The organism is Pseudomonas sp. 39004 (genome assembly GCF_028682155.1).
Lineage (GTDB): Bacteria > Pseudomonadota > Gammaproteobacteria > Pseudomonadales > Pseudomonadaceae > Aquipseudomonas > Aquipseudomonas capeferrum.
This window is the reverse complement of the sequence record NZ_JANIAG010000025.1, coordinates 1-42,949: the sequence shown is the minus strand read 5'-3', so window position 1 is coordinate 42,949 and position 42,949 is coordinate 1. Positions and strand designations below refer to the sequence as shown.

General features: G+C 62.8%; 42 protein-coding genes, 1 tRNA gene and 1 pseudogene. 32 read left to right on the top strand and 12 right to left on the bottom strand.

All coding sequences use genetic code 11. The annotated features are described in order from the left end of the window. The 4 genes from NP534_RS06980 to NP534_RS06965 form a co-directional block, all read right to left on the bottom strand. A partial coding sequence (locus tag NP534_RS06980) for a fimbrial biogenesis chaperone (RefSeq protein WP_274098248.1) occupies positions 1-490 on the bottom strand: 490 nt, incomplete at its 3' end. Between the two features lie 66 nt (positions 491-556). After that, positions 557-1,096 (bottom strand): fimbrial protein, encoded by a 540-nt coding sequence (locus tag NP534_RS06975; protein ID WP_274098247.1) that lies wholly within the window; start codon positions 1,094-1,096, stop codon positions 557-559. Between the two features lie 204 nt (positions 1,097-1,300). Then, positions 1,301-1,711, bottom strand: coding sequence for a PA2817 family protein (locus NP534_RS06970; protein WP_274098246.1), 411 nt, complete (start codon positions 1,709-1,711; stop codon positions 1,301-1,303). Positions 1,712-1,779: 68 nt separating this feature from the next. Next, positions 1,780-4,227, bottom strand: coding sequence for an acyl-CoA dehydrogenase (locus NP534_RS06965; protein WP_274098245.1), 2,448 nt, complete (start codon positions 4,225-4,227; stop codon positions 1,780-1,782). Positions 4,228-4,415: 188 nt separating this feature from the next. On the opposite strand from NP534_RS06965, the gene NP534_RS06960 reads away from it, so the two are divergent. The 3 genes from NP534_RS06960 (at position 4,416) to NP534_RS06950 (ending at position 6,880) form a co-directional block, all read left to right on the top strand. After that, on the top strand, positions 4,416-5,039 hold the full coding sequence (locus tag NP534_RS06960) for a glutathione S-transferase (protein WP_274098244.1): 624 nt from the start codon (positions 4,416-4,418) through the stop codon (positions 5,037-5,039). Positions 5,040-5,171: 132 nt separating this feature from the next. Next, a complete protein-coding gene (locus NP534_RS06955) occupies positions 5,172-6,104 on the top strand; it encodes an ABC transporter ATP-binding protein (RefSeq protein WP_033700587.1) in 933 nt (310 codons plus the stop codon). Further along, positions 6,101-6,880, top strand: a complete 780-nt coding sequence (locus NP534_RS06950) for an ABC transporter permease (RefSeq protein ID WP_033700586.1) — start codon at positions 6,101-6,103, stop codon at positions 6,878-6,880. The genes NP534_RS06955 and NP534_RS06950 overlap by 4 nt, the downstream gene beginning before the upstream one ends. Positions 6,881-6,892: 12 nt before the next feature. On the opposite strand, the pseudogene NP534_RS06945 reads toward NP534_RS06950, so the two are convergent. Next, positions 6,893-7,390, bottom strand: a pseudogene (locus NP534_RS06945) (DUF2062 domain-containing protein); the annotation flags it as partial. Positions 7,391-7,532: 142 nt separating this feature from the next. Between NP534_RS06945 and NP534_RS06940 the strand changes: the two are divergent. The 8 genes from NP534_RS06940 (at position 7,533) to murB (ending at position 14,403) form a co-directional block, all read left to right on the top strand. Beyond that, positions 7,533-9,743: a DNA internalization-related competence protein ComEC/Rec2 gene (locus NP534_RS06940; RefSeq protein WP_274098243.1), complete on the top strand. Its 2,211-nt coding sequence runs from the start codon at positions 7,533-7,535 to the stop codon at positions 9,741-9,743. 113 nt (positions 9,744-9,856) lie between these two features. Further along, positions 9,857-10,492 carry a MotA/TolQ/ExbB proton channel family protein gene (locus NP534_RS06935; RefSeq protein WP_033700585.1) on the top strand — a complete coding sequence of 212 codons (636 nt, stop codon included), beginning with the start codon at positions 9,857-9,859 and terminating at the stop codon, positions 10,490-10,492. Beyond that, a complete protein-coding gene (locus NP534_RS06930; protein ID WP_186653751.1) occupies positions 10,489-10,923 on the top strand; it encodes an ExbD/TolR family protein in 435 nt (144 codons plus the stop codon). The genes NP534_RS06935 and NP534_RS06930 overlap by 4 nt, the downstream gene beginning before the upstream one ends. Next, the gene (gene lpxK, locus NP534_RS06925; RefSeq protein WP_274098242.1) at positions 10,923-11,933 is read left to right on the top strand and encodes a tetraacyldisaccharide 4'-kinase; all 1,011 of its coding nucleotides are present in this window, start codon (positions 10,923-10,925) and stop codon (positions 11,931-11,933) included. Before NP534_RS06930 ends, lpxK begins: the two co-directional genes overlap by 1 nt. A gap of 43 nt (positions 11,934-11,976) precedes the next feature. Continuing rightward, a complete protein-coding gene (locus tag NP534_RS06920) occupies positions 11,977-12,162 on the top strand; it encodes a Trm112 family protein (protein ID WP_003247142.1) in 186 nt (61 codons plus the stop codon). Then, positions 12,159-12,923 carry a 3-deoxy-manno-octulosonate cytidylyltransferase gene (kdsB, locus tag NP534_RS06915; RefSeq protein WP_274098241.1) on the top strand — a complete coding sequence of 255 codons (765 nt, stop codon included), beginning with the start codon at positions 12,159-12,161 and terminating at the stop codon, positions 12,921-12,923. The genes NP534_RS06920 and kdsB overlap by 4 nt, the downstream gene beginning before the upstream one ends. After that, positions 12,923-13,387: a low molecular weight protein-tyrosine-phosphatase gene (locus tag NP534_RS06910; RefSeq protein WP_274098240.1), complete on the top strand. Its 465-nt coding sequence runs from the start codon at positions 12,923-12,925 to the stop codon at positions 13,385-13,387. The genes kdsB and NP534_RS06910 overlap by 1 nt, the downstream gene beginning before the upstream one ends. Continuing rightward, positions 13,384-14,403: a UDP-N-acetylmuramate dehydrogenase gene (murB, locus tag NP534_RS06905; RefSeq protein WP_274098239.1), complete on the top strand. Its 1,020-nt coding sequence runs from the start codon at positions 13,384-13,386 to the stop codon at positions 14,401-14,403. The genes NP534_RS06910 and murB overlap by 4 nt, the downstream gene beginning before the upstream one ends. A 106-nt stretch (positions 14,404-14,509) precedes the next feature. On the opposite strand, the gene rne is transcribed toward murB, so the two are convergent. Further along, positions 14,510-17,689 (bottom strand): ribonuclease E, encoded by a 3,180-nt coding sequence (gene rne, locus NP534_RS06900; protein WP_274098238.1) that lies wholly within the window; start codon positions 17,687-17,689, stop codon positions 14,510-14,512. A gap of 800 nt (positions 17,690-18,489) precedes the next feature. Between rne and rluC the strand changes: the two genes are divergently transcribed. Genes rluC through NP534_RS06885 form a run of 3 tightly spaced genes read left to right on the top strand, consistent with a single transcriptional unit; the run spans position 18,490 to position 21,122 of the window. Further along, complete coding sequence (rluC, locus tag NP534_RS06895; protein WP_033700578.1) at positions 18,490-19,446, top strand: 23S rRNA pseudouridine(955/2504/2580) synthase RluC; 957 nt, start codon at positions 18,490-18,492, stop codon at positions 19,444-19,446. A 3-nt stretch (positions 19,447-19,449) separates the two neighbouring features. Then, the gene (locus tag NP534_RS06890) at positions 19,450-20,109 is read left to right on the top strand and encodes an HAD family hydrolase (RefSeq protein WP_274098237.1); all 660 of its coding nucleotides are present in this window, start codon (positions 19,450-19,452) and stop codon (positions 20,107-20,109) included. Positions 20,110-20,132: 23 nt separating this feature from the next. Further along, on the top strand, positions 20,133-21,122 hold the full coding sequence (locus NP534_RS06885; RefSeq protein ID WP_274098236.1) for a S49 family peptidase: 990 nt from the start codon (positions 20,133-20,135) through the stop codon (positions 21,120-21,122). Positions 21,123-21,215: 93 nt separating this feature from the next. Here NP534_RS06885 and NP534_RS06880 read toward each other — a convergent pair whose 3' ends face one another. Beyond that, entirely contained in the window at positions 21,216-21,794 is a 579-nt protein-coding gene (locus NP534_RS06880) for a Maf family protein (protein ID WP_274098235.1), read from the bottom strand. 95 nt (positions 21,795-21,889) lie between these two features. Here NP534_RS06880 and NP534_RS06875 point away from each other — a divergent pair, with 95 nt between their 5' ends. The 12 genes from NP534_RS06875 (at position 21,890) to NP534_RS06820 (ending at position 31,775) form a co-directional block, all read left to right on the top strand. Next, entirely contained in the window at positions 21,890-22,417 is a 528-nt protein-coding gene (locus tag NP534_RS06875; protein ID WP_077068576.1) for a YceD family protein, read from the top strand. 13 nt (positions 22,418-22,430) lie between these two features. Further along, positions 22,431-22,613, top strand: a complete 183-nt coding sequence (gene rpmF / locus NP534_RS06870; protein WP_016485486.1) for a 50S ribosomal protein L32 — start codon at positions 22,431-22,433, stop codon at positions 22,611-22,613. Between the two features lie 3 nt (positions 22,614-22,616). Continuing rightward, entirely contained in the window at positions 22,617-23,627 is a 1,011-nt protein-coding gene (plsX, locus tag NP534_RS06865) for a phosphate acyltransferase PlsX (RefSeq protein WP_077068575.1), read from the top strand. A gap of 126 nt (positions 23,628-23,753) precedes the next feature. Then, entirely contained in the window at positions 23,754-24,692 is a 939-nt protein-coding gene (gene fabD, locus NP534_RS06860; protein ID WP_274098234.1) for an ACP S-malonyltransferase, read from the top strand. 15 nt (positions 24,693-24,707) lie between these two features. Then, positions 24,708-25,448: a 3-oxoacyl-ACP reductase FabG gene (gene fabG, locus NP534_RS06855; RefSeq protein ID WP_033700572.1), complete on the top strand. Its 741-nt coding sequence runs from the start codon at positions 24,708-24,710 to the stop codon at positions 25,446-25,448. A gap of 203 nt (positions 25,449-25,651) precedes the next feature. Then, on the top strand, positions 25,652-25,888 hold the full coding sequence (gene acpP / locus NP534_RS06850; protein WP_274098233.1) for an acyl carrier protein: 237 nt from the start codon (positions 25,652-25,654) through the stop codon (positions 25,886-25,888). A 187-nt stretch (positions 25,889-26,075) separates the two neighbouring features. Next, entirely contained in the window at positions 26,076-27,320 is a 1,245-nt protein-coding gene (fabF, locus tag NP534_RS06845; RefSeq protein WP_033700571.1) for a beta-ketoacyl-ACP synthase II, read from the top strand. Next, the gene (gene pabC, locus NP534_RS06840; protein WP_274098232.1) at positions 27,320-28,135 is read left to right on the top strand and encodes an aminodeoxychorismate lyase; all 816 of its coding nucleotides are present in this window, start codon (positions 27,320-27,322) and stop codon (positions 28,133-28,135) included. The genes fabF and pabC overlap by 1 nt, the downstream gene beginning before the upstream one ends. 4 nt (positions 28,136-28,139) lie before the next feature. Beyond that, positions 28,140-29,339, top strand: coding sequence for an endolytic transglycosylase MltG (gene mltG / locus NP534_RS06835; RefSeq protein WP_274098231.1), 1,200 nt, complete (start codon positions 28,140-28,142; stop codon positions 29,337-29,339). A gap of 9 nt (positions 29,340-29,348) precedes the next feature. Continuing rightward, positions 29,349-29,981, top strand: coding sequence for a dTMP kinase (tmk, locus tag NP534_RS06830; RefSeq protein ID WP_033700568.1), 633 nt, complete (start codon positions 29,349-29,351; stop codon positions 29,979-29,981). Beyond that, positions 29,974-30,960, top strand: coding sequence for a DNA polymerase III subunit delta' (locus tag NP534_RS06825; RefSeq protein ID WP_274098230.1), 987 nt, complete (start codon positions 29,974-29,976; stop codon positions 30,958-30,960). Before tmk ends, NP534_RS06825 begins: the two co-directional genes overlap by 8 nt. Before the next feature lie 32 nt (positions 30,961-30,992). Next, the gene (locus NP534_RS06820; protein WP_033700566.1) at positions 30,993-31,775 is read left to right on the top strand and encodes a TatD family hydrolase; all 783 of its coding nucleotides are present in this window, start codon (positions 30,993-30,995) and stop codon (positions 31,773-31,775) included. Between the two features lie 233 nt (positions 31,776-32,008). On the opposite strand, the gene NP534_RS06815 is transcribed toward NP534_RS06820, so the two are convergent. Next, positions 32,009-33,142: an aminotransferase class V-fold PLP-dependent enzyme gene (locus NP534_RS06815; protein ID WP_274098229.1), complete on the bottom strand. Its 1,134-nt coding sequence runs from the start codon at positions 33,140-33,142 to the stop codon at positions 32,009-32,011. A 72-nt stretch (positions 33,143-33,214) separates the two neighbouring features. Here NP534_RS06815 and NP534_RS06810 point away from each other — a divergent pair, with 72 nt between their 5' ends. The 5 genes from NP534_RS06810 to NP534_RS06790 all read left to right on the top strand — a co-directional run bounded on the left by NP534_RS06810 (position 33,215) and on the right by NP534_RS06790 (position 36,696). After that, a complete protein-coding gene (locus NP534_RS06810; protein ID WP_019473685.1) occupies positions 33,215-33,850 on the top strand; it encodes a TetR/AcrR family transcriptional regulator in 636 nt (211 codons plus the stop codon). A 117-nt stretch (positions 33,851-33,967) separates the two neighbouring features. Further along, positions 33,968-34,936 carry a GTP 3',8-cyclase MoaA gene (locus tag NP534_RS06805; protein WP_274098228.1) on the top strand — a complete coding sequence of 323 codons (969 nt, stop codon included), beginning with the start codon at positions 33,968-33,970 and terminating at the stop codon, positions 34,934-34,936. Positions 34,937-35,002: 66 nt separating this feature from the next. Continuing rightward, the gene (locus NP534_RS06800) at positions 35,003-35,608 is read left to right on the top strand and encodes a DUF4823 domain-containing protein (RefSeq protein ID WP_033700563.1); all 606 of its coding nucleotides are present in this window, start codon (positions 35,003-35,005) and stop codon (positions 35,606-35,608) included. 10 nt (positions 35,609-35,618) lie between these two features. After that, positions 35,619-36,176, top strand: coding sequence for a DUF1285 domain-containing protein (locus NP534_RS06795; RefSeq protein ID WP_274098227.1), 558 nt, complete (start codon positions 35,619-35,621; stop codon positions 36,174-36,176). A gap of 103 nt (positions 36,177-36,279) precedes the next feature. Further along, positions 36,280-36,696 (top strand): cupin domain-containing protein, encoded by a 417-nt coding sequence (locus NP534_RS06790; protein ID WP_274098226.1) that lies wholly within the window; start codon positions 36,280-36,282, stop codon positions 36,694-36,696. A 56-nt stretch (positions 36,697-36,752) separates the two neighbouring features. Here the strand turns inward: NP534_RS06790 and NP534_RS06785 are convergent. Together NP534_RS06785 and NP534_RS06780 are read right to left on the bottom strand one after the other, a co-directional pair. After that, a tRNA-Asn gene (locus NP534_RS06785) sits at positions 36,753-36,828 on the bottom strand. A gap of 73 nt (positions 36,829-36,901) precedes the next feature. Continuing rightward, a complete protein-coding gene (locus tag NP534_RS06780) occupies positions 36,902-38,098 on the bottom strand; it encodes an amino acid aminotransferase (protein WP_047583564.1) in 1,197 nt (398 codons plus the stop codon). 288 nt (positions 38,099-38,386) lie between these two features. Here NP534_RS06780 and uvrB point away from each other — a divergent pair, with 288 nt between their 5' ends. Further along, on the top strand, positions 38,387-40,402 hold the full coding sequence (gene uvrB, locus NP534_RS06775; protein ID WP_033700558.1) for an excinuclease ABC subunit UvrB: 2,016 nt from the start codon (positions 38,387-38,389) through the stop codon (positions 40,400-40,402). Between the two features lie 68 nt (positions 40,403-40,470). Here the strand turns inward: uvrB and NP534_RS06770 are convergent, their stop codons facing one another. Beyond that, positions 40,471-41,961: an MDR family MFS transporter gene (locus NP534_RS06770; protein ID WP_274098249.1), complete on the bottom strand. Its 1,491-nt coding sequence runs from the start codon at positions 41,959-41,961 to the stop codon at positions 40,471-40,473. Positions 41,962-42,010: 49 nt separating this feature from the next. Then, on the bottom strand, positions 42,011-42,949 hold a 939-nt coding region (locus NP534_RS06765), incomplete at its 5' end, for an HlyD family secretion protein (RefSeq protein ID WP_274098225.1).

Here is a 42,949-nt window from a genome sequence, read left to right as displayed (position 1 = left end):
CTTGTTGAGCGGACCACTGCAGTTCGTTGAGCCGGGTTTCAGGTTTTTCCTTGAGCTGGCTTGGGCGGTAGAACAGCTTGATGCGTGTGCGCAGGGCAATGTTCAGCACGTTGCGGGCATCAGGGTCGACCTGCGGTAACTCCTGAACATTGAAGTAGAACAGCGACTCGCGATCGGTTGGCAGGTCGTTCGGAAGAACATTGATCTGTACCAACTGCTCACGGCCAGAGTCCAGGCGGAACAGTGTCGGTGAGGCGAGCAGCGGGACACTCGTGGTGGTGTCATCACTTGCCGTGTTGACCCAGACTTGAGCTGCATAGGCAGCTTTGCTGGGGTTGGCGACTACCAGCGAAGCGCTGCGCTTGTTGCTGGGCAACACGATGCGTGTGCTGTCGATGGTCAGTGCTGCATGGGCAATGGGGGCCAGCAAGGTCAGGCATGTGGCGGCCACTGTGGCACGAAGTGCGGAGAAAAGAGGAGGCATGGACATGCGGAAAACCTGGACAGATGTGGCTTGATAGCGGTCCAGGCGCCTGTAAGCGCCTGGATTGATCATTTAGCGGATGTCGACCAGGAAATCGACGCTGGTGTCGATGTTCCCTTCAGGCACGTTAGCCGCTGTAGTTTTCAGTCGGGCGGTAAAGCGCATATCGGTTGGAAGGTTTTCGTCCAGGTCATGGGCATTGGATTCGGTATCCGGTGGCAGCGGGGTGCTGCTCCGGTCGAGGATCTCCAAGGCTAGGTTGCTGGTGTAGCCAACACCACTTTGCAGTCCGTACAGCCTGCCAGTCGGGTCGGCGCCGAAGCGCGGAGAGAACGTCACGAAGGCCTTCTTGGTGGGGTCGATGTCACAGGAGGCGTCAGGCGTGATGCGCAGGGAGAACGGTACCATTGCGGTGTTTTGATCCGCAGCAGTGAAGTCCCGCGTGCGGAAGTGGCCCAGATGGATAGGCTGGCTTGGGCCGCCTGGGTGTACCACTTCGATAGGGCAAGTGCCGCCAGTGGTGACGGTGCCCTGGAAATTGATAATGCCTGTATTGGCCATGGCCGCGGTGCTGGATAAGCTGATGGCTAATGCCACAAAGTGTTTTTTCACAATGATGTCCAAATGACGTGTTAAGTAAGGCCTCAAGCTGAACAAAAACGATGCTCCGCTCAATGGCACGGCTGCAGAGTAGGCTGATTCAAACACCTGATCTGTAGGAAGTTGGCGTTGCGCGCCTGAACTTTTACGACACGTCATTCGGTTTTTTACGAGCCTTGCCCGCCGCTGAAGCGAGTAGATAACAGCGCTTGGCGGTCAGTGAGTACTGCCGTGCCCTGGCTTGCTCAACAACTGCTTTTCCTGATGCCAGTCAAAGGGCTCGCCATTCTGTTCGGCTTCAAATCGATGCTCTTCCAATTGCTGGTACAGCTCCAGTTCTTCGTCTGGCATGAAGTGCAGGCAATCGCCAGCAAAGAACCACAACAGGTCGCGCGGCACCAGGTGTGCGATTTGCGGGTAGCGCTGGATCACCTGGCAGAGCAGGTCTTGGCCTAGGTATTGGCTCTCCAGCGGGTCTTGCGGCAGCAGCGTCAGCAGTTCGTCGAAGCGTTCGAGGAACAGGGCGTGGCTTTCTTCCGGCACCTGCTCTGCGTCACCCAGTGCAACCAGGATGGTGCGCAGGTGCTGGAGCAGTTGCAGGTGGTATTCCAGGTTGGGGTTGGCCATGGAATGGGTCCTCGGTATGGCTGAAACGGGGGGCGGAGTATACGCCGCGCCCCCTTTCGAGCGAAGGGTCAGCGCACCTTGCCCGGTTCAGCCAGCAACTGCGCCTTGTCGAAGGCATCGACGTCGATCACTTTTCTGCGCGCTTTCTCGGCTTCGTGCAGACGCTGGCCTTCACCAGGCTGCAGCACTCCGGCCTCGATGGCTGCGTCGATGGCGGACTTCCCGGGGGGTGATTGGACGTTCCCCTCCTTGATGGCTTGATGCAATGCCTTGCGCAGTGGCGCCGTGTCGTCCAGTAGATCGCTGGCTCGCTGCAGCCCTGCCACCGGGTCGCCTTCTGCCTGGGGCCTGTAGCAACCGGCCAGCAGCTCTTCCAGTGCAGGGTCACCCTTGCTGCGTCCGATCAGTTCGGCTACTTCGGCATCCAGTTCATCACTGGGGCCTGTATGACGACGGCCGAACGGAAACACCAACACGCGCAGCGCGCAGCCGATGAAGCGGTTGGGGAAGTTGTCGAGTATACGGTCCAGCGCATTTTCCGCCTGGCCGAGACTCTCCTCCATTGCCCAGCGCAACAGCGCTCGCATGTGCTCCGGGGAACCCAGGTCGTGATAGCGCTTGAGCGCGGCAGAGGCCAGGTACAAGTAGCTCAGCACATCACCCAGGCGTGCGCTCAGACGTTCGCGGCGCTTGAGTGCCCCGCCCAGCAGCATCATCGACAAGTCGGCCATCAATGCAAAGGCTGCCGCCTGGCGGTTGAGGGCGCGGAAGTAGCCCTGGCTCAGGGCATCGCCCGGCACTTTTTCCAGGTGGCCCAACCCCAGTCCATACACCAAGGTGCTGGCCGCATTGCCGGCGGCGAACATGATGTGCTTCATCAGCAGTCCATCGAACTCGATCAGCGCCTGGTCACGGTCTTCGCGAGCGACCAGTGCCATCTCCTTGAGTACGAACGGGTGGCAGCGGATGGCGCCCTGGCCAAAGATCATCAGGTTGCGCGAGAGGATATTGGCGCCTTCGACGGTGATGAAGATCGGCGCCCCTTGCCAATTGCGCCCCAGGTAGTTGTTGGGCCCCATGATGATTCCCTTGCCGCCATGTACGTCCATGGCATGCTGGATGCACTCGCGGCCACGTTCGGTCAGGTGATACTTGAGAATCGCCGACAGCACCGAAGGTTTCTCACCCAGGTCCACGGCCTTGGCCGTCAGCAAGCGGGCGCTGTCCATCAGCCAGGCGTTGCCGCCGATGCGGGCCAGCGATTCCTGGATGCCTTCGAAGGCGGCCAGTGGCACGTTGAACTGTTCGCGAATGTTCGCGTACTGGCCGGTCACCAGGCTGGTGTACTTGGCCGCGCCTGTGCCTACGGCTGGCAGTGAGATGGAACGGCCCACCGACAAGCAGTTCATCAGCATCATCCAGCCCTTGCCGAGCATGTCCTTGCCGCCGATGAGGAAGTCCAGGGGGACGAACACGTCCTTGCCACTGTTCGGGCCGTTCATGAAGGCCGCGCCCAGTGGCAGGTGGCGCTTGCCGATCTCGACGCCGGGGGTATCGGTCGGGATCAGTGCCAGGCTGATGCCGAGTTCTTCTTCTTCGCCAAGCAGATGGTCCGGGTCATAGGCCTTGAAGGCCAGGCCCAACAGGGTGGCGACCGGGCCCAGGGTGATGTAGCGCTTCTCCCAGTTCAGGCGCAGGCCGATGACCTCTTCGCCGTGCCATTGGCCTGTGCAAATGACACCCGTGTCAGGCATGGCGCCCGCATCGGAACCGGCCAGTGGGCCGGTGAGGGCGAAACAAGGGATATCGTCACCGCGAGCCAGGCGCGGCAAGTAGTGGTTGCGCTGTTCGTCGGTACCATAATGCAGCAGAAGCTCGGCCGGGCCCAGTGAGTTTGGGACCATGACGGTGGAAGCCAGGTCGCCGCTGCGCGTGGCCAGTTTCATGGCCACCTGGGAATGGGCATGGGCAGAGAAGCCCTTGCCGCCGTATTCCTTGGGGATGATCAGGGCGAAGAAGCCATGCGTCTTGATGTGCTGCCAGGCTTCTGGCGGCAAGTCCATGTCCTGGCCGATTTGCCAGTCACTGACCATGGCGCAGAGCGCTTCGGTCGGGCCATCGATGAAGGCCTGTTCCTCTTCGGTGAGTTTCGGCGCCGGGTAGGCGAGCAGGGTGCGCCAGTCCGGGCGGCCGCTGAACAGCTCGCCATCCCACCACACGGTGCCCGCGTCGATCGCTTCGCGCTCGGTTTGCGACATGGGCGGCAAGGTGCGCTGGAACCATTTGAACACTGGGCCCGTGAACACCTTGCGGCGCCAGTCAGGCAGCACCAGTAGCGCGGTTTTGGCTGCGAGTATCAGCCAGATCACCGCTAGCAGCCAGCCGGGGGCCTTGCTGAAGATACCCATCAGCAGCGTATAGATGGCGATGATGCCGAGTATCTGCAAGGGCGGCAGGCGCCGGTGCGTGAGGTACGCAGCGCCGATCACCAGAACCACCAACCACAACAGCAACATAATCACTCCTCCTTGGAACCAGGGGCTAGAGCTAACCCACAGAGCTTAGACGCAACGCTATGAACGGCATCGTCAGAACAGTGACAGGGTGTGGCAGCAGGAGTTTCAGGGCATTGTCTGTCAGTGCCGGTACAGGCGGCGCAGGTCTGGAGTAGACTTCAGCCCTCTGCACTCATAAGGACGTTGCCATGCTGAAGATCTGGGGCCGCAAGAACTCGAGCAATGTGCGCAAGGCGCTGTGGATCGCCCACGAGCTGGGCCTCGACTTCGAATCCATTGATGCCGGCGGTGCTTTCGGCGTGGTCAACGAGCCGCTCTACCGTGCACGCAACCCCAATGGCCTGGTGCCGATGCTGGAAGATGGCGACCTGACCCTGTGGGAGTCCAATACCATCGTTCGCTACCTCTGCGCCGAATACGGCCAAGAGCAGGGCTGGTACCTGGACGACCCGCGGCAGCGGGCCCTGGCAGACAAGTGGATGGACTGGACTACCTCGTCCTTCGCCACCCCGTTCCGCCCTTTGTTCTGGGGCCTGCTGCGCACGCCTGAAGACCAGCGCGACTGGGTGGCGATCAACGCCGCACACAAGCAGTGCGCGCAATTGCTGGCGATTGCCGATGAAACCCTGGCCAGGCAACCCTATCTTTCCGGTGACCAGATCGGCATGGGCGACATCCCACTGGGTAGCTTCATCTATGCCTGGTTCGAACTGCCCATCGAACGCCCGGCCATGTATCACCTGGAGGCCTGGTACGCGCGCCTCAAACAGCGCCCCGCCTATCAGGCAGCGGTGATGACTGCGCTGACTTGAACCTGCCTCGATAGTCACTATCAATACACATGACTGTACTTGTGCGGCCAGCCCTAGCACCATGGCCGCACTCACTGCGCCAGTGATTTGCCCTGGCGTGTCCTGACCTTTTCACTCGGTACGTGACCCGCTATGAGTTCTGCCCTGTCCATTCGACAGCTGACCAAAACCTACGGTAATGGCTTCCAGGCCCTCAAAGGCATCGATCTGGACGTCGCCGAAGGTGACTTTTTCGCCTTGCTCGGCCCCAACGGCGCCGGTAAATCCACCACTATCGGTATTCTTTCGACCCTGGTGAACAAGACCAGCGGCACGGTGAACGTGTTCGGCCACGACCTGGATCGCGAGCCTTCGGCGCTCAAGCGCTGCCTGGGCGTGGTGCCGCAGGAGTTCAACTTCAACCAGTTCGAAAAGACCTTCGATATCGTCGTCACCCAGGCCGGCTATTACGGCATCCCACCCAAGCTTGCCAGGGAACGCGCCGAGCAGTACCTGACCCAGTTGGGCCTGTGGGACAAGCGCGACGTGCAGTCGCGTTCGCTGTCGGGTGGCATGAAGCGCCGGCTGATGATCGCCCGTGCGCTGATCCATGAGCCGCGCCTGCTGATTCTCGATGAGCCCACCGCCGGCGTGGACATTGAGCTGCGCCGGTCGATGTGGAGCTTCCTCACCGAGCTCAACCAGAAGGGCATCACCATCATCCTCACCACGCATTACCTGGAAGAGGCTGAGCAGTTGTGCCGCAACATCGGCATCATCGACCACGGCACCATCGTCGAGAACACCAGCATGCGCCAGTTGCTGGGCAAGCTGCATGTCGAAACCTTCGTCCTCGACCTCAAGCAGGACCTGCCCGCCGCCCCAGTGCTGCAGGGCTACCCGTGCCGGTTGATCACCCCGCATACCCTGGAGGTGCAGGTGGACAAGGACATCGGCATCACGGCGCTGTTCGGCCAGCTGGCGCTGCAGAACATCGAAGTGCAGAGCTTGCGCAACAAGACCAACCGACTCGAGGAGCTGTTCGTGTCCCTGGTGGAAAAAAACCTGTCGAAGGTGGCCGTATGAGTGTGGAACTGCGCACCAACTGGGTCGCCCTGAATACCATCGTCTACCGTGAAGTGCGGCGCTTCCTGCGGATCTGGCCACAGACCTTGCTGCCGCCAGCGATCACCATGGTCCTGTACTTCGTCATCTTCGGTAACCTGATCGGCCGGCAGATCGGCGACATGGGTGGTTTCACCTACATGGAGTACATCGTGCCTGGGCTGATCATGATGTCGGTGATCACCAACTCCTATGGCAACGTGGTGTCGAGTTTCTTCGGCAGCAAGTTCCAGCGCTCGATCGAAGAACTGATGGTGTCGCCGGTATCGCCGCACACCATCCTCGTTGGCTATGTGCTGGGCGGCGTATTGCGTGGGCTGGCAGTGGGGGTGATCGTCACGATCCTGTCGATGTTCTTTACTCACCTGCAGGTGCATCACCTGGGCGTCACGGTCGTCGTGGTGCTGCTGACGGCCACGATTTTCTCGTTGCTCGGCTTCGTCAACGCGGTGTTCGCACGTAACTTCGATGACATTTCGATCATCCCCACCTTCGTGCTGACGCCGCTGACCTACCTGGGTGGGGTGTTCTATTCGATCAACCTGCTGCCGCCGTTCTGGCAGGCCGTGTCAATGGCCAACCCGGTGCTGCACATGGTCAACTCGTTCCGCTACGGCATCCTAGGGGTGTCGGATATCAGCATTGGCACGGCGATCACCTTCATGCTGGTCGCCACTGCGGTGCTCTACACCCTCTGCATTCGCCTGCTGGTCAGCGGCCGCGGCATGCGTGCATGAGCATTTGAGTTTGCGCCGGCGCCACTGCCGGCCAACCCACCAGCGCCAGTACAGCATGGTGGTGAAGTAGGCGAGGATGCCCAGTACCACGCCGCAGACTACCGAGCCCAGCAGGAAGGGTTGCCAGACGGTCGACAGCTGGTCGGTGATCCATTCGAAGGTCAGTTCGTCGGGCAGTGTGCGCGGCGGAATTTGCAACAGCCAGGCGCCGGTCATGTAGGTGATGAAGAACACCGGGGGCATGGTCAGCGGGTTGGTCAGCCATACCAGGCTGACAGCGATTGGCAGGTTGCCACGTACCGGGATAGCCAACGCAGCGGCCAGCAGCATCTGCATGGGGATGGGGATCAGCGCCGCGAACAGCCCCACGCCCATGGCCCGGGCCACCGAGTGCCGGTTCAGATGCCAGAGGTTCGGGTCGTGCAGCAATTTGCCGAAAAAGCGTAAGGACTTGTGTTCCCGAATGCTGGTCGGATCCGGCATGTAGCGTTTGAAAAGACGGCGCGGCATGTAGGCTCCCGGGGCGTTTATCGGGGCAGTATGCCTTGAATCCCTAACCGCCTCGTTTAGAGTTTGTGACAATTGTTGAGCAAGCTTTGCCAGCATTTGCGCTATGCCTCAGAAGGTCATTTCGCTTCTGGGGCTCTACCTTATGCGCACAGGGATGTTTGCGCTCGCGCTCGGGCTGCTTTGCCTGGGTTTTCTTCCCGTATTGCCATCGGTCGGATGGCTGCTTGCGCTGTTGCTCGGCGCCGTCGCCTGCCTGTTCACCCGGGTGTGGCCATTGGGCTGCTTTGTGTTGGGGCTGTGCTGGGCGTGCTGGTCAGCCCAGCACGTGCTGGACGATCGGCTCGCGCCTGGGCTTGATGGCCGCACCGTTTGGCTGGAGGGCAGGGTAGCCGGCCTGCCGAGCCGTACTGCGCAAGGTGTGCGGTTCGAGCTGGAGCAGGCCGCTTCGCGGCGTGGCGCATTGCCACGGCGCTTGCAACTGAGCTGGTACGACGGACCGCAGCTGAGGGCGGGCGAGCATTGGCGGTTGGCCGTGACCTTGCAGCGCCCTGCCGGGCTGCTGAACCCGCACGGGCCTGATCGCGAAGCACAGTTGCTGGCCCGGCGGATTGGCGCCACCGGGACGGTCAAGGCTGGGCAGGTGTTGAGCGCTGTGGCCGGTGGCTGGCGGGACGAGCTGCGCCAACGCCTGCTGGCGGTCGATGCCAACGGCCGGCAGGCGGCGCTGGTGGCGTTGGTGCTTGGGGATGGCGGGGGCCTGGCCCGCGAGGATTGGCAGACATTGCAGGCCACTGGCACGGTCCACCTGCTGGTGATCTCTGGGCAGCATATCGGCCTGGTCGCGGGCCTGCTGTATGGCTTGGTCGCCGGGCTGGCGCGGTGGGGGCTTTGGCCCGCACGGCTGCCCTGGTTGCCCTGGGCGTGTGGCTTGGCCATGGCGGCAGCACTGGCCTATGGCTGGCTGGCCGGCGCTGGCGTACCGGTACAGCGCGCCTGCCTGATGCTGGCCGTGGTGCTGCTCTGGCGCCTGCGTTTTCGCCACCTCGGCGCCATGCTGCCGTTGCTGCTGGCGCTGGTCGCGGTGCTGCTGGTCGAACCGTTGGCGGGGCTGTTGCCTGGGCTCTGGCTGTCGTTTTCTGCCGTGGCCATTCTTATCTATTGCTTCAGCGCCCGGTTGGGCGGCTGGCGGCCCTGGCAGGCCTGGACGCGGGCGCAATGGGTGATCGCTATCGGTTTGCTGCCGGTGTTGCTGGCCACTGGTTTGCCGGTGAGCCTCAGCGCGCCGCTGGCCAACCTGCTGGCGGTGCCGTGGGTCAGCCTGGCGGTTTTGCCGTTAGCGTTGCTGGGTACGTTGCTTTTGCCCCTGCCGGGCTTCGGGGAGGCGCTGTTGTGGCTGGCCGGTGGCCTACTGGATGTGCTGTTCAAGGTGTTGGCCGTGGTAGCGGGCTGGCGGCCAGCTTGGGTGCCGCCGGCCCTGCCGCTGTGGGCCTGGGCGTTGGTTGGCGTGGGCGCGCTGCTGGTGCTGTTGCCCCGTGGCGTGCCCATGCGCGGGTTGGGTGGGGTCATGCTGCTTGCCCTGTGGGTACCCAGGGAGCCGGTGGCGGCAGGGCAGGTGGAAGTCTGGCAGTTGGATGTCGGTCAGGGGTTGGCGGTGCTGCTGCGTACCCGTCATCACAGCCTGCTCTACGATGCCGGACCGGCCAAGGGTGAGTACGACCTGGGCGAGCGGGTGGTGCTGCCAACCCTGCGCAAGTTGGGGGTGGGGAGGCTTGACCTGATGTTGATCAGCCACGCCCACGCCGACCATGCGGGCGGTGCTGCGGCCATCCACCGTGGGCTGCCGGTCAGGCGGATGCTGGGTGGTGAGGCGCTGGAGGCCCTGGCGCTGCAACCATGTGTCAGTGGGGAGCAATGGGACTGGGATGGCGTGCGCTTTTCGCTATGGCGTTGGGCTGAAGGGCAGAGCAGCAATGACCGCTCTTGTGTGCTGCTGGTCGAGGCGCAGGGGGAGCGGCTGCTGTTGGCGGGGGATATGGAGGCGGGAGCCGAGCGGGCATGGCTGGCGGCTCACGGGGCGACGCGTATCGATTGGTTGCAGTCACCGCACCATGGCAGCCGTAGTTCGTCCACCGAGGCGTTTATCCGCGCTACGGCGCCGCGCGGGGTGCTGATTTCGCGGGGGCGTAACAACAGTTTTGGTCATCCACATGCGCAAGTGGTCGAACGGTATCGGCGGCATGGGCTGGCTATTCATGATACGGCGGTGGAAGGGGCGTTGCGGTTGGTGTTGGGGGCGCAGGGGGCGGTGGAAGGTGTGCGCGGGCAGCGGCGGTTTTGGCGGGGTGGGGAATGAGGCCCTGAAGCGCTACCGCTGAAAACCCGGCAGCCAATTCCCTGACCTTCGGCAGATGAGCCCCCTGCGCTCCTATGATAGAGTGGCGGCCTTTTTCCGAAGGGGCGTTTACTGTGTGGGAATTGGTCAAGTCCGGTGGTTGGATGATGCTGCCGATCATTCTGAGTTCCATCGTTGCCATGGCTATCGTCGTCGAGCGCCTGTGGACCCTGCGCGCCAGCCGCGTGACCCCGCCACACCTGCTGGGCCAGGTCTGGATGTGGATCAAGGACAAGCAACTCACCAGTGACAAGCTCAAGGCCCTGCGCGCCGATTCGCCGTTGGGCGAAATCCTCGCTGCGGGCCTGGCCAACTCACGCCATGGTCGCGAGATCATGAAAGAGTGCATCGAGGAGGCCGCGTCGCGCGTCATCCACGACCTTGAGCGCTACATCAGCACCCTCGGCACCATTGCCGCGATGGCCCCGCTGCTGGGCCTGCTGGGCACCGTATTGGGCATGATCGACATCTTCAGCGCCTTCATGGGTTCGCAGATGACCGCCAATGCCGCTGTGCTGGCCGGCGGTATCTCCAAGGCACTGGTCACCACCGCAGCGGGCTTGATGATCGGTATCCCGGCGGTGTTCTTCCACCGCTTCCTGCTGCGCCGCATCGATGAGCTGGTGGTCGGCATGGAGCAAGAGGCGATCAAGCTGGTGGAAGTGATCCAGGGCGACCGAGAAGTCGAAGTGGCCGGAGGCAAGGCGTGAAGTTTCGGCGCAATCGCCAGCGGGAGAACGTCGACATCAACCTGGCGTCGTTGATCGACGTGGTGTTCGTCCTGCTGCTGTTCTTCGTGGTCACCACCACCTTCACCCGCGAGACGCAACTGCGCGTCGAGCTGCCCGAGGCCGCCAGTGCCGAGCAGCCGCCGGCCGATGAGGGCAAGCGGGTGGAGATCACCATCAGCGCCGAGGGCGTGTATTCGGTGAACAACAACCTGCTGCCCAAGAGCGACCTGGCCACCTTGAGCGAGGCCATCGAGCAGGCGTCGGGCGGTGATCACAGCTTGCCGCTGGCGATCAGCGCCGATGGCAAGACCCCGCACCAGGCCGTGGTTACCGCGATGGATGCGGCCGGCAAGCTCGGCTTCAGCCAGTTGCGCATGACCACCGTCGAGGCCGCTCAGGGGACGCCTTGATGGCCTTCGCCGACCGTTTGCTCGCTGCCTGGTACGCCGGGCATCCGGCCCTGGCGCTGCTGCGCCCGCTCGAAGCCCTGTACCGCCGTGTGGTAATGCGCAAGCGTGCGCGTTTTCTCAGGGGTGAAAGCGCCAGCTACCGAGCCCCGGTGCCGGTCATCGTGGTGGGCAACATCACCGTGGGCGGTACTGGCAAGACGCCGATGATCCTCTGGCTGATCGAGCATTGCCGAAAGCAGGGGCTCAAGGTCGGGGTGGTCAGCCGCGGTTATGGCGCCAAGCCCATGCATCTGCCCTGGCGCGTCGAGGCCGATCAGCGCGCCGAACAGGCCGGTGATGAACCGCTATTGATCGTGCAGCGCACCGGCGTGCCGCTGATGATCGACCCTGATCGGTCCCGCGCCGTACAGGCGCTGCTGGCCAGCGAGCCGCTTGACCTGATCCTGTGCGATGACGGCATGCAGCACTACCGCCTGGCGCGCGACCTTGAGCTGGTGCTGATCGACGCCGCCCGTGGCCTTGGCAATGGGCGCTGCCTGCCGGCCGGGCCACTGCGCGAACCGGTCGAGCGCCTGCAAGAGGCCGATGCGGTGCTGTTCAACGGTGCCAGCGCTGATTCGCAGGCAGGTTTTTCCTTCCGCTTGCAGCCGTCCGCGCTGGTCAATGTGCGCAGCGGCGAGCGTCGCGGCCTTGATCTGTTCCCGCCAGGCCAGCGCCTGCATGCGGTGGCGGGTATCGGTAACCCGCAACGTTTCTTCAATACCCTGCTGGGGCTAAACTGGCAGCCGGTGCCGCACCCTTTTGCCGACCACGCACAATTCAGCGCCGACCGCCTGTCGTTCACACCGCCATTGCCGCTGGTGATGACCGAGAAGGACGCGGTCAAATGCCGTGCCTTCGCTGCCGACGACTGGTGGTACCTGGTCGTCGAGGCGCAGCCGTCGCCCGCGTTCAGCGCCTGGTTCGACAGCCAGCTGCAACGCTTGCTGCCCGGGCACCGTAAGCCCTGAGCCCCTATTCAATTGCCGGCCACCTGGCCTCAAGGAAGCTTCCATGGACACCAAACTGCTCGATATCCTGGCCTGCCCGATCACCAAAGGCCCGCTCAAGCTCAGCGCCGACAAAACCGAGCTGATCAGCAAGGGCGCGGGCCTGGCGTACCCGATCCGCGACGGCATCCCGGTGATGCTGGAAAGCGAAGCGCGCACCCTGACCGATGACGAGCGTCTGGACAAATGAGCCTGGACTACACCGTGGTGATTCCCGCCCGCCTGCGCTCCACGCGCCTGCCGGGCAAGCCGCTGTTAACGATCGCCGGCAAGCCGATGATCCAGCACGTGTGGGAACAGGCGCGTAAAAGTGCTGCCAGCCGTGTAGTCATCGCCACCGACGATGCCAGTATCGTCGAGGCCTGCCAGGCGTTTGGCGCCGAAGTGCTGCTGACCCGCGCCGACCATGAGTCCGGCACCGATCGCCTGGCCGAAGTGGCGGCGCGTCTCGGCCTGCCTGCCGACGCCATCGTGGTCAACGTGCAGGGCGACGAGCCGCTGATCCCGCCGGTGATCATCGACCAGGTGGCGGCGAACCTCGCGGCCCACCCGGAAGCCGGCATCGCCACCCTGGCCGAGCCGATCCACGAGCCGCAGGTCGTGTTCAACCCCAATGCGGTCAAGGTCGTCAGCGACAAGAACGGCCTGGCCTTGAGTTTCAGCCGTGCGCCGCTGCCCTGGGCGCGTGATGCCTTCGCCAAGGGCCGCGACCAACTGCCCGAAGGCGTGCCCTACCGCCGTCACATCGGCATGTATGCCTACCGCGTGGGCTTTTTGCAGGACTTCGTCGGCTGGGGCCCGTGCTGGCTCGAACAGACCGAGGCGCTGGAGCAGTTGCGCGCCCTGTGGCATGGCGTACGCATTCACGTCGAAGACGCCATCGAGGCGCCCGCCGTGGGTGTCGACACCCCTGAAGACCTGGAGCGCGTAAGGCGCCTGCTGGAGGCTTGATGCGCGTCCTGTTCGTTTGCCTGGGCAACATCTGCCGCTCGCCCACCGCCGAGGGCGTGCTGCGTCATCAGTTGCAGGCCGCAGGGCTTGCCGAGCAGGTGCACGTGGCGTCGGCTGGTACCGGTGACTGGCACGTCGGCAAGGCCCCAGACGGCCGTACCTGCAAGGCCGCGCAGGCCCGCGGGTATGACCTTTCGCAGCAACGCGCCCAGCAGGTGAGCGTGGCGCACTTCGCCGAGTACGACCTGATCCTGGCCATGGACGAGAGCAACCTGAGCCACTTGCGTGCCCTGCGCCCGCATTCGGCGTCAGGTGAGCTCGACCTTTTCCTACGCCGCTATGGCGCGGAGCTGGATGAGGTGCCAGACCCGTACTACGGTGGCGCCGCCGGTTTCGAGCAGGTGCTGGACCTGATCGAGGTGGCGTGCCAGGCATTGGTGGTGGAAATCAAGGGGCGGTTATGACAGCGCTGTGGCAGGAGCAGGTTTCGCTCAAGCCTTTCAATACCTTCGGCATTGACGTCAAGGCCCGGCATTTCAGCCAGGTGCATGATGATGACGAGGTGCGCGAAGCGCTGGCCGAGGCGCAGCGGATCGGGCTGCCGGTGCTGGTCATCGGCGGTGGCAGCAACCTGCTGTTGACCGGTGATGTCGATGCGCTGGTGCTGCACATGGCCAGCCGTGGCCGCCGCGTGCTGAGCGATGACGGCGAGCGCGTGGTGGTTGAGGCCGAGGCGGGTGAACCCTGGCATCCGTTCGTGCAATGGACGCTGGCGCAAGGTTTTTGCGGGCTGGAGAACCTCAGCCTGATCCCGGGCACCGTGGGCGCAGCACCGATGCAGAACGTGGGCGCCTATGGCGTCGAGATCAAGCATGTGTTCGCCGGCTTGACTGCCTTGGATCGCCAGACCGGTGAGTTGCGTGATTTTGGTCTGGAAGAGTGCGCCTTTGGCTATCGCGACAGCCTGTTCAAGCGTAACCCTGGCCGCTGGTTGATCTTGCGGGTGCGCTTTGCACTGAGCCATACGCTGCAGGCTCATCTGGATTATGGGCCGGTGCGCCAGCGCTTGGTGGAGCAGGGCGTTGAACAGCCCAGCGCGCAGGCGATCAGCGACGCTATCTGCAGCATTCGCCGGGAGAAGTTGCCGGACCCGGCCGAATTGGGCAATGCCGGGAGTTTTTTCAAGAACCCGGTGGTCTCTGCTGAGCTTGTCGAGGGTATTCGTGGGCGTTTCCCGGGCGTTGTAGCTTACCTTCAGGCTGATGGCCAGGTGAAGTTGGCGGCGGGGTGGCTGATCGAGCAGGCGGGCTGGAAGGGGTATCGCGATGGCGATGCGGGCGTGCATCGGCTGCAGTCGTTGGTGCTGGTCAACTATGGTCAGGCGAGTGGGGCGCAGTTGCATGACTTGGCGCGGCGCATCCAGGCGGACATCCGCGAGCGGTTCGGGGTTGAGCTCGAGATGGAGCCTAATCTGTACTGATTGATTGGCGCGGGCCGTTCCTGCGGCCGCGCAACCACCAGGCCACTAGGCAAGAAAAAGCCCCGCCAGTTCGCACTGGCGGGGCTTTTTCATTCAGCCGTTGGCATCAACCGTGATGAGGCTTGTGCTCATCAGCGGTTTCCAGGGCCGGCTCTGCAGCTTCCTGCGCGGCCTTGGCAGCAGCTTCAGCTTCACGCTTGCGGCGACGCACTTCACGTGGGTCGTTCGGCGCGCGGCCGTTGGCCAGCATGACGGTAGCAGCTTCAACCACGGCAGGTGCTTCGACCGGTGCAGGCTCGACAACAACTGGCTCTGGCTCCACGACCACTTCGGGTTGCGCTTCGACAACCACGGCAGCCTGCTCGGCAACCACGGCTTCTTCCACGACTACCGGCGCCTGCTCGATTTCGCCGGCTTCAACTGCTGGCGCTTCGACTGGGGCTTCGACAGGCGCTTCGGCAACGACCACCGCTTCAGCGGCAGGGGCCGCTTCGACGACTGGCTGCGGCGTGACTTCGACCACGGGCTCGGCGCTGGCCTCGACCACGGCGACAGGCTCGCTGAAAGGCTGCTCGACCACAGGGGCAACAGCGGCTTCCTCGGCCTGTGCAACCGCTTCGACCTGCTCGGACGGTTTGGCGGCTTCGCTGTTGTCGGTTTCGACGACTTCGGCGGTGGCGCGCTCGGCCTGCTGGTTGGCTTGCGCTTCGGCATCGGCGCTGATGTTGCTGCTGGCAACAGCAGCGGTGACGGCCAGGCCGGCAGCCAGTTCGGCACCCAGCTCGGTGGCCTGGTGCTGTTGTGGCTGCTCTTCGCTGCCTTCGTCTTCGCTGCCTTCGATCAGCTCACCGTTGGCATTGCGCTGACGCTCGCGACGGTTGCTGCGACGACGCTGGCCGCGGGAACGGCGACGTGGACGCTCGCCATCTGCGCCTTCCTGTTCGTCCTGCAGCAATTCATCGTTCGGCAGTTGCTCTTCGGCAAGCTCTGCAGCCTGCTCAGCCGCTTCTTCGGTGGCACGTGGCTGGCGCTCTTCACGCGGCGGGCGTGGGGCACGCTCTTCACGTGGGGCGCGTTCTTCACGAGGGGCACGCTCTTCACGCGGTGCACGTTCTTCGCGAGGGGCACGCTCTTCACGCGGTGCACGTTCCTCACGTGGTGCACGTTCTTCACGTGGCTGACGCTCTTCGCGTGCAACCGGTGCCGGCGTGGCCTCCAGTGGCTCGCGCAGTTCGCGTACCGGGCGCTCTTCGCGGTTGCCACGACGGTCTTCGCGTGGCTGGCGTGGTTGACGCTCTTCGCGAGGTGCGCGTTCTTCACGCGGGGCACGTTCTTCACGCGCGGCACGTTCTTCACGTGGCGCGCGTTCTTCGCGAGGCTGGCGCTCTTCACGCGGGGCGCGCTCGGCACGCTCTTCGCGTGGTTTGCGCTCTTCGTCGCGGCGGCCATTGCGGTTGCGGCTCTGCTGGCGGCCGTTACGGCGTTCTTCGTTGCGTGGCGTGCGATCAGCGGCTGGCTTTTCGGCCGTGACGGCCGGTGCGGCGACCGGTTCGTCCTTGCCGGCGAACAGGCTGACCAGCGACTTGACCAGGCCTTTGAACAGGCTCGGCTCTGGGGCGCTTGGCGCTGGGGCTACCGGTGTGGCGGGCTGCTGAGGCTCTTCGACAGTGCTCGGCACCGGGGCATTGGTGCGGGCCGGGGCGGTCTTGACCGCAGCTTCCTGGCGAACCAGAGTGCGCGTGGCGGCTGGTACCGGCGTCGCTTCTTCGGTCTCGGTGGCGGCGATCTCGTAGCTGGACTGGTTGTTCAGCACTTCCGGGTTGTCGTCGCGCAGGCGCTGGACTTCGAAGTGCGGGGTTTCCAGGTGATCGTTCGGCAGGATGATGATGCGTGCGCGGGTGCGCAGTTCGATCTTGGTGATCGAGTTGCGTTTCTCGTTGAGCAGGAACGCGGCGACCGGGATCGGCACCTGGGCGCGCACTTCGGCGGTGCGGTCCTTCAGGGCTTCTTCTTCGATCAGGCGCAGAATGGCCAGCGACAGCGATTCGACGTCACGGATGATGCCGGTGCCCGAGCAGCGTGGGCAGACGATGCCGCTGCTTTCGCCCAGCGATGGGCGCAGGCGCTGACGGGACATTTCCAGCAGGCCGAAGCGCGAGATGCGGCCCACTTGCACGCGGGCACGGTCGGCTTCGAGGCATTCACGCACACGCTCTTCAACGGCGCGCTGGTTCTTGGCCGGGGTCATGTCGATGAAGTCGATGACGATCAGGCCGCCGATGTCGCGCAGACGCAGTTGGCGGGCGATTTCCTCGGCCGCTTCCAGGTTGGTCTGCAGGGCGGTTTCCTCGATGTCGCTGCCTTTGGTGGCGCGCGCCGAGTTGATGTCGATGGAGACCAGGGCCTCGGTCGGGTCGATCACGATCGAGCCGCCGGACGGCAGGTCGACGACACGCTGGAAGGCGGTTTCGATCTGGCTTTCGATCTGGAAGCGATTGAACAGTGGCACGCTGTCTTCGTACAGCTTGACCTTGCTGGCGTACTGCGGCATCACCTGGCGGATGAAGGTCAGGGCTTCTTCCTGGGCGTCGATGCTGTCGATCAGCACTTCGCCGATGTCCTGACGCAGGTAGTCGCGGATGGCGCGGATGATGACGTTGCTTTCCTGGTAGATCAGGAACGGCGCAGCGCGGTCAAGGGAGGCTTCCTTGATGGCGGTCCACAGCTGCAGCAGGTAGTCGAGGTCCCACTGCATTTCTTCGCTGCTGCGGCCAAGGCCGGCAGTGCGCACGATGAGGCCCATGTCGCCCGGCACGGTCAGGCCGTTCAGGGCTTCGCGCAGTTCGTTGCGCTCTTCGCCTTCGATGCGGCGGGAGATGCCACCAGCGCGTGGGTTGTTGGGCATCAGCACCAGGTAGCGACCGGCCAGGCTGATGAAGGTGGTGAGGGCGGCGCCTTTGTTGCCGCGCTCTTCCTTCTCGACCTGGACGATGACTTCCTGGCCTTCGCTGAGGACGTCTTTGATGTTGACGCGGCCTTCGGGGGACTTCTTGAAGTACTCGCGGGAGATTTCTTTCAGCGGCAGGAAGCCGTGACGCTCGGAACCGAAGTCGACGAAGGCGGCTTCGAGGCTAGGTTCGATGCGGGTGATCTTGCCTTTGTAGATGTTGGCCTTTTTCTGCTCACGCGCGCCGGACTCGATGTCCAGGTCGTAGAGGCGTTGGCCGTCCACCAGGGCTACACGCAACTCTTCGGGTTGAGTTGCGTTAATCAGCATTCTTTTCATGTTGTACCGTCGGTTTCCGGGCTGCCGGAAACGGCGTTCGGCACACACGACGTCTCATGGTCGGTGCCAAGGTGCGCAAAGGGTGGCGGGCCACCCCCGTGTCGAGCGACGTTCGGCACCAGCCGGTTGCCCAGCCTGCCGTTGTCACGACGACGCGTCCTGTTTGCTGCGGTGCCTACCAGGCCCTTGTGGCTTTCGAATAGGTATCCGAATCAACCCAGCGGGCCAAGTGCACTCAGTCAGGAGGAGGAATCAACCTTCAGCCGTGGACGCCCGGAGGCATCTGTTTCAGGACCTTATCCGCTCGCCGGCCATTTCAGTGGGCCGGTGGCCGGACGCGGTGCTACACGGTCCGAGGGCTGTGCATCTCCACCCTGCACGTATCCCTGATAATTCGGGTGCTGCCGCGCGCTGAATCCGCAACGGGTTGCATTTTTCGCCAGCGCAGGTTGAGCGCTGGCGCCATTCATGTCCAAGGCAGGTATTTCCGAAGCATTCGCCGTGCGTTGCGTGCAAGCGTCGGGGCGGGCAGAGGTGCAGCGAAAAGAAGCGGGTAAGCAGGTGAAACACCGCACTTGTCGTTTTTTTTCAGTCTTCTCTACACAGCGCTGGTGGCGATTCCAGGCAATTCGGTAAACTGGCGAAAACCCCGTAGGACGGCCTCGCGTCCTGGAGAATTGCGAAGGTCAGGGACCGGCGAAGAGCCTGGTGCCGCTGGCCTGCCGCTTTTGGCGGCGTTCGCGACTATAGCAGCAATGATTAAGTGCTTCAATTCCATAAAAAATTGTTATGATCCCTTGATGACGACCAATACCCCTCCGACTTCCGGCGTTCAGCTGATCGAAGTCGCGCCGGAGCTTGCCGGCCAACGCATCGACAATTTCCTCATCACGGCGCTCAAGGGCGTGCCCAAGACCTTGGTCTACCGCATCCTGCGCAAGGGTGAGGTGCGGGTCAACAAAGGGCGCGTCAAGCCTGAATACAAGATTCAGGCTGGCGATATCGTACGGGTACCGCCCGTCCGCTTGCCTGAGCGTGACGCACCTGCGCCGGTTGCCCAGGGGCTGCTGCAGCGCCTTGAAGCGGCGATTGTCTACGAAGACAAGGCGCTCATCGTGATGAACAAGCCGGCCGGTATCGCTGTGCATGGCGGCAGTGGCCTGAGTTTCGGGGTGATCGAGGCGCTGCGTCAGCTGCGCCCGGATGCCAAGGAGCTTGAGCTGGTGCATCGCCTGGACCGCGATACATCCGGCCTGCTGATGATCGCCAAGAAGCGCAGCATGCTGCGCCACCTGCATGCTGCCCTGCGCGGCGATGGTGTCGACAAACGCTACATGGCGTTGGTGCGTGGCCACTGGCCGACCGCGAAGAAGCAGGTCAATGCGCCGTTGCTCAAAAGCAACCTGCGCTCTGGCGAGCGCATGGTCGAGGTCAACGAGGAGGGCAAGGAGGCGCTGACCCTGTTCCGCGTGCTGCGCCGTTTTGGCGAGTTCGCCACCATTGTCGAAGCGCGTCCGATCACCGGCCGTACCCACCAGATCCGCGTGCACACCTTGCATGCCGGGCACATGATCGCCGGCGACAGCAAGTACGGCGACGAAGATTTCAGTCGCGAGATTCGCGAGCTGGGTGGCAAGCGCCTGTTCCTGCATGCCTATGCCCTGACCGTGCCACTGCCTGATGGTGGCGAGCTCAAGCTGGAGGCGCCGGTGGATGAGGTGTGGGCCAAGACTGTAGAGCGTTTGAGTGCGTCCTGAGTGATGAAAAAGTCTTATGAGCTGCTGATCTTCGACTGGGACGGCACCCTGGCCGATTCCATTGGCCGCATCGTCGAGGCCATGAATGCTGCCGCCGAGCGCGCCGGTGAGGCGCCGAGTCACGATGATGCGGTCAAGGGCATTATCGGCCTGGCCCTGGGCGAGGCGATCCATACGCTGTATCCGCATCTGACGCCCGGGCAGCTCGAGCGTTTTCGGCAGCACTATGCCGACATCTACACGGCGCTTGATCAAAAGCCATCGCCGTTGTTCGAAGGTGTGGTCGAGTCGCTGGATGCCTTCCGTGCCGAGGGTTACCGCTTGGCGGTAGCGACTGGCAAGGCGCGTCGAGGCCTGGACCGGGTGCTCAAGGCCAATGGTTGGGAGCAGTTCTTCGATATCACCCGCGCCGCTGACGAGACCCGTGGCAAGCCACACCCGCTGATGCTCGAGGAGATTCTCGGCCATTGCGGTGTCGAGCCTGGGCGCGCGTTGATGGTCGGTGACTCGGCGTTTGACCTGCAAATGGCCAGCAATGCGGGCATGCACTCGGTGGCTGTCGGCTATGGTGCGATGTCGCTGCAGGCGCTGGCCGAGTTCGGCCCGCAGGTGTGCATCAATCATTTCTCCCAGTTGCGTGAGTGGCTGGTCGGTTCCGCGTAATTTCACTTCCAAGGCAGGTGAGCATGGCAGACGAATGGAAAGCCCCTGAGTCCGAACCCGAGGAGCGCGAAGAGCGCAAGAGCTGGAGGCTGTTGGAGAAGACCCTGCTGGCGAGTGTGCAGGAGCAGCGCCGGGCACGGCGCTGGGGGATTTTCTTCAAGCTGCTGACCTTCGTTTACCTGTTCGGCATGCTGGTCTTGTTCACGCCGTTGATGGACATGGACAAGGCCGCCTCGCGTAGCGCCAGCCACACGGCGTTGATCGAGGTGCGCGGCGTGATTGCCGATCAGGAGGCCGCCAGTGCCGACAACCTCGTCAAGAGCCTGCGTGAGGCGTTCAAGGATGCCAAGACCAAGGCCGTGGTGCTGCGAATCAACAGCCCGGGTGGCAGCCCGGTGCAGGCGGGCTATGTCTATGACGAGATTCGCCGGCTGCGTGCCGAGTACCCGGCGATCAAGCTGTATGCAGTGATCACCGATCTGGGTGCTTCCGGTGCCTATTACATCGCCAGTGCGGCGGATGAGATCTATGCCGACAAGGCCAGCCTGGTTGGCTCCATCGGGGTGACGGCGGCGGGTTACGGGTTTGTCGGTTCGATGGAGAAGCTGGGGGTCGAGCGGCGCACCTATACCGCAGGTGAGCACAAGGCCTTCCTTGATCCGTTCTCGCCAGAGAAGCCTGATGAGCGGGCGTTCTGGCAGGGCGTGCTGAATACCACGCACCAGCAGTTCATCGCCATGGTCAAGCAGGGGCGGGGTGATCGGCTGAAGGACAAGGAGCACCCGGAGCTGTTCAGTGGCCTGATCTGGTCGGGCGAGCAGGCCAAGGCGCTTGGCTTGGTGGATGGCCTGGGCAGTGCCAGCTATGTGGCGCGGGAGATTGTCGGCGAGAAGGAATTGGTGGATTTCACGGTTCAGGAATCGCCGTTTGACCGGTTCTCCAAGCGGATCGGTGCCAGTGTGGCGGAGCACCTGGCCATGTACATGGGGTTCCAGGGGCCTGCTTTGCGCTGAGGGTTGGCCGTTGGTTGTGCGGCACCCCTTTGCAATACCCATGGAGGTCGAGCACCGCTCGGTCTCCATGGGTGCTAAAAATGCGGGATCGAACTACGGAACCACCACCCCTTCCTTGGTCAGCATGTCTACCAGCCGAATCAGCGGCAACCCGACCAGGCTGGTCGCATCGCACCCGTGCGTGCTTTGAAACAAACTCACCCCCAGCCCTTCGGCCTTGAAGCTCCCTGCGCAATCCAGCGGCTGTTCCGCCGCCACGTAGCGCTCCACGCGCTCTCGGCTCAGTTCCCGCATCGTCACCGTAAACGGCACGCAATCGACCTGGCATTGCCCTGTAGCGCTATTGAGTAGCGCCAGCCCGGTCAGGAAGGTGACCTGCTGCCCGCTGGCCTCCAGCAGTTGCTCGCAGGCCCGCTCGAAGCTCAAGGGCTTGCCAAGGATCTGTTCGCCCAGCACGGCCACCTGGTCCGAGCCGATGATCAGGTGCCCGGGGTGGCTGCCCGCCAGTGCCTCGGCCTTTTGCCTGGCCAGGCGCCGTACCAGCTCCACGGCAGGCTCGTCACCCAGGCGCTGCTCGTCTATATCGGGGCTTTCCCAGGTGAAGGGCAGGCGCAGGCGGGCGAGCAGTTCGCGTCTGTAAGGTGAACTGGAAGCCAGTAATAAGGGCAGCATGGTAGACTCCTGATCTGTTGTACTCATCCTATCACGCGATTTGCCGCCGAATTTCCTTTGACAGGGGCGGGGGCCATCCCTAGAATGCTGCGCCTATGTTGAATGACCCGATTCCACCTCACGTTGACCCGCGCAAATTAGCCGATCGTGGCGTAACCCTTAACGGTTCGCTGCAACTCGCTGATTTGGAAAGACTCTGCGACCCGCTTTCCGACAATGTCGGTACGGTGCAGGCGAAATTAAATTTTGAACGAGATGAACAGCACGTGGTGGTTATCCACAGCGAGCTTGACGTCGAGGTCAAGATGGTTTGCCAGCGTTGTCTTGAGCTGGTCACCCTGCCGATCCACAGCGAATGTACTTACGCCGTGGTAAAGGAGGGTGCGAATACCCAGTCGTTGCCGAAAGGCTATGACGTGCTGGAACTGGGCGAAGATCCATTGGATCTGCAGGCGTTTATCGAGGAGGAGCTTCTGCTCGCCTTGCCAATCGTGCCTGCTCATCATCCGGAAGAATGCCAGCAGCCGGCGGGCGCAGACGAGCCCGATTCGAGCAAGGACGAGGTATCGCGGTCCAACCCGTTCAGTGTTTTGGCGCAGTTAAAGCGTGACCCAAACGTTTAGGAGTTAATCAATTATGGCTGTTCAGCAGAACAAAAAATCCCGCTCTGCCCGTGACATGCGCCGTTCGCACGACGCCCTGTCGGAAAACGCGCTGTCGGTAGAGAAGACCACCGGTGAAATTCACCTGCGCCACCACGTATCGCCAGAAGGCGTATACCGTGGTCGCAAAGTGATCGACAAGGGCGCTGACGAGTAATCCTTGTCCGCTCAGATCATCGCGATCGACGCAATGGGCGGGGACTTCGGTCCCCGCAGCATTGTCCAGGCTAGCATTGCCTGCCTTTCGGCTACCCCCTCGCTGCACCTGACCCTCGTCGGTCAACCCTCCCTCCTTGAAGATCTTGTCAGCGGCCTTGCAGCTGCGGATCGCGCGCGCCTGCAGATTGTCGCGGCAAGCGAGGTGATCGGTATGGACGAGCGGCCTTCACAGGCGTTGCGCGGCAAGCCGGACTCGTCGATGCGCATTGCGCTCGAACTGGTGCGTGACGGCAAGGCCCAGGCCTGCGTGAGTGCCGGAAATACCGGGGCGCTGATGGCGTTGTCGCGTTTCGTGCTCAAAACCCTGCCGGGTATCGATCGGCCCGCCATGGTGGCGGCGATCCCGACCCAGGCGGGGTACTGCCAGTTGCTCGACCTGGGCGCCAATGTCGATTGCAGTGCCGAGAACCTTTACCAGTTCGCCGTAATGGGCTCGGTGGCCGCCCAGGCGCTGGGCGTTCATCGCCCACGCGTGGCGCTGCTGAACATCGGCACCGAGGACATCAAGGGCAACCAGCAGGTCAAGCTGGCGGCCACGTTGCTGCAGAACGCCCGCGGCCTCAACTATGTCGGTTTCGTCGAAGGTGATGGCCTGTACCGTGGCGAGGCGGATGTGGTGGTGTGCGACGGCTTTGTCGGCAACATCCTGCTCAAATCCAGCGAAGGCCTGGCGACGATGATCGGTGCGCGCATCGAGGCGTTGTTCAAGGGCGGTGTGCTGGCCCGTGCTGCCGGCGCCTTGGCCATGCCATTGCTCAAGCGCCTGCAGGCCGACCTGGCGCCGGCGCGGCACAATGGTGCAAGCTTTCTGGGGTTGCAGGGTATCGTCATCAAAAGCCATGGCTCGGCGGGCGTGCAAGGGTTTCAGAGCGCCATTCAGCGCGCGTTGATCGAGATCCAGGAAAACCTGCCGCAGCGGCTGCATGGTCGCCTTGAAGACCTGTTGCCTTAGGCATTTCGCCGATGAAGTGCTTAAATGTGACCGCTTGGTCCGCGTATCCATCCAAGTTTTCAGATTCCGCGCCAGGCTAACGCCCGGCGTACCCTATCCGACGACAAGATCATAAGGGCTTGTTCAATGTCTGCATCCCTCGCATTCGTCTTTCCTGGTCAAGGTTCCCAGTCGCTGGGCATGCTCGCCGAACTCGGCGCCCAGAAGCCGGTGATCGTCGAAACCTTCAAGGAAGCTTCCGAAGCTTTGGGCTACGACCTGTGGAAGCTGGTCCAGGAAGGTCCGGAAGAGCAACTCAACCAAACCGACAAGACCCAGCCGGCCATCCTTACCGCCTCTATCGCCTTGTGGCGCCTGTGGCTTGAAGAGGGCGGCGCAAAGCCTGCGTTCGTTGCAGGCCATAGCCTGGGTGAGTACAGCGCGTTGGTCGCCGCTGGCAGCCTGTCGCTGAAAGACGCGGTCAAGCTGGTCAAGCGTCGTGGTGAACTGATGCAGGAGGCTGTGCCGGCCGGTCACGGCGCCATGGCCGCGATTCTTGGCCTGGGCGACGATGAAGTGAAGGCCATTTGCGTCGAAGCGGCCGAAGATGAAGTGGTCAGTGCAGTGAACTTCAACTCTCCGGGCCAGGTAGTCATTGCCGGCAACGTTGCGGCGGTGAACCGTGCCATCGAGTTGTGCAAGGCCAAAGGCGCCAAGCGTGCCTTGCCGCTGCCTGTCAGCGTGCCATCGCACTGCGCCCTGATGAAGCCGGCCGCCGACCGTTTTGCCGAGTCGGTCAACGCCATCGAGTGGAAGGCCCCGCAGATCCCGGTAGTGCAGAACGTCACCGCCGCCGTCGCCGCCGACCTCGATGCGCTCAAGCACGACCTGCTGGCGCAGCTTTACCAGCCCGTGCGCTGGGTCGAATGCGTACAGACCCTGGCCGCCAATGGCGCTGTCAATCTTGTTGAATGCGGCCCAGGCAAAGTCCTTGCCGGCCTCAACAAGCGTTGCGCCGACGGCGTGACCACCTACAACCTCAATACCCCTGACGCCGTCGCCGCCACCCGTGCGGCGCTGGCCTGAATTGGAGAAACTTGCATGAGCCTGCAAGGTAAAGTTGCACTGGTCACCGGCGCCAGCCGTGGCATTGGCCAGGCCATCGCCCTCGAACTGGGCCGCCAGGGCGCGACCGTGATCGGCACCGCCACATCGGCCTCCGGTGCCGAGCGCATCGGCGCTACCCTGAAAGAGCACGGCATCACCGGTACCGGCATGGAGCTGAACGTGACCAGCGCCGAGTCCGTCGAAGCGGTGCTGGGCGCCATCACCGCGCAGTTCGGTGCACCGGCCATCCTGGTCAACAACGCAGGTATCACGCGCGACAACCTCATGCTGCGCATGAAGGACGACGAGTGGTTCGACGTGATCGACACCAACCTTAACAGCCTCTACCGTCTGTCCAAGGGCGTGCTTCGCGGCATGACCAAGGCGCGTTGGGGTCGTATCATCAGCATCGGCTCGGTCGTCGGTGCCATGGGTAACGCCGGTCAGGCCAACTATGCCGCCGCCAAGGCTGGCCTGGAAGGCTTCAGCCGCGCCCTGGCGCGTGAAGTGGGCTCGCGAGGCATCACCGTCAACTCGGTGACCCCAGGCTTCATCGACACCGACATGACCCGTGAGCTGCCAGAAGCGCAGCGCGAAGCCCTGCAGACCCAGATTCCGCTGGGCCGCCTGGGCCAGGCCGAGGAAATCGCCAAGGTGGTTTCCTTCCTGGCGTCCGACGGCGCAGCCTATGTGACCGGTGCTACCGTGCCGGTCAACGGCGGGATGTACATGTAAAACTGCAACTCAATGTGACGGATTTCGTAAAAAAAGAGTCATACTGCGAGCCTAAAATCCGTTATAAAGCTGCAACCAGATTCCAGGCAGAGGGTCGGGTGACTAATTCGAAGGTGCGTTTAGCTTGAAAAGCGAACGTCTTTCTATAAAATTGGTCACCGGCCAGCTGCCTGACATATGTCCATTAGGAGTGAAAACTAGGTATGAGCACCATCGAAGAACGCGTCAAGAAAATCGTCGCCGAGCAACTGGGCGTCAAAGAAGAAGAAGTGACTAATACCAAGTCCTTCGTCGATGACCTGGGTGCCGATTCGCTTGACACCGTTGAACTGGTGATGGCTCTGGAAGAGGAATTCGAGACCGAAATCCCTGACGAAGAAGCCGAGAAGATCACTACCGTTCAAGCTGCTATCGACTACGTCCAAGCCCACTCGGCCTAAGACGCTACAGTCGACGTTTCTTGTCGGGGAAAACCGCACTGCCTTCGCCGGCGTGCGGTTTTTTCTTTGCGAGCGCCTCGCATTTCCCAGGCGGCTTCGTTCACCGCGCACCAAGAGCCTGTTGCCATTGCATTCCTGCGCTTGAATGTAATCGCAAGAGACTCTGTTATTAGAAAAGGAGAGTACTGTGTCGCGTAGACGCGTCGTGGTCACCGGTATGGGTATGCTGTCACCACTGGGTACCGATGTACCGAGTACCTGGCAGGGCATTCTGGCTGGCCGCAGTGGCATCGGTCCGATCGAACATACGGATCTGGCTGCCTACTCCACCCGTTTCGGCGGCTCGGTGAAAGGCTTCGAGGTCGAGCAGTACCTGTCGGCCAAAGAGGCCCGCAAGCTTGACCTGTTCATCCAGTACGGCCTGGCGGCCGGTTTCCAGGCGGTGCGTAATGCCGGCCTGGAAGTGACCGACGCCAACCGCGAGCGTATTGGCGTGGCCATGGGCTCGGGCATCGGCGGCTTGACCAACATCGAAGAAACCAGCCGGACCTTGCATGAGCAAGGCCCGCGGCGCATTTCGCCGTTCTTCGTGCCGGGTTCGATCATCAACATGATCTCCGGCTTCCTGTCGATCCACCTGGGGCTGCAGGGGCCGAACTACGCCATTGCCACCGCCTGCACTACGGGCACCCACTGCATCGGCATGGCCGCACGCAACATCGCCTACGGTGAAGCCGATGTGATGATCGCCGGTGGCGCCGAGATGGCCGCTTGTGGCCTGGGCATGGGCGGCTTCGGTGCCTCGCGCGCGCTGTCGACCCGTAACGATGAGCCAAGCCGTGCCAGCCGTCCTTGGGACAAAGGCCGTGACGGCTTTGTGCTGTCCGACGGTGCTGGTGCGCTGGTTCTCGAAGAGCTTGAGCACGCCAAGGCCCGTGGTGCGACCATCTATGCCGAGCTGGTTGGTTTCGGCATGAGCGGCGACGCCTACCACATGACCTCGCCACCCGATTCCGGTGAAGGTGCTGCCCGTTGCATGGCCAATGCCCTGCGCGACGCCGGCATCCAGCCTGAAGAGGTCAGCTACATCAACGCCCATGGCACCTCGACCCCGGCGGGCGATGTGGCCGAAGTGGCTGCGATCAAGCGTGTGTTCGGCGAGCATGCCTACAAGCTCGCGGTCAGCTCGACCAAGTCGATGACTGGCCACCTGCTGGGTGCTGCGGGCGCGGTGGAAGCGATCTTCAGCGTACTGGCAATCAACAGCCAGATGGCGCCGCCGACCATCAACCTGGATGAGCCGGACGAGGGCTGTGACCTCGACTTCGTGCCGCACCAGGCGCGCAGCATGCCGATCGACGTGGTGCTGTCCAACTCGTTTGGCTTTGGTGGCACCAACGGCTCGCTGGTGTTCCGCCGGTTCGCTGGTTGATGCACAGCTGGCTCGACGGCCAGCCGGCGGATGCAGTCAATCTGCAGAACCGCGGCCTGGCCTACGGCGATGGTCTGTTCGAGACCATCGCCGTGCGAGGCGGCCGGCCGAGCTTGCTGGCCGGCCATCTTGCACGCCTGGCGCTGGGATGCCAGCGCCTGGCCATCGACGTCGACCTGGCGTTGATCGAAGACGAGATACGGCGTTACGCCAACCAGCTAGGTGATGGCGTTGCCAAACTCATCCTTACCCGTGGCGACAGCCAGCGCGGCTATGCCCCGGTTGCCGGTGCGGCGCCACGGCGCATCCTTCAGGGTGGCCCGCTGCCCAGCTATCCTGTCGAACATGCCGAACTCGGTGTGCAATTGTTCCCTTGCCAGACCCGGCTTGGGGAACAACCGCTGCTGGCCGGCCTCAAACACCTCAATCGCCTGGAGCAGGTGCTGGCGCGTGCCGAATGGCAGGGCGGCGAGCATGCCGAAGGCCTGATGCGTGATGGGCAGGGCAGGGTAGTCGAAGGGGTGTATAGCAATTTGTTTCTGGTGCGTGACGGTGTGCTGCTGACCGCAGACCTCAGCCGCTGCGGCGTCGCCGGCGTGATGCGCGCCGCGTTGTTGCAGCAGGCCCAGGCAATGGCCATCCCCGTACAGGTCCGCGACCTGGCATTCGATGAACTGGAGCAGGCGGATGAGGTATTCGTGTGCAACAGTGTCTATGGTGTCTGGCCTGTGAGGGGTTTTGCCGCGCTGAACTGGTCGCCGGGCCCACTCACCCGTAAACTGCAGGCCGTTGCCCGTACGTTACTGGATACCTGAATTCGTGAGACGCAAATTCCTGCTGCTGCTGGAAATGGGGTTGATCCTGGCCGGCCTGGCTTTGGGCTGGTCGGCCTGGAAGGTCAACTCGGTCCTGGAGCAGCCCTTGCACGTGACGCAGGAGCGCCTGCTCGACGTGCCCAATGGCACCAACCCCAACCGCATGTTCTACCGCATGCAGAACGATGGGCTGCTCGATGACGCCTTCTGGTTGCGGCTTTACTGGCGCTTCAACATGGCGGGTACGCCCTTGCACACCGGTGAGTACCGCCTGACCCCAGGCATGACGGTCGAGCAGCTGTTCGACGCGTGGCGCCGTGCCGATGTGGTGCAGTACAACCTCACCCTGGTCGAAGGCTGGACCTTCCGCCAAGTGCGCTCGGCAGTTGCCAAGCACGAAAAGATCAAGCACACGCTGGACGGCCTGACGGACGCCGAGGTGATGGACAAGCTTGGCCACACCGGCGTGTTTCCCGAGGGCCGCTTCTTCCCGGATACCTATCGCTTCGTGCGCGGCATGAGCGACATCGAGTTGTTGCAACAGGCCTACATGCGCCTGGACGAAGTGCTGGCCAAGGAATGGGCGGAGCGCACCACTGACCTGCCGTATCGCGACCCGTACCAAGCGCTGATCATGGCCTCGCTGGTGGAGAAGGAAACCGGCATCCCTCAAGAGCGCGGGCAGATAGCTGGCGTGTTCGTACGGCGCCTGCGCCTGGGCATGATGCTGCAGACCGACCCGACCGTGATCTATGGCATGGGCGAGCGCTACAACGGCAGAATTACCCGTGCCGACCTGCGCGAGCCGACGCCCTACAACACCTACACCATGACCGGCTTGCCGCCGACGCCGATCGCCATGGTCGGGCGCGAGGCTATTCACGCTGCGCTCAATCCGGCCACTGGCACCAGCCTGTACTTCGTTGCCCGTGGCGATGGCAGCCACGTGTTCTCCGACGACCTGGACGACCACAATTCGGCGGTGCGCGAGTTCCAGCTCAAGCGGCGTGCGGATTACCGGTCGAGCCCGGCGCCGCAGGCCCAGCCGGGTGCCAGCGAGGCCACCGAGCCCACCGAGCCCGATGCGCCCGCAGCGGACCAGCCGTCTGCGCAGCCTGAGCCCGACGCGGCCCCCGCGCAGCAATCGGCCCCGGCCGGCGACCCCGCAGCGGCCGATGCGCCGACGCCCGAAGAACAACCTTAAGGACTGCCTGTGAGCGGCTTGTTTATTACCCTGGAAGGCCCCGAAGGCGCGGGCAAGAGCACCAACCGCGAATACCTGGCGGCGCGCCTGCGCGAACATGGCCTGGATGTGCTGCTGACCCGCGAACCGGGCGGTACACCGCTGGCCGAAAAGGTGCGCGAGTTGTTGCTGGCACCAAGCGATGAAAGCATGGCGGCGGATACCGAGCTGCTGCTGGTATTCGCTGCGCGCGCCCAGCACCTGGCGCAGGTGATCCGGCCTGCCCTGGCCCGGGGGGCGGTGGTGCTGTGTGACCGGTTTACCGATGCTACCTACGCTTATCAGGGCGGGGGCCGGGGGTTGTCCGTCGAGCGCATCGCCACACTGGAGCAGTTCGTCCAAGGCGACCTGCGCCCAGACCTGACCCTGGTCTTCGACCTGCCGGTCGAAGTCGGCCTTGCCCGTGCTGCCGCACGTGGCCGCCTGGACCGTTTCGAGCAGGAAGGCCAGGCATTCTTCGAGGCGGTGCGCCAAGCCTACCTGCAGCGTGCCCATCGCGCGCCGCAGCGTTATAGCCTGCTGGATGCCGCGCAGCCCCTGGAGGCCGTGCAGCGCGCCATCGACGCACTGCTGCCGGGTATCCTGGAGCGTTGCCGTGGCTGAGGCCTACCCCTGGCAGCAAGCCATCTGGCAGCAGCTGGCCGGTCGCAGCCAGCACGCACACGCCTACTTGCTGCATGGGCCGCAAGGTATCGGCAAGCGAGCCCTGGCCGAGCGCCTGATGGCGCGTTTGTTGTGTCAGCACCCTCAGGGGCTGGATGCCTGCGGCACCTGCAAGTCCTGCCTGTTGCTCAAGGCCGGCAGCCACCCGGACAACTACGTACTGGAGCCGGAGGAGGCCGACAAGCCGATCAAGGTCGATCAGGTGCGCGACTTGGTGGCCTTTGTGGTGCAGACTGCGCAGCTGGGGGGGCGCAAGGTCGTGTTGATCGAGCCGGTCGAGGCGATGAACGTCAATGCGTCCAATGCGTTGCTCAAAAGCCTTGAAGAACCTTCGGGCGATACCGTCCTGCTGTTGGTTACCCATCAGCCCAGCCGCCTGCTGCCGACCATCAAGAGCCGCTGCCAGCAGGTCGTCTGCCCGCAGCCCAGCCTGGCCCAGAGCCAAGCCTGGCTGGCCAATGCGCTGGCCGACAGCGATGAAACCGAGCGCGATGAGCTGCTGACCCTGGCCGCAGGTTCGCCGTTGAGGGCGGTCAGCCTGCAGGCACAGGGTGTACGTGAACAGCGCGCGCTGGTCACCGATGGGGTGAAAAAACTGCTCAAGCAGCAACAGTCCCCCAGCCAGCTGGCCGATGCCTGGAGTGGCGTGCCGCTGTTGCTGCTGTTCGACTGGTTCTGTGAGTGGTCGCACCTGATCCTGCGCTATCAGTTGACCCAGGACGAAGAAGGGTTAGGCTTGGCCGATATGCGCAAGGTCGTGCAGTACCTGGCGCAAAAGAGCCGACAGGCGAAGGTGTTGCAGGTTCAGGCGTGGGTCCTGGAGCAGCGCCAGAAGGTGCTGGGCAAAGCCAACCTCAATCGCGCCCTGCTGCTCGAAGCGCTGCTGGCTCACTGGCAGCAGTTGCCCGGCGCCCGCTGACTTTCCCTTTTATTCATGTGTGCCGTTATCCCATGCTCGTAGATTCCCATTGCCACCTTGACCGTCTTGACCTGAGTGCCCACCAGGGCTCGCTCGATGCTGCCCTGCAGGCTGCGCGCGAACGCGGGGTCGGGCATTTTCTGTGCATTGGCGTCAGTGCCGACAACGCCGGGGCGGTCAAGGCCCTGAGTGAACAGTACGCCGATGTCGACTGCTCGGTGGGGGTGCATCCACTGGACCTGGCGCCGGGCGAGACCCCTGCGCTGGAGTGGCTGTTGCGTGAGTTGGCGCACCCGCATGTTGTGGCGATCGGCGAAACCGGCCTGGACTACCACTACGAGCCGGAAGCGGCCGAGTTGCAGCAGGCATCGTTTCGCCTGCACCTGGAGGCCTCGCGCCAGACCGGCAAACCGGTGATCGTGCATACCCGTGCAGCGCGGGCCGATACCCTCGCGCTGCTGCGCGAGGCTAACCTGCCTCAGGCCGGTGTGCTGCACTGCTTCACGGAAGACTGGGATATGGCCAAGGCGGCACTGGACCTGGGCTATTACATTTCGTTGTCGGGCATCGTCACCTTCCGCAATGCTGACGCGTTGCGTGAGGTGGCACGCCAAGTGCCGGTCGACCGGCTGCTGGTGGAAACGGATTCGCCTTACCTGGCGCCGATTCCGTATCGGGGCAAGCCGAACCTGCCGCAGTACGTGCGCGAAGTGGCCGAGTATGTCGCCTCGTTGCGTGGGGCCAGTTATGAGCAGTTGGCGGAGCAGACCACGGCGAACTTCAAGCGCTTGTTCCCCTTGGCACGTGTGGTCTGAGGGCACCCCTTCAAACAGGCAAAAAAAACCCGGGTTCTGGGGGAGGGAATCCGGGTTAAGACCATTAGGAGTAAAACAAAGGTACGCGGTCCCTGAGCACCTTTATCGGCGCGCCACTTGGGGGGGATGCGCCGCGCCAACAGTTCAAGTATTGGTCAGGTTTGGCACAGTGCCAGTCCCTATTGGTCGTTTTTTAAACAGATTTGGAATACGCCCGGTATCCATCCCCGCTCTCAATGCATGGCCAGCCGGCGAACCTGCTGCACAGCTTCGTCAATTAGCTGCTCGCTGGTATAGAAATGCGGTGAAAATCGCACGCCAGCGCCCCTTAGGGCACAAATTGTGCGCTCAGCCATCAATGCCTTTTGAATCTGCACGCTATCCTGCCCTTTGATACTGAATGTGACGATGCCCGCCCGTCTGTCGGGATCAGCGGGTGTCTGCAGCAAAACGCCAGGCACCGCGGCCAAGCCTTGATATAACTGCGCCACGCGCTGCTGCAAGCGCTGCGCTACCGTGCTGATCCCGACCTCCTCCAGCAGCGAAAGGCTCGCCTCCAGTGCGCAGGCACCGAGCATGTTCGGGCTACCACATTCAAAACGCCGCGCGCTACGCGCCGGCTGCCATTGGCGCCGCTCGAAATCGCCCAGGTGCTCCAGCATGTGCCAGCCATACGCATTGAGCTCAAGCTGCGGGCGTATTTCGGCGCGGCAATAGAACAGCCCCAACCCCTCGGGTCCGAGCATCCACTTGTGGCCATCGGCCATGGCGAAATCGCATTGAAAGCGCTGCACGTCGAAGGGCAGGGCGCCGACCTGCTGGATGGCGTCGACGCAGAACAGCACATTGCGTACCCGACAACCCTCACCCAGGCGCGCCAGGTCAAGGCGCAGGCCGCTGCCGAATTGCACGGCGCTGATCGCCAGCAAGCGGGTGCGTGGCCCGCAGGCCGCCAGCAACGTGGCCTCGGGGTCGGGCCCTGCCAGGCTGGCCTGGATCACCTGCACGCCACGGTCGGCCAGGGCTTCCCATACGACTCGGTTGGAGGGGAATTCCTCGTCGCTGATCACCACCTGGTCGCCGTGCGCCCAGTCCAAGCCAAAAGCGACCAGTGACAGCCCTTCGGAAGTGTTCTTCACCAGGGCGATGTCGCCGGGCGAGGGGGCGTGGATCAGCCGCGCCAGCCGCTCGCGCAGGCGCCGCTCGGTCGCCAGCCAGGTCGGGTACTCGCTGGCACCCAGGCAAACGTTGTCGCGGGCAAAGCGTGCCACCGCCTCGGCAGCCCGGCGTGGCCAGGGGGCGATGGCCGCGTGGTTCAGGTAGCGCAGCCCCGGGGCTTGATCGAACTCATCGTGAAACATAGACATGGTTGGATGATCCGTGCAATTTCCCGCAAGTTAGGCATAATAAACCGCTTCGATCGTCAACCAGTCCTTCCTATGCAGAAAGAACCTCGTAAGGTCCGTGAGTTTCGCCGTCGCGAACAGGAAATCCTCGATACGGCGCTCAAGCTGTTTCTCGAACAGGGTGAAGACAGCGTCACCGTCGAGATGATCGCCGACGCCGTGGGTATCGGCAAAGGCACGATCTACAAGCACTTCAAGTCCAAGGCGGAGATCTACCTGCGCCTGATGCTCGACTACGAGCGCGATTTGAACGAGCTGTTGCATTCGGCCGACGTTGACCGTGACAAGGAAGCCCTGTCGCGCGCCTACTTCGAGTTCCGCATGCGCGATCCGCAGCGCTACCGGCTGTTCGACCGCCTGGAAGAAAAGGTGGTCAAGGGCAATCAAGTGCCGGAGATGGTCGAGCAGCTGCACAGCATCCGCGCCTCCAACTTCGATCGCCTGACCCAGCTGATCAAGGGCCGTATCAGCGAAGGCAAGCTCGAAGACGTACCGCCGTACTTCCACTATTGCGCGGCCTGGGCCTTGGTGCATGGCGCCGTGGCGCTGTACCACTCGCCGTTCTGGAGCAACGTGCTCGAAGATCAGGAAGGTTTCTTCCAGTTCCTCATGGACATCGGCGTACGCATGGGTAACAAGCGCAAACGCGACCCAGAACCCGCCAACTGACAGAGCAGGGCCGCTGCGGGGCCCTTGCAGTTGACCCGGCATGAACAAGGGGCTTGCAAAAACCTGATTTATGAGTCAGGTTTTGCCAGCCCCGCTTCATCCATGCCGGAGTCATCCATGATTGTCGATCGTCAAGGCAGGCGCTTTCGCAACCTGCGTGTCAGCCTGACGGCTGCCTGTAACTATGCCTGTACCTACTGCGTGCCCGATGGCAAGCGCCTGGTGGCGGCCCAGCACGAGTTGCCTGCCGAGGCGCTGGCGCGGGGCGTTGCCTACCTGATTGAAGCCGCTGGCATCGAGCGTTTGCGCATTACCGGTGGCGAGCCGTTGGTCAGCCCTAGGCTGGACGATTTTCTGGCTGCCGTGGCCAAGCTCCCCCTCGACGATATCTCGCTGACCACCAACGGCCAGTTGCTTGCGCGCAAGTTGCCACAGATACGCGCAGCAGGCATCCGCCGCCTGAATGTTTCCCTCGATACCCTGGACCCACTGGCCTTTCGCCGCATCGCCCGCGGTGGCGACCTTGCCAGCGTGCTGACGGGCATGCAACAAGCCAGCGCGCAGGGTATGCAGATCAAGGTGAACATGGTGCCGATGCGCGGCCAGAACCTCGACCAGGTTCTGCCGATGCTCGATTACTGCCTGGCGCGGGGGTTTGAGCTGCGCTTCATCGAGCTCATGCGCATGGGCCATCTGGCCAATGACCGCAATGCTTTCCTGCAGCAGTTCGTTGGCCTTGACCACTTGCTCGGGCTGATCGGCGCCGAGCATGCCTACGAGCAGGTGGACGCGGCGGTGGATGCCACTGCCCTGCGCTACCAGGTCCCCGGTAAAGGCCATTTCGGTGTGATCGCCAACGAGAGCGTGCCGTTCTGCCGGAGTTGTTCGCGGCTGCGTTTGTCATCCACCGGTTGGCTGCATGGCTGCTTGTCGTCGAGCAATCGCCACTTTGTCGGCGACCTGTTGGAAAAGCCGCGTCATCAAGCGCTTCCCGCCTTGCAGCGGCTGCTGGTTAAGGCCTTGGCAGACAAGCAGGATGTGGCGTTTTCCGGGGGGGTGACAGTGATGAAGGTGATCGGCGGCTGAGTCTGGCGCAAAAGCTGCATCCGCCGGCTATTCGCCGGTTTTTCGTCGCCGGCCACTGGAGGAAAGATGCGTAGCCTGGTCTTGCTGCTGGCGCTGATGGCGTTGGGCGGCTGCATGAATGTCAGCGATATGGGCGAGGGCGTCCGTTACCACATGAGCGATGCCGGTCTGCTCGACCACAGCGATACCCGCCGGACCCTGTCGATCCGCCTGCAGCCCGACTCGTTCATTTTCATTGGCCAGGGCGCGTTCATGCCCCCCGGTAAAGGCCCGTTGCCGCGGCAAAATGTGGTGGCCGACGAGGCGTTCAAGAGTTTCGTCGAGTATTTCCCGCTGGTGCGCCGCGCCCAAGGCCCGCTTGGCCTGGAGGAAGCGATGGCCGAGGCGCGCTCGGTGGGCGCGGACTATGTGCTGTACACCCGTTTCGCGCGCACCGACGACCGTATCGGCAACGGTGACGAGTGGTATGACGAGCAGGCGGTCGACCGCCTGGGTTGGGATACCGGGGTCGTGCAGATGATGCTCATCGAAACCAATACCCGCTACCTGATCGACACGGCCCGCATCAAGAGCCGTGGCGGTTTGTTGACGTTCCACGACAACACGCCGGAAGATTTGCTTGCCGCGCCGATGCGCGAGTACGCTCGTAGCCTTCTGGGCATGAGCGAATGAGGCAAGTGTGATGAGCGATTCCGGCAAGGCCAATGATCTTCTGGCACAGATCCCCAAAGCAAAGGGGCTGCCGCCGGTGCATCTGTGGAACCCGGACTTTTGCGGCGACATCGACATGCGTATCGCCCGCGATGGCACCTGGTATTACCTAGGTACGCCAATCGGGCGCAAGCCGATGGTGCGGCTGTTTTCCACGATCATTCGCCGCGATGGTGATGACTACTTCCTGATCACACCGGTGGAGAAGGTCGGTATCCGTGTCGATGATGCGCCCTTTGTCGCGATTGCCCTGGAGGTGCTGGGCAGTGGTGAGCAACAGGTGCTGCGCTTTACCAGCAATGTCGATGACCAGGTCGAGGCGGGCCCGGCTAATCCGTTGCGGGTCGAGATCGATCCTGTTACCCAGGAGCCTTCACCCTATGTGCTGATGCGCAGCAACCTCGATGCGCTGATTCATCGCAATGTGTTTTACCAGCTGGTCGAGCTGGCGGTGCCGCGCATCATTGAGGGCGAGGAGTGGTTAGGGGTCTGGAGCCAGGGTGAGTTCTATCTGATCGGGCGTATCTGAGATCAGGGGCCGTAATAGGCCTCCTTGTTTTTCGCTGCATTGGCCATTTTCCCCAGGCACCACCGGGCCTAACCTGCTGGCAGTCGCCAATCAGGAGTAGCCCATGAAACCCTCATCTTTTGCCATTGCCTCGCTCATCAGCATTGGCCTGCTCGCCGGCCATATCCCCGCCTGGGCGCATGGCGATGCCCCCGATCAGGTCCAGGTACTGCAAGAAAAACTGCCCAGCAACGCCCCCGGTAAAAAGGCGGTGATGCTCACCGTCAGCTATGCCCCCGGCCAGGCGTCGCCCGCCCACCAGCACCCAGGCGCAGTCATGGCCTACGTATTGGAAGGTGCGGTGGTATCAAAGCTCAATGATGAGCAAGAAAAGACCTACAAGGCCGGCGAGTACTGGTACGAAGCGCCTGGGACCGTGCACAGCGTGTCGCGCAATGCCAGTAAAAGCCGGCCTGCCAAGCTCTTGGTGTGGAGCCTGGTGGATGAAGGCAAGCCTGTGACCGAGCCGCTGCAGCAGTAGCAGGCCCGGAAATGAAAAAACCTCCAGTGCTTGCGCAACTGGAGGTTTTCAGTGTTTGGCTCCGCGACCTGGACTCGAACCAGGGACCCAATGATTAACAGTCATTTGCTCTACCGACTGAGCTATCGCGGAATCTGCGTCCATCTTACTGATCACCAAGGGGAAGTCAAGCTGCCCCTCGGTAAACTAGAGCAGAATCAAACAGTTACAGCACTTCGACGATGGCCTTGGTGACCACGTGGATGTTGCTCTGGTTCAGTGCCGCTACCGCGATACGGCCAGTGTCCAGCGCATAGATGCCAAACTCGTTCTTCAGGCGCGCGACCTGCTCAACGGTCAGGCCCGAGTACGAGAACATGCCAACCTGGCGGCCGACGAAGCTGAAGTCGCGCTTGGCACCGTAAGTGGCCAACAGCTCGACCATCTGCTTGCGCATGCCGTGGATGCGCTGGCGCATTTCACCCAGCTCGTCTTCCCACATCTGACGCAGTTCATCGTTGTTGAGCACGGTGGCGACGATGGTCGCGCCATGGGTCGGCGGGTTGGAGTAGGTGGTGCGGATCACGCGCTTGACCTGCGACAGCACGCGGGTGCTTTCGTCCTTGGAGCCGGTCACGATCGACAGTGCGCCCACGCGCTCGCCATACAGCGAGAACGATTTGGAGAACGAGCTGGAGACGAAGAAGTCCAGGCCCGACTCGGCGAACAGGCGTACGGCGAAGGCGTCTTCGGCGATGCCGTCACCGAAGCCCTGGTAGGCCATGTCGAGGAATGGCACGTGGCCTTTGGCCTTGACCACTTCAAGGACGTTTTTCCAGTCGTCCAGGGTCAGGTCGACGCCGGTCGGGTTATGGCAGCAGGCGTGCAGGACGATGATCGAGCCGGACGGCAGGCTGTTCAGGTCTTCGAGCATGCCGGCGCGGTTGACGTCGTGGCTCGGGGCGTCGTAGTAGCGGTAGTTCTGTACCGGGAAACCTGCGGTCTCGAACAGCGCGCGGTGGTTTTCCCAGCTTGGGTCGCTGATGGCCACAACGGCGTTGGGCGACAGGCGCTTGAGGAAATCGGCGCCAATCTTCAGAGCACCGGTGCCGCCAACGGCTTGCACAGTGACGACACGGCCGGCGGCCAGCAGCGGCGACTCGGCGCCGAACAGCAGCTTTTGCACGGCCTGGTCATAGGTGGCGATGCCGTCGATCGGCAAATAGCCGCGCGAGGCATGCTGGGCAGCACGCTGGGTCTCGGCTTCGATCACGGCGCGCAGCAGCGGAATGCGGCCTTCCTCATTGCAGTAGACGCCCACGCCAAGGTTGACCTTGTCGGTACGTGGATCAGCGTTGAATGCTTCGTTGAGGCCCAGAATAGGGTCGCGGGGTGCCAGCTCGACAGCGGAAAACAGGCTCATTGTTACCTTGGCTCTGAATGGAGAGTGATAGGACGTACACGCTCCAGCCCGAATGCACTGAAGCGGTGCACAAACGGGGAGTCAGTATAGTGATACCGACCGGTCACTGCGACACTCTGGCACAGCTTTTCCAGGCATTTGCGCAAATATTTTTTGACCATTGGTCTATTTGCCGTGTCCACAGCAATAAGCGTTCACACCCGGGGCTTGAAACCGGCCCCGAATGGGCGCATTTGGGTATAGACTACTGGCTAAATTTACAGTTGCTGCAGCACCGCGAGGTCCCTCATGTCCGAGTTCCAGCTCGTCACCCGTTTCCAGCCGGCCGGCGATCAGCCCGAAGCCATTCGCCAGATGGTCGAAGGCATCGAGGCCGGGCTGTCGCACCAGACGCTGCTTGGGGTGACCGGCTCGGGCAAGACCTTCAGCATTGCCAACGTCATCCAGCAGGTGCAGCGCCCGACCCTGGTGCTGGCGCCTAACAAGACCCTGGCCGCGCAGTTGTATGGCGAGTTCAAGGCGTTTTTCCCGAACAACGCGGTCGAGTACTTCGTTTCCTACTACGACTACTACCAGCCCGAAGCCTATGTGCCGTCGTCCGACACCTTCATCGAGAAGGACGCGTCGATCAACGACCACATCGAGCAGATGCGCCTGTCGGCGACCAAGGCATTGCTCGAGCGGCGTGACGCGATCATCGTCACCACCGTGTCGTGCATCTATGGCCTGGGTAGCCCCGAAACCTACCTGAAAATGGTCCTGCACGTGGACCGCGGCGACAAGCTCGACCAGCGCGCCTTGCTGCGCCGCCTGGCCGACCTGCAGTACACCCGCAACGAGATGGATTTCGCCCGTGCCACCTTCCGCGTGCGGGGCGATGTGATCGACGTGTTCCCGGCCGAGTCCGACCTTGAAGCCATCCGTATCGAGTTGTTCGATGACGAGGTGGAGAACATCGCAGCTTTCGACCCGCTCACCGGTGAGGTCTTTCGCAAGCTGCCGCGTTTCACCTTCTACCCCAAGAGCCATTACGTCACCCCGCGCGAAACGCTGCTGGGTGCGGTCGAGGGCATCAAGGAGGAACTCAAGGACCGCCTCGAATACCTGCACAAGGGCAACAAACTGGTGGAAGCGCAGCGGCTGGAGCAGCGCACCCGTTTCGACCTGGAGATGATCCTCGAGCTGGGCTACTGCAACGGCATCGAAAACTACTCCCGCTATCTGTCCGGGCGCCCCTCGGGCGCACCGCCACCCACCCTCTACGATTACCTGCCAGCGGATGCGCTGCTGGTGATCGACGAATCGCACGTCAGCGTTCCCCAGGTCGGCGCCATGTACAAGGGCGACCGCTCGCGCAAGGAAACCCTGGTCGAGTACGGTTTTCGCCTGCCCTCGGCGCTGGACAACCGGCCCATGCGTTTCGATGAATGGGAGGCGGTCAGCCCGCAGACCATTTTCGTTTCGGCAACCCCCGGCCCTTATGAAGCGGAACATGCCGGGCGGGTGGTCGAGCAGGTGGTGCGGCCGACCGGTCTGGTCGACCCTCAGGTAGAAATCCGCCCGGCGCTGACCCAGGTCGATGACCTGTTGTCGGAGATCCGCAAGCGTGTCGATGCCGGCGAACGGGTGCTGGCGACCACGCTGACCAAACGCATGGCCGAAGACCTCGCCGATTACCTGGCCGATCACGACGTGCGGGTGCGCTACCTGCACTCGGACATCGACACCGTCGAACGGGTAGAAATCATCCGCGACCTGCGCCTGGGTACCTTCGATGTGCTGGTGGGCATCAACCTGCTGCGTGAGGGGTTGGACATGCCGGAAGTGTCGCTGGTGGCGATCCTCGATGCCGACAAGGAAGGCTTCCTGCGTTCCGAGCGGTCACTGATCCAGACCATCGGCCGGGCTGCGCGTAACCTCAATGGCCGGGCCATCCTCTACGCCGACCAGATGACTGGCTCGATGCAGCGGGCCATCGACGAGACCGAGCGGCGTCGGGAGAAACAGATTGCCTTCAACCTGGCCAACGGTATCGTGCCCAAGGGGGTGGTGAAGGACATCACCGATATCATGGAAGGTGCCACGGTGCCTGGCTCGCGCAGCAAAAAGCGCAAAGGCATGGCCAAGGCCGCGGAGGAGAGCGCCCGCTACGAGGCAGAGCTGCGCACGCCGGGCGAGATCACCAAGCGTATCAAGCAGCTGGAAGAGAAGATGATGCAGTTCGCCCGCGACCTGGAGTTCGAGGCAGCAGCGCAGTTGCGCGACGAGATTACCCAGTTGCGCGAGCGGCTGATTACCAGCTGATGCTTCGCCACCTGCACTGGCCTCTTCGCGGCTAATGCCGCGAAGAGGCCAGTGCAGCCAACGCCCATTCAGTGCGCTTCGCCAGCCTTCAACCCCTCCGGCAGCTTGCGCGTCAGCAACACCGCCACCATGCTCACCGCCAAGCCGATCCCGACAAAATGGAAGGCGTCGTTGTACGCCATGATCTGCGCCTGCTGATGGGTGATTTCACTGAGCTTGCCCAGCGCCGCCGTATCGCTGCCCAAGCGCTCCGCCAGCTGTGCCAGGCGCTCTGCCACCTGCGGATTGCTCGGCACCAGTGACTCGCGCAGGTAGTCGAAGTACACCTTGGTTCGTGCATCCAGCAAGGTGGCAAGCAGCGCGATGCCGATGGCGCCTCCCAGGTTGCGCAGGATGTTGAACAGGCTCGACGCCGACCCGGCATCCTGCTGCTGAATGTAAGCGGTGGCAATCAGCGAAATGGTCACCATGATCATCGGTTGCCCCAGTGCCCGAATGATCTGGATTTGATTGAACTGTGGCCCCGCAAAGTCCGGGTTGAGCACCCCCGAGCCAAAGCTGGCGGCGCCGAACAGGCAGAAGCCAATCGCGCAAAGTATCTTCGGCGAAATCACCTTCATCAGCAGGGGCACCAGCGGGATCAGAAACAGCTGCGGCACGCCCATCCACATGATCACTTCGCCAATCTGCAAGGCGTTGTAGCCCTGGATCTGCGCCAGGTACAGCGGCAACAAGTAGATCGAACCGTACAGCCCGACGCCCATGCCTAAGCTGGCGATGCTCGACAGGCCGAAATTGCGATTGCCCAGGATGCGCAGGTTGATCAAAGGGTGCGGCTTGGAAAACTGCAGGATCACAAAGGTAATCAGACTGATCAGCGCGACCGTGCCCAGGCTGACGATCAGGTTCGATTCCAGCCAATCCTTGCGATGGCCCTCCTCGAGGAAAACCTGCAGGCAGCCCAGGCCCACGCCGAGCGTGACGATGCCGGCATAGTCGGTGCTTTTCAGCAGTTCCCAGTGTGCTTCTTTCTTTTCCAGCCCATACAGCAGGCCCGCGATCATCACCAGGCCTGGCGGGATGTTGATGTAGAAGATGTACTCCCAGCCCCAGTTCTCGGTCAGCCAGCCCCCCAAGGTCGGGCCGATCGAAGGCGCGAAGGTGGCGGTCATGGCGAACATGGCCATGCCCTTGGCGCGGTGGTGCTCAGGCAGTTTGATCAGGGTAAGGGTGAACGCGAGAGGGATCAAGGCGCCGCCGGTAAAGCCCTGCAAGGCACGGAACATGATCATGCTCTCCAGGTTCCAGGCCATGGAGCAGAGCAGCGACGACAGCAGAAAACCGGCCGAAACCCACACCGCCAGGCGCCGGGCGGATAGCAGCTGCACCAGCCAGGCGGTCAGCGGGATCATGATGATCTCTGCAACCAAGTAGGAGGTGGAGATCCAAGAGCCCTCTTCCAGGGTCGCGGAAAGCGCGCCCTGGATGTCCTTGAGCGAAGCGTTGGTGATCTGGATGTCCAGTACCGCCATGAAGGCGCCGAGCATTACGCTCATCACCGCAATCCAGTCGCGCCGGCTCGGCTCGGCAGTGGGCCTGAGCAGTTGATCACCGGCCATTGCGGCCATCGTCCTCGGCGCGGATATCGACGGTGGCGGTAACCGACATGCCGGGGCGGATGCGGCCGCGCAGCGGGTTGTCGGCACTGAAGGTCAGCTTCACCGGAATGCGCTGCACCACCTTGGTGAAGTTACCGGTGGCGTTGTCGGGTGGTAGCAGGCTGAACTGGGCGCCGGAGGCTGCGAACAGACTGTTGACCCGGCCTTCGACAGGCGTGTCCGGGTAGCTGTCGAACAGCAACTCGGCGCGCTGGCCAGGTTGCATGCGGCCAATCTGGGTTTCCTTGAAGTTGGCCTGCACCCATATGTCTTCGTCGGGCACGATCGACAGCAGGTAGGCGCCGGCCTGCACCACCTGGCCGTTGCGCGCGTTGCGCTGGCCGATGGTGCCGCTGATCGGGGCGCGGATCTCGCAGCGGGTCAGGTTCAATTCGGCTTGGGCAAGGTCGGCGCGTGCATTGGCGATCTGCGCGTCGAGGCGTTTGAGCTCGGCAGCCAGGGCATTGACCTGCTGGCGCTGGCCTTGCAAATCGGCGCGCGCCTTGTCGACCTGGGAGCTGGCCACGTGGCGTTCTGCCGAGAGTGTGGTAACCCGCTCTTCGGACACGAAACCAGGCTTGCGCAGGGCCTCTGCGCGGTTGAGGTCCAGGCGTGAGCGGTCGAGCGTGGCCTGGTTGGCGGCGACCTGGGCCTGGCCAGCGGCAATCAGGCTGCCCTGTTGCGTCAGGCGGCTTTCGGCCTGTACGTGCTCCGCTTCACGGGTGGCCAACGCTGCACGGGCGCGCTCGACGGCGAGCTGGAAGTCGGCGGCTTCCAGGCGCACCAGCAGTTCGCCTTTGACGACGTGCTGGTTGTCCTGCACGCGTACGTCATCGATGCGTGCACCGAGTTGGCTGGAAATACGAGTGATTTCGCCTTGAACGTAAGC

Excerpts from the sequence above, each read along its gene's own strand:
- NP534_RS06970 (WP_274098246.1), bottom strand. The coding sequence starts at position 1,711 with ATGGCCAACCCCAACCTGGAATACCACCTGCAACTGCTCCAGCACCTG.
- NP534_RS06965 (WP_274098245.1), bottom strand. The coding sequence starts at position 4,227 with ATGTTGCTGTTGTGGTTGGTGGTTCTGGTGATCGGCGCTGCGTACCTC.
- NP534_RS06960 (WP_274098244.1), top strand. The coding sequence starts at position 4,416 with ATGCTGAAGATCTGGGGCCGCAAGAACTCGAGCAATGTGCGCAAGGCG.
- NP534_RS06955 (WP_033700587.1), top strand. The coding sequence starts at position 5,172 with ATGAGTTCTGCCCTGTCCATTCGACAGCTGACCAAAACCTACGGTAAT.
- NP534_RS06950 (WP_033700586.1), top strand. The coding sequence starts at position 6,101 with ATGAGTGTGGAACTGCGCACCAACTGGGTCGCCCTGAATACCATCGTC.
- NP534_RS06940 (WP_274098243.1), top strand. The coding sequence starts at position 7,533 with ATGCGCACAGGGATGTTTGCGCTCGCGCTCGGGCTGCTTTGCCTGGGT.
- lpxK (WP_274098242.1), top strand. The coding sequence starts at position 10,923 with ATGGCCTTCGCCGACCGTTTGCTCGCTGCCTGGTACGCCGGGCATCCG.
- NP534_RS06920 (WP_003247142.1), top strand. The coding sequence starts at position 11,977 with ATGGACACCAAACTGCTCGATATCCTGGCCTGCCCGATCACCAAAGGC.
- kdsB (WP_274098241.1), top strand. The coding sequence starts at position 12,159 with ATGAGCCTGGACTACACCGTGGTGATTCCCGCCCGCCTGCGCTCCACG.
- NP534_RS06910 (WP_274098240.1), top strand. The coding sequence starts at position 12,923 with ATGCGCGTCCTGTTCGTTTGCCTGGGCAACATCTGCCGCTCGCCCACC.
- murB (WP_274098239.1), top strand. The coding sequence starts at position 13,384 with ATGACAGCGCTGTGGCAGGAGCAGGTTTCGCTCAAGCCTTTCAATACC.
- rne (WP_274098238.1), bottom strand. The coding sequence starts at position 17,689 with ATGAAAAGAATGCTGATTAACGCAACTCAACCCGAAGAGTTGCGTGTA.
- rluC (WP_033700578.1), top strand. The coding sequence starts at position 18,490 with ATGACGACCAATACCCCTCCGACTTCCGGCGTTCAGCTGATCGAAGTC.
- NP534_RS06890 (WP_274098237.1), top strand. The coding sequence starts at position 19,450 with ATGAAAAAGTCTTATGAGCTGCTGATCTTCGACTGGGACGGCACCCTG.
- NP534_RS06885 (WP_274098236.1), top strand. The coding sequence starts at position 20,133 with ATGGCAGACGAATGGAAAGCCCCTGAGTCCGAACCCGAGGAGCGCGAA.
- NP534_RS06880 (WP_274098235.1), bottom strand. The coding sequence starts at position 21,794 with ATGCTGCCCTTATTACTGGCTTCCAGTTCACCTTACAGACGCGAACTG.
- NP534_RS06875 (WP_077068576.1), top strand. The coding sequence starts at position 21,890 with ATGTTGAATGACCCGATTCCACCTCACGTTGACCCGCGCAAATTAGCC.
- rpmF (WP_016485486.1), top strand. The coding sequence starts at position 22,431 with ATGGCTGTTCAGCAGAACAAAAAATCCCGCTCTGCCCGTGACATGCGC.
- fabD (WP_274098234.1), top strand. The coding sequence starts at position 23,754 with ATGTCTGCATCCCTCGCATTCGTCTTTCCTGGTCAAGGTTCCCAGTCG.
- fabG (WP_033700572.1), top strand. The coding sequence starts at position 24,708 with ATGAGCCTGCAAGGTAAAGTTGCACTGGTCACCGGCGCCAGCCGTGGC.
- acpP (WP_274098233.1), top strand. The coding sequence starts at position 25,652 with ATGAGCACCATCGAAGAACGCGTCAAGAAAATCGTCGCCGAGCAACTG.
- pabC (WP_274098232.1), top strand. The coding sequence starts at position 27,320 with ATGCACAGCTGGCTCGACGGCCAGCCGGCGGATGCAGTCAATCTGCAG.
- NP534_RS06820 (WP_033700566.1), top strand. The coding sequence starts at position 30,993 with ATGCTCGTAGATTCCCATTGCCACCTTGACCGTCTTGACCTGAGTGCC.
- NP534_RS06815 (WP_274098229.1), bottom strand. The coding sequence starts at position 33,142 with ATGTCTATGTTTCACGATGAGTTCGATCAAGCCCCGGGGCTGCGCTAC.
- NP534_RS06810 (WP_019473685.1), top strand. The coding sequence starts at position 33,215 with ATGCAGAAAGAACCTCGTAAGGTCCGTGAGTTTCGCCGTCGCGAACAG.
- NP534_RS06805 (WP_274098228.1), top strand. The coding sequence starts at position 33,968 with ATGATTGTCGATCGTCAAGGCAGGCGCTTTCGCAACCTGCGTGTCAGC.
- NP534_RS06800 (WP_033700563.1), top strand. The coding sequence starts at position 35,003 with ATGCGTAGCCTGGTCTTGCTGCTGGCGCTGATGGCGTTGGGCGGCTGC.
- NP534_RS06795 (WP_274098227.1), top strand. The coding sequence starts at position 35,619 with ATGAGCGATTCCGGCAAGGCCAATGATCTTCTGGCACAGATCCCCAAA.
- NP534_RS06790 (WP_274098226.1), top strand. The coding sequence starts at position 36,280 with ATGAAACCCTCATCTTTTGCCATTGCCTCGCTCATCAGCATTGGCCTG.
- NP534_RS06780 (WP_047583564.1), bottom strand. The coding sequence starts at position 38,098 with ATGAGCCTGTTTTCCGCTGTCGAGCTGGCACCCCGCGACCCTATTCTG.
- uvrB (WP_033700558.1), top strand. The coding sequence starts at position 38,387 with ATGTCCGAGTTCCAGCTCGTCACCCGTTTCCAGCCGGCCGGCGATCAG.